The 55,213-nt window shown below is 70.2% G+C and carries 53 protein-coding genes and 1 pseudogene (1 of these 54 cut by a window edge); 26 read left to right on the top strand and 28 right to left on the bottom strand.

Annotated elements, in window-relative coordinates; genetic code table 11:
* The 3 genes from BWR60_RS16680 to BWR60_RS16670 all read right to left on the bottom strand — a co-directional run.
* Window positions 1-11: the beginning of an ANTAR domain-containing response regulator gene (locus tag BWR60_RS16680; protein WP_088152151.1), read on the bottom strand. It extends 574 nt beyond the left edge of the window; only the first 11 of its 585 coding nucleotides appear in the window; its start codon is at window positions 9-11; the stop codon falls past the left edge of the window.
* A gap of 90 nt (window positions 12-101) precedes the next feature.
* Entirely contained in the window at window positions 102-1,796 is a 1,695-nt protein-coding gene (locus tag BWR60_RS16675; protein WP_088152150.1) for a dihydroxyacetone kinase family protein, read from the bottom strand.
* Window positions 1,797-1,838: 42 nt separating this feature from the next.
* A complete protein-coding gene (locus BWR60_RS16670) occupies window positions 1,839-2,459 on the bottom strand; it encodes a glutathione S-transferase family protein (RefSeq protein ID WP_088152149.1) in 621 nt (206 codons plus the stop codon).
* 135 nt (window positions 2,460-2,594) lie between these two features.
* On the opposite strand from BWR60_RS16670, the gene BWR60_RS16665 reads away from it, so the two are divergent.
* Window positions 2,595-3,437: a 5'-nucleotidase, lipoprotein e(P4) family gene (locus tag BWR60_RS16665; protein WP_088152148.1), complete on the top strand. Its 843-nt coding sequence runs from the start codon at window positions 2,595-2,597 to the stop codon at window positions 3,435-3,437.
* A gap of 24 nt (window positions 3,438-3,461) precedes the next feature.
* Here BWR60_RS16665 and BWR60_RS16660 read toward each other — a convergent pair whose 3' ends face one another.
* Window positions 3,462-3,683, bottom strand: a complete 222-nt coding sequence (locus BWR60_RS16660; protein WP_088152147.1) for a hypothetical protein — start codon at window positions 3,681-3,683, stop codon at window positions 3,462-3,464.
* Between the two features lie 104 nt (window positions 3,684-3,787).
* Here BWR60_RS16660 and BWR60_RS16655 point away from each other — a divergent pair, with 104 nt between their 5' ends.
* Window positions 3,788-4,483: an ATP12 family chaperone protein gene (locus BWR60_RS16655; protein ID WP_088152146.1), complete on the top strand. Its 696-nt coding sequence runs from the start codon at window positions 3,788-3,790 to the stop codon at window positions 4,481-4,483.
* Between the two features lie 52 nt (window positions 4,484-4,535).
* Window positions 4,536-4,883, top strand: a complete 348-nt coding sequence (locus BWR60_RS16650; protein ID WP_088152145.1) for an antibiotic biosynthesis monooxygenase family protein — start codon at window positions 4,536-4,538, stop codon at window positions 4,881-4,883.
* Between the two features lie 3 nt (window positions 4,884-4,886).
* On the opposite strand, the gene BWR60_RS16645 is transcribed toward BWR60_RS16650, so the two are convergent.
* Entirely contained in the window at window positions 4,887-6,053 is a 1,167-nt protein-coding gene (locus tag BWR60_RS16645) for a M20 aminoacylase family protein (RefSeq protein ID WP_088152144.1), read from the bottom strand.
* A gap of 135 nt (window positions 6,054-6,188) precedes the next feature.
* On the opposite strand from BWR60_RS16645, the gene BWR60_RS16640 reads away from it, so the two are divergent.
* The 3 genes from BWR60_RS16640 to BWR60_RS16630 all read left to right on the top strand — a co-directional run bounded on the left by BWR60_RS16640 (window position 6,189) and on the right by BWR60_RS16630 (window position 8,814).
* Window positions 6,189-7,721, top strand: a complete 1,533-nt coding sequence (locus tag BWR60_RS16640) for an acyl-CoA carboxylase subunit beta (RefSeq protein WP_088152143.1) — start codon at window positions 6,189-6,191, stop codon at window positions 7,719-7,721.
* Window positions 7,722-7,790: 69 nt separating this feature from the next.
* Complete coding sequence (locus BWR60_RS16635; RefSeq protein WP_088152142.1) at window positions 7,791-8,231, top strand: hypothetical protein; 441 nt, start codon at window positions 7,791-7,793, stop codon at window positions 8,229-8,231.
* Between the two features lie 115 nt (window positions 8,232-8,346).
* Complete coding sequence (locus tag BWR60_RS16630; protein ID WP_088152141.1) at window positions 8,347-8,814, top strand: hypothetical protein; 468 nt, start codon at window positions 8,347-8,349, stop codon at window positions 8,812-8,814.
* Window positions 8,815-8,854: 40 nt separating this feature from the next.
* Here BWR60_RS16630 and BWR60_RS16625 read toward each other — a convergent pair whose 3' ends face one another.
* Window positions 8,855-9,598: a sulfite exporter TauE/SafE family protein gene (locus BWR60_RS16625; RefSeq protein ID WP_088152140.1), complete on the bottom strand. Its 744-nt coding sequence runs from the start codon at window positions 9,596-9,598 to the stop codon at window positions 8,855-8,857.
* A gap of 100 nt (window positions 9,599-9,698) precedes the next feature.
* On the opposite strand from BWR60_RS16625, the gene BWR60_RS16620 reads away from it, so the two are divergent.
* Both BWR60_RS16620 and BWR60_RS16615 read left to right on the top strand, forming a co-directional pair.
* Window positions 9,699-10,622 (top strand): LysR substrate-binding domain-containing protein, encoded by a 924-nt coding sequence (locus BWR60_RS16620; RefSeq protein WP_088152139.1) that lies wholly within the window; start codon window positions 9,699-9,701, stop codon window positions 10,620-10,622.
* Between the two features lie 75 nt (window positions 10,623-10,697).
* Complete coding sequence (locus tag BWR60_RS16615) at window positions 10,698-11,237, top strand: hypothetical protein (protein WP_088152138.1); 540 nt, start codon at window positions 10,698-10,700, stop codon at window positions 11,235-11,237.
* A gap of 20 nt (window positions 11,238-11,257) precedes the next feature.
* Here BWR60_RS16615 and BWR60_RS16610 read toward each other — a convergent pair whose 3' ends face one another.
* Window positions 11,258-12,172 (bottom strand): pirin family protein, encoded by a 915-nt coding sequence (locus BWR60_RS16610; protein WP_088152137.1) that lies wholly within the window; start codon window positions 12,170-12,172, stop codon window positions 11,258-11,260.
* A 113-nt stretch (window positions 12,173-12,285) separates the two neighbouring features.
* Here BWR60_RS16610 and BWR60_RS16605 point away from each other — a divergent pair, with 113 nt between their 5' ends.
* Window positions 12,286-12,834 carry a PH domain-containing protein gene (locus BWR60_RS16605; protein ID WP_179221801.1) on the top strand — a complete coding sequence of 183 codons (549 nt, stop codon included), beginning with the start codon at window positions 12,286-12,288 and terminating at the stop codon, window positions 12,832-12,834.
* A gap of 173 nt (window positions 12,835-13,007) precedes the next feature.
* Here the strand turns inward: BWR60_RS16605 and BWR60_RS16600 are convergent, their stop codons facing one another.
* Entirely contained in the window at window positions 13,008-14,147 is a 1,140-nt protein-coding gene (locus tag BWR60_RS16600) for a hypothetical protein (protein WP_088152135.1), read from the bottom strand.
* Window positions 14,148-14,240: 93 nt separating this feature from the next.
* On the opposite strand from BWR60_RS16600, the pseudogene BWR60_RS38985 reads away from it, so the two are divergent.
* The 3 genes and pseudogenes from BWR60_RS38985 to BWR60_RS16590 all read left to right on the top strand — a co-directional run.
* Window positions 14,241-14,516: pseudogene (locus BWR60_RS38985) on the top strand (hypothetical protein); the annotation flags it as partial.
* A gap of 1 nt (window position 14,517) precedes the next feature.
* Complete coding sequence (locus BWR60_RS37095; RefSeq protein WP_179221800.1) at window positions 14,518-14,787, top strand: GNAT family N-acetyltransferase; 270 nt, start codon at window positions 14,518-14,520, stop codon at window positions 14,785-14,787.
* A gap of 360 nt (window positions 14,788-15,147) precedes the next feature.
* Window positions 15,148-16,233, top strand: a complete 1,086-nt coding sequence (locus tag BWR60_RS16590) for an SEL1-like repeat protein (protein WP_144445644.1) — start codon at window positions 15,148-15,150, stop codon at window positions 16,231-16,233.
* A 14-nt stretch (window positions 16,234-16,247) separates the two neighbouring features.
* Here BWR60_RS16590 and BWR60_RS16585 read toward each other — a convergent pair whose 3' ends face one another.
* Window positions 16,248-17,111 carry a helix-turn-helix domain-containing protein gene (locus tag BWR60_RS16585; RefSeq protein ID WP_088152132.1) on the bottom strand — a complete coding sequence of 288 codons (864 nt, stop codon included), beginning with the start codon at window positions 17,109-17,111 and terminating at the stop codon, window positions 16,248-16,250.
* A gap of 151 nt (window positions 17,112-17,262) precedes the next feature.
* Between BWR60_RS16585 and BWR60_RS16580 the strand changes: the two genes are divergently transcribed.
* From BWR60_RS16580 to BWR60_RS16565, 4 genes are all read left to right on the top strand, one after another.
* Window positions 17,263-18,216 (top strand): phytanoyl-CoA dioxygenase family protein, encoded by a 954-nt coding sequence (locus tag BWR60_RS16580; RefSeq protein ID WP_088152131.1) that lies wholly within the window; start codon window positions 17,263-17,265, stop codon window positions 18,214-18,216.
* Between the two features lie 89 nt (window positions 18,217-18,305).
* On the top strand, window positions 18,306-19,076 hold the full coding sequence (gene lepB, locus BWR60_RS16575; RefSeq protein ID WP_088152130.1) for a signal peptidase I: 771 nt from the start codon (window positions 18,306-18,308) through the stop codon (window positions 19,074-19,076).
* Window positions 19,077-19,137: 61 nt separating this feature from the next.
* Complete coding sequence (locus BWR60_RS16570) at window positions 19,138-19,416, top strand: type II toxin-antitoxin system ParD family antitoxin (RefSeq protein WP_088152129.1); 279 nt, start codon at window positions 19,138-19,140, stop codon at window positions 19,414-19,416.
* Entirely contained in the window at window positions 19,413-19,727 is a 315-nt protein-coding gene (locus tag BWR60_RS16565; protein ID WP_230983077.1) for a type II toxin-antitoxin system RelE/ParE family toxin, read from the top strand. The genes BWR60_RS16570 and BWR60_RS16565 overlap by 4 nt, the downstream gene beginning before the upstream one ends.
* A gap of 93 nt (window positions 19,728-19,820) precedes the next feature.
* On the opposite strand, the gene BWR60_RS16560 is transcribed toward BWR60_RS16565, so the two are convergent.
* The 10 genes from BWR60_RS16560 to gcvA form a co-directional block, all read right to left on the bottom strand.
* Entirely contained in the window at window positions 19,821-20,168 is a 348-nt protein-coding gene (locus tag BWR60_RS16560; protein ID WP_088152128.1) for a RidA family protein, read from the bottom strand.
* Between the two features lie 28 nt (window positions 20,169-20,196).
* Window positions 20,197-21,183 (bottom strand): adenosine deaminase, encoded by a 987-nt coding sequence (locus tag BWR60_RS16555; protein ID WP_230983076.1) that lies wholly within the window; start codon window positions 21,181-21,183, stop codon window positions 20,197-20,199.
* Window positions 21,180-22,109: a DMT family transporter gene (locus BWR60_RS16550; RefSeq protein WP_088152126.1), complete on the bottom strand. Its 930-nt coding sequence runs from the start codon at window positions 22,107-22,109 to the stop codon at window positions 21,180-21,182. The genes BWR60_RS16555 and BWR60_RS16550 overlap by 4 nt, the downstream gene beginning before the upstream one ends.
* Window positions 22,110-22,111: 2 nt before the next feature.
* The gene (gene deoA / locus BWR60_RS16545) at window positions 22,112-23,437 is read right to left on the bottom strand and encodes a thymidine phosphorylase (RefSeq protein ID WP_088152125.1); all 1,326 of its coding nucleotides are present in this window, start codon (window positions 23,435-23,437) and stop codon (window positions 22,112-22,114) included.
* A gap of 125 nt (window positions 23,438-23,562) precedes the next feature.
* On the bottom strand, window positions 23,563-23,979 hold the full coding sequence (locus BWR60_RS16540) for a cytidine deaminase (protein ID WP_088152124.1): 417 nt from the start codon (window positions 23,977-23,979) through the stop codon (window positions 23,563-23,565).
* A 4-nt stretch (window positions 23,980-23,983) separates the two neighbouring features.
* Window positions 23,984-24,952, bottom strand: coding sequence for an ABC transporter permease (locus BWR60_RS16535; protein ID WP_088152123.1), 969 nt, complete (start codon window positions 24,950-24,952; stop codon window positions 23,984-23,986).
* Entirely contained in the window at window positions 24,949-26,127 is a 1,179-nt protein-coding gene (locus BWR60_RS16530; RefSeq protein ID WP_088152122.1) for an ABC transporter permease, read from the bottom strand. Before BWR60_RS16530 ends, BWR60_RS16535 begins: the two co-directional genes overlap by 4 nt.
* A complete protein-coding gene (locus BWR60_RS16525) occupies window positions 26,124-27,707 on the bottom strand; it encodes an ABC transporter ATP-binding protein (RefSeq protein ID WP_088152121.1) in 1,584 nt (527 codons plus the stop codon). The genes BWR60_RS16530 and BWR60_RS16525 overlap by 4 nt, the downstream gene beginning before the upstream one ends.
* 18 nt (window positions 27,708-27,725) lie before the next feature.
* Window positions 27,726-28,721: a BMP family lipoprotein gene (locus BWR60_RS16520; protein ID WP_088152120.1), complete on the bottom strand. Its 996-nt coding sequence runs from the start codon at window positions 28,719-28,721 to the stop codon at window positions 27,726-27,728.
* Between the two features lie 480 nt (window positions 28,722-29,201).
* Window positions 29,202-30,155 (bottom strand): transcriptional regulator GcvA, encoded by a 954-nt coding sequence (gene gcvA / locus BWR60_RS16515; protein WP_088152119.1) that lies wholly within the window; start codon window positions 30,153-30,155, stop codon window positions 29,202-29,204.
* 145 nt (window positions 30,156-30,300) lie between these two features.
* Here gcvA and BWR60_RS16510 point away from each other — a divergent pair, with 145 nt between their 5' ends.
* Window positions 30,301-30,513, top strand: a complete 213-nt coding sequence (locus BWR60_RS16510; protein WP_088152118.1) for a DUF1127 domain-containing protein — start codon at window positions 30,301-30,303, stop codon at window positions 30,511-30,513.
* Between the two features lie 308 nt (window positions 30,514-30,821).
* On the opposite strand, the gene BWR60_RS16505 is transcribed toward BWR60_RS16510, so the two are convergent.
* Window positions 30,822-32,759, bottom strand: coding sequence for a hypothetical protein (locus BWR60_RS16505; protein ID WP_179221799.1), 1,938 nt, complete (start codon window positions 32,757-32,759; stop codon window positions 30,822-30,824).
* Between the two features lie 610 nt (window positions 32,760-33,369).
* On the opposite strand from BWR60_RS16505, the gene trhA reads away from it, so the two are divergent.
* From trhA to BWR60_RS16490, 3 genes are all read left to right on the top strand, one after another.
* Window positions 33,370-34,026, top strand: a complete 657-nt coding sequence (trhA, locus tag BWR60_RS16500) for a PAQR family membrane homeostasis protein TrhA (RefSeq protein WP_088152116.1) — start codon at window positions 33,370-33,372, stop codon at window positions 34,024-34,026.
* Between the two features lie 123 nt (window positions 34,027-34,149).
* A complete protein-coding gene (locus tag BWR60_RS36385; RefSeq protein WP_144445643.1) occupies window positions 34,150-34,821 on the top strand; it encodes a hypothetical protein in 672 nt (223 codons plus the stop codon).
* Window positions 34,822-34,914: 93 nt separating this feature from the next.
* Window positions 34,915-35,997, top strand: a complete 1,083-nt coding sequence (locus tag BWR60_RS16490; protein WP_218823538.1) for a DUF2333 family protein — start codon at window positions 34,915-34,917, stop codon at window positions 35,995-35,997.
* A 132-nt stretch (window positions 35,998-36,129) separates the two neighbouring features.
* Here BWR60_RS16490 and BWR60_RS16485 read toward each other — a convergent pair whose 3' ends face one another.
* A complete protein-coding gene (locus tag BWR60_RS16485; RefSeq protein ID WP_088152113.1) occupies window positions 36,130-37,038 on the bottom strand; it encodes a dihydrodipicolinate synthase family protein in 909 nt (302 codons plus the stop codon).
* 19 nt (window positions 37,039-37,057) lie between these two features.
* Window positions 37,058-38,146 carry an FUSC family protein gene (locus tag BWR60_RS16480; protein ID WP_179221798.1) on the bottom strand — a complete coding sequence of 363 codons (1,089 nt, stop codon included), beginning with the start codon at window positions 38,144-38,146 and terminating at the stop codon, window positions 37,058-37,060.
* An 82-nt stretch (window positions 38,147-38,228) separates the two neighbouring features.
* On the opposite strand from BWR60_RS16480, the gene BWR60_RS16475 reads away from it, so the two are divergent.
* From BWR60_RS16475 to BWR60_RS16460, 4 genes are all read left to right on the top strand, one after another.
* A complete protein-coding gene (locus tag BWR60_RS16475) occupies window positions 38,229-38,435 on the top strand; it encodes a hypothetical protein (protein WP_144445642.1) in 207 nt (68 codons plus the stop codon).
* Between the two features lie 204 nt (window positions 38,436-38,639).
* Window positions 38,640-39,770 (top strand): ABC transporter substrate-binding protein, encoded by a 1,131-nt coding sequence (locus BWR60_RS16470; RefSeq protein ID WP_218823537.1) that lies wholly within the window; start codon window positions 38,640-38,642, stop codon window positions 39,768-39,770.
* 11 nt (window positions 39,771-39,781) lie between these two features.
* Window positions 39,782-40,864 (top strand): FecCD family ABC transporter permease, encoded by a 1,083-nt coding sequence (locus BWR60_RS16465; RefSeq protein ID WP_088152109.1) that lies wholly within the window; start codon window positions 39,782-39,784, stop codon window positions 40,862-40,864.
* Window positions 40,855-41,676: an ABC transporter ATP-binding protein gene (locus tag BWR60_RS16460; protein WP_218823536.1), complete on the top strand. Its 822-nt coding sequence runs from the start codon at window positions 40,855-40,857 to the stop codon at window positions 41,674-41,676. Before BWR60_RS16465 ends, BWR60_RS16460 begins: the two co-directional genes overlap by 10 nt.
* Before the next feature lie 72 nt (window positions 41,677-41,748).
* On the opposite strand, the gene BWR60_RS16455 is transcribed toward BWR60_RS16460, so the two are convergent.
* The gene (locus BWR60_RS16455; protein WP_088152107.1) at window positions 41,749-42,282 is read right to left on the bottom strand and encodes a carboxymuconolactone decarboxylase family protein; all 534 of its coding nucleotides are present in this window, start codon (window positions 42,280-42,282) and stop codon (window positions 41,749-41,751) included.
* A gap of 75 nt (window positions 42,283-42,357) precedes the next feature.
* A complete protein-coding gene (locus BWR60_RS16450) occupies window positions 42,358-42,903 on the bottom strand; it encodes a peroxiredoxin (protein ID WP_179221797.1) in 546 nt (181 codons plus the stop codon).
* A 141-nt stretch (window positions 42,904-43,044) separates the two neighbouring features.
* Between BWR60_RS16450 and BWR60_RS16445 the strand changes: the two genes are divergently transcribed.
* A complete protein-coding gene (locus tag BWR60_RS16445; protein ID WP_088152106.1) occupies window positions 43,045-44,019 on the top strand; it encodes a LysR substrate-binding domain-containing protein in 975 nt (324 codons plus the stop codon).
* 9 nt (window positions 44,020-44,028) lie between these two features.
* On the opposite strand, the gene BWR60_RS16440 is transcribed toward BWR60_RS16445, so the two are convergent.
* From BWR60_RS16440 to BWR60_RS16430, 3 genes are all read right to left on the bottom strand, one after another.
* The gene (locus tag BWR60_RS16440; protein WP_144445641.1) at window positions 44,029-44,619 is read right to left on the bottom strand and encodes a hypothetical protein; all 591 of its coding nucleotides are present in this window, start codon (window positions 44,617-44,619) and stop codon (window positions 44,029-44,031) included.
* Between the two features lie 267 nt (window positions 44,620-44,886).
* Window positions 44,887-49,248: a translocation/assembly module TamB domain-containing protein gene (locus BWR60_RS16435; RefSeq protein ID WP_088152104.1), complete on the bottom strand. Its 4,362-nt coding sequence runs from the start codon at window positions 49,246-49,248 to the stop codon at window positions 44,887-44,889.
* Window positions 49,248-51,110 carry an autotransporter assembly complex protein TamA gene (locus tag BWR60_RS16430; RefSeq protein WP_179221796.1) on the bottom strand — a complete coding sequence of 621 codons (1,863 nt, stop codon included), beginning with the start codon at window positions 51,108-51,110 and terminating at the stop codon, window positions 49,248-49,250. The genes BWR60_RS16435 and BWR60_RS16430 overlap by 1 nt, the downstream gene beginning before the upstream one ends.
* Before the next feature lie 310 nt (window positions 51,111-51,420).
* On the opposite strand from BWR60_RS16430, the gene typA reads away from it, so the two are divergent.
* Window positions 51,421-53,241 carry a translational GTPase TypA gene (gene typA / locus BWR60_RS16425; RefSeq protein WP_088152102.1) on the top strand — a complete coding sequence of 607 codons (1,821 nt, stop codon included), beginning with the start codon at window positions 51,421-51,423 and terminating at the stop codon, window positions 53,239-53,241.
* A gap of 160 nt (window positions 53,242-53,401) precedes the next feature.
* On the opposite strand, the gene BWR60_RS16420 is transcribed toward typA, so the two are convergent.
* The coding region (locus BWR60_RS16420) for an AI-2E family transporter (protein WP_088152101.1) at window positions 53,402-55,213 on the bottom strand (1,812 nt) is incomplete at its 5' end.

The raw sequence follows: 55,213 nt of genomic DNA, 5'->3' as shown, positions 1-55,213 counted from the left end.
CGCAGGATCATTCGCGGGGCAGGGGGCAGCGGAACTGACGCCTGTCCCAGCAAGTTCCGGACCACTGCGCAGGGCGCGGCCCGCGCCGTGCGGGCCGGCGGCTACCGGATGACCGCCTTCAGCGCCTGCAGCCAGACCAGGGCGGCGGCGGCGCCGGCGTCGGGGACGCCGATGGCGCGCTCGCCGAGATAGCTGGCGCGGCCGAGGCGCGGCAGCATCCGCGCCGTGGCGTCGGTGCCCGCGGCCGCCGCAGCGACGCAGACGCCCCAGGCCTCCGCTGGCGACTTGCCGCTGGCCACCGCGGCCGAGAAGGCCTCCGCCGCAGGGTGGAGCGCATCCAGCATGGTGCGGTCGCCCGGCTTGGCGCCGCCCAGATCGCCGATCGCCTGCACCGCGACGGTGAAGGCCTCGGCCCAGGTCTTGAGGGCGGGCGTGGCCTCGCCCGCCAGCCGCCGCGAGGCGCGCAGCAGGGCGGTGGCGTAGAACGGGCCGGAGCTGCCGCCGATCGCCCGGCGCAGCGCGTCGCCGACCGCGGCCAGCGCCTTCGCCGGATTGGCCCAGGCGGCCTCGGGCAGGGCGTGGATCGCCTCCGCAGCCCGCACCATGCTGGCTCCGAGATCGCCGTCGCCAGCCCGGGAATCGAGGTCGGTCAGATGCGCCTCGGCCTTGATCAGGGCATCGGCCACGGCGAGCCCCGCCTGCCGCAGCACAGGGGCGAGCGGCGAGGGGGCGGCTCTGGCCTCGGCCCCCGGCGCCGGCTCCGGCGCGCGGATCCGCCGCTTCGGGCCGATCCGGCCGCCGCCCGGCCAGGCCGGGGCCTGCGCCGGCGCGTCGAGCAGCGCGATCCGCTCCTCGTCCAGCTTCAGCAGGCTCAGCGAGCAGCCGGGCATGTCCAGCGCGGTCAGGAAGTTGCCGGCCCAGGCGCGTTCCACCGTGATGCCTCGGACGGCCAGGTCGGCCAAAGCGGCGCGGGCGACGATCGACAGCTCCATCGGCGGCGTCGCGCCCAGGCCGTTGACCAGCAGCGCCACCCGGTCGCCGCCCGCGAGGCCGCGGTCGGAGACGATGGTTTCCAGGATCTCGGCGACCAGCGCGTCGGCCGGCTGCAGCGGCCCGCGCCGCACCCCGGCCTCGCCATGGATGCCCAGGCCCAGCTCGATCTCGCTGTCGCCCAGGGTGAAGCCGGGCTTGCCGGCGGTCGGCACGGTGCAGGCGCCCAGCGCTACGCCCATGGTGCCGAGGTCGGCGGCGGCGGCGCGGGCCAGGGCGGCGACCTCGGCCAGGGGCTTGCCCGCGGCGATGGCGGCGCCCGCCAGCTTGTGGATCAGCACCGTGCCGGCGATGCCGCGGCGTCGCGCCGGCTCGACCGTGTCGCGCAGGGCCACGTCGTCGGCCACCACCACGATCTCGACCGGGATGCCCTCCTCCTGCGCCAGCTCGGCCGCCAGGCCGAAGTTGAGGCGGTCGCCGGTGTAGTTCTTGACCACCAGAACCGCGCCGGAGGGGCCGGAGGCGGCGCGGATGCCGGCCAGCACGGCATCGACGCTGGGCGAGGTGAAGACGTCGCCGGCGATCGCGCCCGCCAGCATGCCGGCGCCGACATAGCCGGCATGGGCCGGCTCATGCCCGCTGCCGCCGCCGGACAGCAGGGCCACCGGCCGTGACGCCGGCACCGGCAGGTCGGCGCGGATCACCACCGCCTCCTCCTCCAGCAGGGCCAGGCCGGCATGCAGGTCGACGAATCCTTCCAGCATCTCGCGCAGGACATGACGCGGATTGTTGATCAGCTTCTTCACGGCGGTCCTCGGTCGGAGGGCGGGGATCGGGGAAGGAACGGATCAGCCTTCGTTTCGTTGCCAGACCTCGGCCAGCTCGGGGGCGGCGCGCAGCCGCCCGGCGATCGCCGACAGCTTCGGGCATTCGGCGTGGAACCACTCGCTGCGCGGCCGCCAGCGGTTCATCACCGCGATATAGATATCGAGGGCGGTGCGGGTCTGGCCCAGGAACCAGGGGCTGCCGGCCGCGGCCTCCATCTGCCGCCACAGCACCTTGCGGTGCTCGTCGGTGGTGCGGCGCAGCTCGGCCTTGGCCTCGTCGCCGGTGACCCAGCGGCCGGGGTCGTCGCCATAGGCCCAGGTCGGGTACAGCGCGGCGACGATGAACACCAGCCGGCGCAGGAAGGCGGGGCGGTCCGGATGATCGGCCGGCGGGGCCAGCCCGGCCTGCGGCGCCACATCGGCCAGGTGCAGGGTGATCGCTCCGCTCTCGGTCATCACCGTGCCGTCGGGCAGCACCAGCACCGGCACCTGGGTCAGCGGGTTCAGGCGCTGCAGCATCTCGCGGTCGGCCGGGCTGTCGAAGACGTCGACCGACTTGATGGCGAAGGGCACGCCGGCGAGGGTCAGCATGATCTCGCTGAGCGCCGAGCCAGTGCCGGGCGTGGCATAGAGCGTGTACATCGGTCCTCCCCTTCGTCGCGCTCCGCACTCGTAACACGCGGCGGCAGCGTGCGGTATCGCCGCGAACGGGGTTGCGACCGGCGGTCCGACGCTGCTCATATGCTGTCACGAAACTGTAACAATCGGAGGCTTCGAATGGCGCGCATGGGATGGGCTTCGGCCCTGGCGATGATGGCCGTGGCGGGAACCGCCCAGGCCCAGCAGGGGCCGGGCGCGGACGACAACCTGAACGCCGTGCTGTGGGACCAGACCTCGGTCGAGGCGCAGGCCAACGCGATCGGCGCCTATGCCCTCGCCCGGCTGCGGCTGGACGAGGCGCTGGCCGACCCGTCGCGCACCGCGGCGCCGGCGGAGCAGACCGGCGACTTCAGGAACTTCCCGCCGGCGGTGGTGCTGGATGTCGACGACACGGTGCTGAACACCTCGCCCTACCAGGCCCGCAACGTGGCCGAGGGCTCGGGCTTCGACCCCAAGACCTGGACGACCTATGTCAACGCCAAGGCCGACACGCCGATCCCGGGCGCGGTGGAGTTCACGCAATACGCCGCGTCCAAGGGCGTGAAGGTGTTCTACGTCACCAACCGGACCACGGAGGAGGAGGGCCCGACGGTCGAGCACATGAAGGCGCTGGGCTTCCCGATGGGCGACAATGTCGACACCTTCCTCAGCGCCAAGGAGCAGCCGGATTGGGGCTCGGCCAAGGGCACGCGTCGCGCCGTCATCGCCAAGGACTACCGGATCCTGCTGCTGATCGGCGACAATTTCGGCGACTTCAGCGACGCCTATAAGGGCACGGTGGAGGAGCGGCAGAAGGCGTTCGAGGCCGCCAAGGACCATTGGGGCCGCGACTGGATCGCGATCGCCAACCCGACCTACGGCTCCTTCGAATCGGCGCCCTACAAGGGCGACTACAAGCTGCCGAAGGAGGAGCAGCGCAAGCTGAAGGTCGAGGCGCTGACGCCCTGGAACGGGCAGTAACCGTCTTCGCCGGGCCGTGGCGGATCAGAACCCGCCGCGGCCCTGCAGCGGATGCCCGGTGATCAGCGAGACCAGATGAGCCGCCATCAGGATCACCACCAGCGCCGCCACCATCATCACCGGGATCACCGGGAAAAGCCGCACCTCGCCCGGGGGCGGCTTGCGCCGGTCCATCACCAGCATGGCCGCCGTCACCGCCAAGGCGACGGCGAGGATGATCGAGGTGTTGGTCAGGTCCAGCTGCATCGTGGCTCCGCGGTAGCATCCCTGCGGCCGGGACGGAAGACGGGTTGCATCGGCGGCCGCGATTGCCGATATCGGCGCGGGCGGAGAGTGACGGGATCGGGACGATGAAGCGCTTCTACAAGACGGTGGATGTGGTGCCGGCCGGCAGCGGCTTCGGCGTCACCCTCGACGGCAAGCCGATCCGGAGCCCGGCCAAGGCCGATTTCACCCTGCCCAGCCGGGCGCTGGCCGAGGCGGTCGCAGCGGAGTGGGACGCCCAGGCGGACGAGGTGGTGCCTTCGGCCATGCCGCTGATGCAGCTGGCGGCGACGGCGATCGACAAGGTGGCGCCGAATCGCGAGGTGATCATCGACACCATCGCCCCTTATGGCGGCACCGACCTGCTGTGCTACCGGGCCGAGGCGCCGGCGGCGCTGGCGGAGCGGCAGGCCGCCGCCTGGCAGCCGCTGCTCGACTGGGCGATGACCGCGCATGACGCGCCGCTGGCCGCGACCTCCGGCATCGTCCACCAGGCGCAGCCGGAGTCGAGCCTCAAGGCGCTGCGCGCGGCGGCGGCGGCGCAGGACGACTGGCGGCTGACGGCGCTGCATCAGGCCACGGCGCTGACCGGCTCGCTGGTGCTCGGCCTCGCGCTGCTGGCCGGCCGGATCGACGCCGACGAGGCGTTCGAGCTGGCCGAGCTGGACGCCAGCTTCCAGATCGAGCGCTGGGGCGAGGATGCCGAGGCCGCCGCGCGGCGCGCAGCGCTGCGGGTCGAGCTGCAGGCTGCTTCCCGGCTGGTGGCGCTGGCGGCGGGCTGACTGGCGTCCTCCGCCGGCCGATCTATGTGATCGGCATGAGAGGAGGAACGCGATGACCAGCGATGCCAAGCGACCCAGGATCGCCCGGATCTGGCGCGGCCGCACGACCCGGGCGCGGGCCGACGACTACGAGGCCTACAATTACGAGGCCGGGATCAGGCCGCTGATCGAGACGGCGATCGGCGTGCAGTGCCTGCGCGAGGACCGCGCCGACGAGACCGAGTTCGTCACCATCTCCTATTGGGAGAGCGTCGAGGCGATGGCGCGGTTCACCGGCCGCGACCCGACCGCGATCCACCATCTGGACCGCGACCCGGAGTTCCTGATCGAGCTGCCGGACCGGGTCCAGATCCTGGAGATCCGGCATTCGCATGGCGACATCGGCGGCGACGGACGGTGACGCTCACCCGGCCTTCTTCAGCCGGGTCTCCACCAGCCGCGACCACAGCGTGGCGCCGACCGGCAGGATCTCGTCGTTGAAGTCGTAGCGCGGATTGTGCACCGGCACGCTGCCGCGGCCGTTGCCGATGAACAGGAAGGCGCCCGGCTTCTCCGCCAGCATGAAGGCGAAATCCTCCGACGCCATGACGATGTCGCCGTCGTCCCGCACCGCATCGGCGCCCAGCGCCTCCGCCGCGGCCCCGGCGACCCAGGCGGTTTCGGCGGTGTCGTTGATCACCGGGATGACCTTGATCAGCACCTTCGGGTCGGCCTTGCCGCCGAAGGCGGAGGCGACGTCGCGCGAGATCGTCTCGATCCGGGTCTTCAGCGCCTCCAGTACCTCCATCCGCAACGCCCGGAAGGTGCCGCGCAGCACGGCGGTGTCCGGGATCACGTTGTAGGCGTCGCCGGCATGGATCTGGGTGACGCTGATCACCGCGGCGTCGAGGGCGGAGACGTTGCGGGCCACCACGCTCTGCAGCGCCGTCACCACATGCGCCGCGATCAGCACCGGGTCGACGCCTGTCTCCGGCAGCGCGCCATGGGCGCCGCGGCCGGTGATCTCGATGTCGAACACGCCGCCGCCGGACATGGTCGGGCCGGGCCGCACCATCACATGGCCGGCCTCGCCGGTGTGGAAGTTGTGCATGCCGAACACGGAATCGCAGGGGAACTGCTCGAACAGCCCGTCGGCGATCATTGCCTCCGCCCCGCCGCGGCCCTCCTCGGCCGGCTGGAAGATGAAATGCACCGTGCCGTCGAAGTTCCGGGTGGCGGCGAGGTAGCGGGCGGCGCCCAGCAGCATGGTGGTGTGGCCGTCATGGCCGCAGGCATGCATGGTGTTCGGGGTCTGCGACCGGTGGCCGAAATCGTTCACCTCCTGCATCGGCAGCGCGTCCATGTCGGCGCGCAGCGCGATCGCCTTCGGGTTGTTGCCGACGCGGAGGGTGCCGACCACGCCGGTGCGGCCGATGCCGGTTGCCACCTCGCAGCCGAAGGCGCGCAGCCGCTCCGCCACCAGGGCGCTGGTGCGGTGCTCCTCGAAGCCCAGCTCGGGATGGGCGTGGATGTCCCGCCGCCACTCGGTCAGCTCGTCGGCGAAGCCGGCGATCATCGGGTCGATCTTCATGGCTGGGTCCCTCGCAGAACGTCGGACGATATCAGGAACCCGGGCGGCGGCGCTGGCAAGCCCCGATCTCGCCCCATCCCACGCCGCGTGCTATTGCAGGCGGATGACGCTTTGGCGGACAGCCGCGGGGAGAGAATGCGCGAGATCCTTGAGGTGCTCGAGACGAAGCGCGCGGCGGCGCGCCTGGGCGGCGGCACGAAGCGGGTCGAGGCCCAGCACGCCAAAGGCAAGCTGACGGCGCGCGAGCGGCTCGAGGTCTTCCTCGACCCCGGCTCCTTCGAGGAATGGGACATGTTCGTCGAGCACCGCTCGGCGGATTTCGGCATGGCCGAGCAGAAGGTGCCGGGCGACGGCGTGGTCACCGGCTTCGGCACGGTCGACGGCAAGCTGGTCTTCGTCTTCAGCCAGGACTTCACGGTGTTCGGCGGCTCGCTGTCCGAGGCGCATGCCGAGAAGATCTGCAAGGTCATGGACCAGGCGATGAAGGTCGGCGCGCCGGTCATCGGCCTGAACGATTCGGGCGGCGCCCGGATCCAGGAGGGCGTGGCCTCGCTCGGCGGCTATGCCGAGGTGTTCCAGCGCAACGTCCTGGCCTCGGGCGTGGTGCCGCAGATCTCGCTGATCATGGGGCCCTGCGCCGGCGGCGCCGTGTACTCCCCGGCGATGACCGACTTCATCTTCATGGTGAAGGACTCGTCCTACATGTTCGTCACCGGCCCGGACGTGGTGAAGACGGTGACGCATGAGGTGGTGTCGGCCGAGGATCTCGGCGGCGCCGTCACCCACACCGCCAAGTCGGGCGTCGCCGACCTGGCCTTCGAGGACGATGTCGAGGCGCTGCTGCGGCTGCGCGACTTCGTCGGATTCCTGCCGTCCTCGAACCGTTCGCCGGCGCCGGTCCGCCCGACCGACGACCCGGCCGACCGGCCGGAGATGTCGCTGGACACGCTGATCCCGGCCAACCCGAACAAGCCCTACGACATGAAGGAGCTGATCGGGAAGGTGGTGGACGAGGGCGACTTCTTCGAGCTGCAGCCGGCCTTCGCCGGCAATATTGTCATCGGCCTGGCGCGGATGCAGGGCCGCACCGTCGGCATCGTCGCCAACCAGCCGATGGTGCTGGCCGGCTGCCTGGACATCGATTCCAGCCGCAAGGCGGCGCGCTTCGTCCGCTTCTGCGACGCCTTCAACATCCCGATCGTCACCTTCGTCGACGTGCCCGGCTTCCTGCCCGGCACCAGCCAGGAGTACGGCGGCATCATCAAGCACGGCGCCAAGCTGCTGTTCGCCTATGCCGAGGCGACGGTGCCGAAGGTCACGGTGATCACCCGCAAGGCCTATGGCGGGGCCTATGACGTGATGGCGTCCAAGCATCTGCGCGGCGACGTCAATTATGCCTGGCCGACGGCGGAGATCGCGGTGATGGGGCCGAAGGGCGCGGTCGAGATCATCTTCCGCGCCGATCTCGGCGACGCCGAGAAGATCGCGGCGCGGACCGAGGAATACCGCGAGAAATTCGCCAACCCCTTCGTCGCCGCCGCCCGCGGCTATGTCGACGACGTGATCATGCCGCACAACACCCGCCGGCGGATCTGCAAGGCGCTGGCGATGCTGTCCGAGAAGAAGCTCGAGAACCCCTGGAAGAAGCACGACAACCTGCCGTTGTAGGGCGCCTTGATTCCGCCACGCCGGGGTGGTGGCATCCCCGCCGGGAGAGACTTTGGCACCGAGACACGTATGACGTCGCGTTTCCGCGCGCTGACGGCCGTTCTGGCCGGGGTGCTTCTGCTGGCCGGCTGCGCCACCGAGGCGGGGTTCCGCAAGGGGCTGGACCAGCTGATCGGCCAGCCGAAGGACCAGCTGGTGGTGCGCTACGGCCCGCCGATCTATGAGAGCCGGACCGAGGACGGGCGGCGCTACGCCCAGTTCAACCTGTCCTATGTCGAGACCGGCGGCGGCTACACGAACAGCGTGCCCCGCACCGAGACCGTGCGCGGCACCTATCGCGACGATGACGGCGACAAGCATCGCTACAAGGAGACGCGGACGGTCTATGACGACCAGTATGTGCCGCCCTATGCGATCGAGCGGCGCTGCCTGACCACCTTCTACTTCAACGCCGCCAACCGCGTGACCAGCTACGCCTATGCCGGGGAGGGCTGCGTCGCGCCGGAATAGGGCTGTCAGCGTCATGCAATCGATTTAAAGTTGTGTTGATTCGATATTCGCTATTTTATGATGGCCCGTGGCAGGAGACGGATGTCCTGCGGCGGCGCTCGGGGAGGAATCATCGATGCGGCGGATCGCTCTGCTCCTGGCCGGAACGGCGGTGTTGATCGTCGGCTGCGGTCCGCGCGGCCCCCAGTTCAGCGAGCTCGGCTTCCAGCAGCGGATGGAGCGGCTGATCGGATTGTCGAAGGACAGGGTGGTCGGCCATCTCGGCCTGCCGGTCTCGGAGTTCGAGGGTAAGGAGGACGGCCATCTCATCGCGACTTACCAGCTGGACTGGACCGACTCCGGCGGCGGCTACACCGTCAGCGTGCCGCAAACCGAATATGTGTACGGCACCAGCTACAATCGCCGGGGCAGGAGCCGCGGCAGCTACAGCGAAACCCGGACCACCTATGTCGATCGCTCGGTGCCGTCCTATTCCGTTCAGCGGAGCTGCCTCATCGATCTGGACTATGATGAGCGGCAGCGGGTCGTCGGCTACCAGTATCGGGGTGACGGCTGCATGGCCGTGGAGCGCGAGACGCCGTAGACCGCCCGTCGCCTCGCGCCGCGTCCGGTGACGGTGCCGCTCACAGCAGCGGCCGCAGCGCCAGGTCGCAGCCGAGCAGCAGCAGGCCGAGGAAGAACCAGCGCCGGAACGCCTCCGGCCGCACCCTGAGGCGCAGCCATTGCCCGGCGGCCATGCCCAGCAGCGCCGGGGCCAGGGCCAGCAGCGAGGTGCCGGCAGCGTCCAGCGGGAAGGCGCCGTCGCGTGCCAGCCCGGCCGCCAGCGCCAGGGTGGAGACGGTGAAGGACAGGCCCAGCGCCTGCACCAGATCCTCCTTCTCCAGCCCCAGCGCCTGCAGGAACGGCACGGCCGGGATGACGAAGACCCCGGTGGCGGCGGTGACCAGGCCGGTGGCGGCGCCGACCGGCCCCGACCACCAGCGCTCCGCCCCGGCCGGCACGGTCAGGCGCGGCCCGGCCAGGCCGATCGCGGCGTAGAGCACCAGCGCCGCGCCGAGGGCGACGGTGGCGCGCTCGGCGCCGGCGCCGGTCAAGAGGCCGGCCCCGGCCCAGGTGCCGAGGCAGATCCCGGCCATCATCGGCCACAGCCGGCGTAGCAGCCCGCCGAAGCGCGGCCCGGCGAAAAGCTGCCAAAGATTGGTCACCAGCGACGGCACCACCAGGAGGGCCGCTGCCTGCGCCGGAGCCATGGCGAGGCCGAGCAGCCCCATCGCCACGGTCGGCAGGCCGAGCCCGACCATGCCCTTGATGAAGCCGGCGAGCAGGAAGGTGGCGGCGGCGAGGAGAAGGAGCATCGGGTCGGTCATGGCCGGAGCTTGCTCGGGCTGTCCTCCCGCGACAATCTGGATCTCCCTGATCCAGCCTTCGGCCAGGACGAAGGCTGCGCCCGAGCCGGAGGGCCTGCCGATGCGCTTCGACCTGACCGATCTGCGCCTGTTCCTGCATATCGCCGAGGCCGGCAGCATCACCGCGGGGGCCGGGCGGGCGGCGCTGGCCCTGGCCTCGGCCAGCGCCCGCATCCGCGGCATGGAGGCGGCGGCCGGCACGGCGCTGCTGCGGCGCGGCCGGCGTGGCGTGGCGCCGACCCCGGCCGGCGAGGCGGTGCTGCACCATGCCCGGCTGGTGCTGCAGCAGATGGAGCGGCTGCGCGGCGAGCTCGGCGACTATGCCCGCGGCCTCAAGGGCCATGTCCGCATCCTTGGCAACACAGCGGCGGTGACCGAGTTCCTGCCCGAGCCTTTGGCCGAATGGCTGGCCGCCCATCCCCGCATCGACATCGACCTGGAGGAGCGGCCGAGCCACGCCATCGTCGAGGCGGTGGCCGCCGGGCTGGCCGATCTCGGCATCGTCGCGGACATGGCGGGCGGGGGCGCGGCCGAGGGCGGCGGGGCCGAGGGGCTGGTGCGCATCCCGTTCCGGATCGACCGGCTGGTGCTGGCGGTGCCGCGCGGCCATCCGCTGGCGGCCCGCCGCCGCATCGCTTTCGCCGAGGCGCTGGGCGAGGATTTCGTCGGCCTCAGCCCTGGCAGCGCGCTGCAGGACCACCTCGCCCGCCATGCCGCCCGGGCCGGCCGGCCGCTGGCGCTGCGGGTCCGGCTCGGCGGATTCGACGCGGTCTGCCGGATGGTGGAGCAGGGCGTGGGGCTGGCGGTGGTGCCGGAGACGGCGGCCCGTCGCTGCCGCCGCAGCATGGCGATCCGGGCGGTGCCGCTGTCCGACCCCTGGGCGCTGCGCCGGCTGTCGATCTGCATCCGCTCGCTCGATGCCCTGCCGGCCCATGCCCGGCGGCTGGTGGAGCATCTGGCGCAGGACGCGCCGCCCGCTCTCTGAAGCCGGCCCGCCACAAAGACATCAGGTTTCGAAAGCATTGGCGCCACATTGCGGCGCTATCCGGCATGAGAGGACATGGGATGGGGGAATGCGGTGCGTCGCCGGAGGGTCGCTGCCATATCGCCGCTGATCGGCGCCGCGCTGGTCGCCGCCTGCGGCGGCGCCGATCGGCAGGTCGACCGGCAGCTGGCTGGCTATGTCGGGGCGACACGTGCGGCGATCGAGGCGAGGTTCGGCAAGCCGCTCGCCGAGGAGCCGGGCGCCGCGGGCTCGCGGCGGCTGACCTTCTACGGCAGCAGCGCCGTCCATGTTGAAGGCGCCTATGAGCAGGTGGAGCAGCGCACGCCCATCGACTGCTCGACCCGGCCGAGGCCGCCCTCCTGCCAGAAGGTCACGGTCAAGGACGGCAAGGACTACTACCAGTCCAACGAGACGGAGATCACCACCGTCAATGGCGACTACATCCCGGCGCATCTCGCCGTGTGGTGGTGCAGCGTCGTCTTCACCCTGAACCGGGGCGGGACGGTCACCGCCTATGAGTTCACGCCCTATTCCCCGGGCGAGAAGATCGACTGCAGCGCCGTGTCCTGGGCCGTGCCCCGGCCGAAGCCGTGATCATGGCCGCCGTCGCGCCGTCACCGCTCCGGCAGCGGCAGCCGCTCGGTCTCGTCCGGGATCGTGCCGAACCGGCCCTCGCGCCAATCCTCCTTGGCCTGCTCGATGCGCTCGCGGCTGCGGGCGACGAAGTTCCACCACAGCTTGCGCGGCCCGTCGAGCGGCTCGCCGCCGAACACCATGAGGCGCGTCTCCTCCAGCGCCTCGACCGCGACCGGGTCGCCGGGCCGCAGCACCAGCAGCTGCCGCGGCGGGAAGTCGTCGCCGCCGATCCGCACCCGGCCGGAGACGACATAGACCGCGCGCTCCTCATGCTCCGCCGGCAGCGGCAGCACCGCCCCGGCCTGCAGCGCGGCGTCGAGATAGAGGGTCTCGGAGAAGGTGGCGACCGGCGAGCGCGCGCCATAGGCCGACCCGACGATCAGCCGCACGCTCTTGCCGGCATCCTCGATCACCGGCAGGTCGTCGATGCCGTGATGGGCGAAGCTGGGCGCCACCTCCTCATACGGGGCGGGCAGGGCCACCCAGGTCTGCACTCCGAACAGGGTCGACCCGGTGGCGCGCAGGGCCGGCGGCGTGCGCTCGGAATGGGCGATGCCGCTGCCGGCGGTCATCCAGTTGACGTCGCCGGGGCGGATCAGCTGGCGGGTGCCCAGGCTGTCGCGATGGGTCTGCTCGCCGGCGAACAGATAGGTCACGGTGGCCAGGCCGATATGCGGGTGCGGCGGCACGTCGATGCCGTCGCCGGTGCCGAACAGCGTCGGGCCGAACTCGTCGACGAAGACGAAGGGGCCGACCGAGCGCTTCTGCATCGACGGCACGGCGCGCCGCACCTCGAAGCCGCCGATATCGGCGGTGCGCGGGATCACCACCGTTTCGATGAAGGGGCAGGGCGTCTCGCCGGTGACGGGGTCGCGGGTCGGCTGCCAGCTCATCGTCTTCCTTCGATACCGGATTTCACCGCCGGACATGAATGGGCCGGACGCGGATGGACGGGCGCACGGTTCGACCGTACCCTTCGCTCCGGCATCAGCCAAGGGGAGACATGATGGCCGACACCACCCGGGACGCCGCCCAGGACAGCCCGACAGGGGCCGCCGGCGAGACCGTGATCTGGAAGATCCGCACCGCGCTGCGCGCGACGTTCTACATCTGGGTGCTGGCCATCGTCCTGGCGGTGCTGCTGGGCCTGGTCGGTGGGCCGCTGGCGGCGGTGCCGATCGTGCTGGCCCTGGTCTGGACCGGCTGGCGCTGGCTGACCAGCTATGAGTTGACCAGCGAGCGGCTGATCATCCGTTCCGGCTTCCTGGTGCGGAAGCGCGAGGAGGTGGAGCTGTTCCGGGTCCGCGACTTCTCGCTGTCGCGGCCGCTGCAATGGCTGGTGCTGGGGCTGGGCACGATCGGGCTGACCACGCGCGACCAGTCGGCCCCGAACATCCTGATCGGCCCGATCGCGATGCCGGAGACCCGGCTGGACGAGCTGCGCCGCGCGACGGTGGCGCGGCAGAACCGGGTGCGCTTCCGCGAGGTCGAGGTGTCATCGGCCGGCGACGAACACCATGACGGCGATCATGGCGGCGGGGCGCTGCCGGGGTAGGGCTGGAGCTTCTACGGAGAGGCCGGAGCCACCCCCTCACCCGAAATCGCTGCGCGATTTCGACCTCTCCCCGGGGGAGAGGTGAGATTGCCCTCTCCCCCGGGGAGAGGGAGGGGCCCGGCCCGCTTGGGCCGGGAGGGTGAGGGGGAGGGCGCCGTCGACGGAAGCGAGGCTTACTCGTCGTTGAACGGTCCGATCATCAGCGGCTCCAGCTTGAACCAGTTGCCGAGCTGGCTGTAGGTCAGCTTCACCGGCTTCAGGTCCCAGTACACCTCCGACTTGGTCGGGCCGACGCACTGCATCTGGCCGGATTCGTTCTTCTCGCGCTTGCAGCCATCCTCGCTGTCGAGATAGTAGACCCGGCCGTACAGCCCGGCCTGGTTCTGCTCCACCGTGCCGAAGAAGGCCTCGACATCGGCGTCGTTGTTCTCGCCGCCGAAGAACGCCTCCTCGGGCTTCACCACCGGCTCGTTGAAGCGCAGGTTGTAGTCGTAATAGCCGGTGTAGTTGCGGCTCTGCCCCTTGGCGTCGGTGAAGTTGCCCTCCTCCTCGACATAGCGGATCGAGCCGGTGACCTTGTCGGTATAGGCCTGATTGCCGATGGCGTATTGGAAGGTGATGCCGGCGTTGTCGGTCAGCCAGTTGCCCAGCTCGTAGTCATAGTCGAGATTGCCCGACACCCGGGCCTGCGGCAGGAACGACAGCGGCCCCGGCGCCAGCACCAGCCCCTGGAAGGCCAGCGGGTCCGGGTTCTTCACCTGGATCGTCACCACCTTGCCGTTGACCGTGCGGGAATACAGCTTGTCGGCCGCCTTCGAGGCGCGGTTGATCTGCTCGCCCAGCTCCCACCAGCGGGTGACCTCGCGGCCCTGCACGATGCCGCCGAACTTGCCGCTGGACTGCTGGCCCTTGACGATGTCGAGGCGCAGATTGCCGCTCTCGGGCTGGTAGCGCCCGCCCTCGTCGATCGGCGTCTCGCCGCGCAGGATCGCCACTTCCTTGGCCACCTGGCTGGGGTTCGCCGGGTTGTTGACGTCCATCCGCAGGCTGTAGGTTATGGTGTCCTCCGGCTTGCGCTGGGCCGAGCCGGCATAGGCCATCAGGTCGGCCACCGTCAGCGCCTCGATGGTGTAGACGTCGAGGCCGTTGGTGTTGCGGACGCTGCGCGAGTTGAAGTCGATGGTCATGTGGCCGGTGACCTTGGCGCCGTCGGTCACGGTCTGCAGGCCCCGGTTGCTGCTCTGGGCCCAGGCCGGCGTCGTCGCCAGCACGGCGGCGACGGTCAGGGCGCTGGCGGAAATGCGGTAATTCATGGTCTCCCCCAATTTGAAATCACGACGGGCCGGGCTGTCTTCGCCGCCTCTGTTCTGGCGTGCATATTGGGGCAGGCGACTCGGGGCAATTTGATGGCGAAGCTGTTGCAGGGACGAGGCGATGTCCCGGGACTCGGACGGACGGTGCGGCCGATGCGCGGCGACGCCGCGGAGGTCGCGGCGGTGGCGGCGCTCATCCGCGGCGCCTTCGCGGATTACCTCGACCGGCTCGACCCGCCGCCGAGCGCGGTCGACGAGACGGCGGAGAGCGTCGCGGCCTTGCTGGACCGCGAGCAGGGACTGGTGGCGGAGGCGGGCGGGGCTTTGGTCGGCTGCCTGTTCCTGCAGCGGCGCGACGGCGGCGATTTCTATGTCGGCCGGGTGGCGGTGGCCGGCGCGCATCGCGGCGGCGGCATCGGCCGGCGCGCATCGCGGCGGCGGCATCGGCCGGGCGCTGATGGCGGCGGCCGAGGCAGAGGCGCGCCGGCTGGGCGGGGCGCGGCTGACGCTGGGCGTCCGCCTGGCGCTGGACGGCAACCGCTGCTTCTTCCGCTCGCTCGGCTTCACCGAGGGCGCGCTGCACGCCCATCCGGGCTATGACCGGCCGACCTGGGTGGAGATGACGAAGCCGATCGGGTGAGCTCCTCCGCCGCGGCCGGCTTTCTGGCGGCCAGCCATCGTAAGGCAGCCCGCGGCTCCGGCTTGCGAATACCTCGAAGGGCGTATGCTCATCCGGAAGGAGGAGGCTGACTCGGGTATCGGACGGACAGCCGGTGCGAAGGCTGTCCCATTGGGCCGGTCGCGATCATCCGGGCAATGAGTCATGGTCCGGTGGTCCGCCGCTGATATTCCCTGCCGAAGACATTATCGGGCGGCGGCGCGGCTCCGGATGGAGGCATCCTGCTGCCGCGGCCATTGGATCAAGCCGGTTGCACCCGGTCGGGCGCCGGAAAGACGAATTCGTGGCGCGGCAGATCCGGGAAGCCGGCGAGGAGGTCGGGTGAACTCTCTGGCCGACGACGTGACGCGGCGCCAGCGCAGGCTGATCGATGCCCGCGGTGCCACCCGTTGTGCCGTCGCGGCGCTGTTCGCATGCGCCGTGGCCGGCTGCTCAACCCTGGACGATCTGGGCATCGGTTGGGGCGACTCCGCTCCGGCCGAAGCTTCGACTGCGTCGTCAACCGCCGCCCCGGCTCCGCCCCCCGGATCCGCGGTGCCGGTGCCTGCCGTCATGGCCGCCGCGGTGACGCCGGAGGGGCCGGGGACCGCCGGCGCCGCGGTTGACGACCCGGCAGCGCAGGTGCCGCTGCCGGACGGCGCCTCCGCCGAGCTGCGCGAGCTGGTCCGGAGGGCCGAAGCCGGCGACACGCTCGCCGAATATGGGCTCGGCACCCGCTTCGCCAACGGCACGGAATTGCCGCAAAGCCCGGAGCGCGCCGCATATTGGTATCGCCGCGCCGCCGAACAGGGCATGCCCGACGCGCTCTATGCCCTGGGGGTCGCCTATCGCGACGGGATCGGCGTGACGGGCGACGCCCAGGAGGCGATGACCTGGTTCCGCAAGGCGAGCTTGGCCGGCAGGCCGCGCGGCGCGTACGAGGTCGGCCGCCTTTATGAGGGTGGTCAGCTCGGGCCGCCCAATCCGCGCATCGCCGCCGGCTGGTACCGGATCGCGGCCCATGGCGGCGACGAGCCGGCCAAGGAGGCGCTGGCGAGGCTGCAGGCAGGCCCGGACGCCGGTGCGCCGGCGATGCTCGCTCAAACCAGCCAGATCCCCTCCAGCCCGGACCGGCGTGCCGCCAGCCGGGCGGCCCCGCCGACGGCCGCAGCGCCATCGAAGGCGCCTGCCGCGCAGCCGTCCGCGGCACCCGAGCGGCCGGCGACGGGGGCCGAGATCAGGGAGATCCAGCAACTGCTGGCGAGCCTGAACCTCGATCCGGGCCAGCCCGACGGCCGGCTGCGGCCCAAGACCCGGCTCGCCATCGCCACTTTCCAGCGGGGCCAGGGACTGCCGGTCACGGGCCAGCCCTCGGCGGAGGTGCTGGAGGCGCTCCGCGCCGCCACCGCGGCACCCCGCTTCGATTGACGGATGCTGCCGCCTTATCCCCGGAAGCTGCGGCGGAACTCGCGTGGGGTCATCGCCTTCAGCGCGCGGAACTGGCGGTTGAAATTGGCGATGTTGGGATAGCCGACCTCGTCCGCGACATGGGCGATCGGCCGGTCGCCGTTGATCAGCAGCGAGCAGGCCTGGCCGATGCGCAACTGGGCCACGTAGCGCGACACGGTCAGATGCGTGTGCCGGCGGAAGAAGCGGTGGAAGGCGGAGGGGCTGAGGCAGGCCAGGCCGGTCAGCGCCGCGATCGGGATCTCGTCGCGGTAATGCGCATGGATGTGGTTCAGCACCCGGTCGATCCGCGCCTGCTCCGGCGCCGCCACGGCGGCCGGCCGCGGCGCCGGGGCGGCCAGCGGCGCCCGGGCCTCGTCCCGCGCCAGCATGGTCAGCACCTCGATCAGCCGCAGCAGGCGGCTGGCCGGGTCGAGATCCGGCATCGCCTCGATCGCCGGCCGCACCGCAGCGGCGGCTTCGGCGGAGAAGGCCAGGCCGCGGGCGGCCTCGTCGAGGATGCGGGCGACCGGCCGCAGCTCGGCCAGGCTCCCGACCAGCCGCGCCGCCCAGTCCGGCGAGAACCACATCACCAGGGCGATGTGCGGCCGGGCCGGGTCGATCCGCTCCTGCGAGCACCAGGTGTGCGGCAGGTTCGGGCCGACCAGCACCAGGTCGCCGTCGTCATAGCGGCCGAGATGGTCGCCGACATGGCGCTGGCCGCGGCTGTTCAGGGTCAGCGTCAGCTCGAATTCCGGGTGGTAGTGCCATTCGAACGGGATGGCGTCGTCCAGCCGCCGGTTCAGCAGCGTCCAGGACGCATCCCCCGGCACCGTCACCTTCTCGAAGATCGGCTGCATGGTGAAACTGATACGCAAGGACGGCCTGTGCACGGCCGGACGCGACTCCAGTATCAGTTTTCGGCAGGCGGCGCCAACATGGTGCAATCGAACAGCGCTACAGTCCCGACATGGACGGCCGAACGCCGCACCGCACAGGGAAGACGCCGAGATGGACCGCTATCAGTACGGGGACAACCGGCCGGGCAACGCCTCGGTCTCCTACACCTACGACACCCAGCTCAAGGACATCGAGAAGACGCTGCCGCTGCGCGTCCTGTCCGCCGAGGACTGGCGGCACTGGATCACCTGGGGCTATGTCGTCGTCCCGAACGCCGTCCCGGCCGAGAACATCAGCCGCACCCGCGATCTGCTGTGGGAGTTCCAGGAGATGGATCCGGCGGATCCGGAGAGCTGGAGCAAGCCGCAGATGCGCGACCATGCGATGAAGGAGCTGAACAACAGCGGCATGGTCGAGATCTACAATCACCAGCTGCTGTGGGACAACCGCCAGCACCAGCGGATCTACGACGCCTTCGTCGACATCTGGGACACCGAGCGGCTGTGGGTCACCATCGACCGCGCCAACCTGAACCCGCCGAACCGCCAGGCGCGCGGCTTCAACGGCTTCATCCACTGGGACGCCGACACCTCGCTGACGCCGCTGCCGGTGAACTGCCAGGGCGTGCTGTCGCTGGTCGACACCGACCCGGAGATGGGCGGCTTCCAATGCGTGCCGGAGCTGTTCCGGACGCTGGAGGCGTGGCGCGAGACCCAGCCGGCCGACCGCAACCCCTGGGCGCCGGACACCACCGGCTTCGAGATCCGCAACGTCACCATGAAGGCCGGCGATCTCTTGATCTTCAACAGCCTGCTGGCCCACGGCATCCGGCCGAACCGGTCGCAGGACCGGGTGCGGATGGCGCAGTACATCTCGATGACCCCGGCCGATGAGGGCAATGCCGAGCTGCGCGAATGGCGCGTCCAGTCCTGGCGCGACCGCGAGCCGCCGAAGGGCTACGCCTTCCCGGGCGACCCGCGGGAGTGGGAGAAGACCCGCTACGAGCGCGCGGCGCTGACCGAGCTGGGCGAGAAGCTGCTCGGCCTGGCCTCCTGGGACGAGTGAGGCGCGGCGTCACCTGACGGAATCATGTCCCGTTCTTAACTTGTCCCGGCCCCGGTGCGGCGCGAAGGTCGCCGCATCGGAGGTAGGCCATGGCGACCGACACGGCATCGAGCAAGAGAGGCGCCCGACGCTGGCTGCGCGGCGCCGGCGAGCTGGCGGCGCTGCTGCTGGTGATCGCCGCCGCCAAGGCCGCTATCGCCGAGCCCTTCTACGTCCCGTCCGGCTCGATGGAGCCGACGCTGCAGATCGGCGACGAGCTGGTGGCTGCCAAGTTCAGCTACGGCTACAGCGCCGCCTCGCTGCCCTTCGGCCTGACCGTGCCCGAGAGCGGCCGGGTGCTGGGCCGGCTGCCGGATCGCGGCGACGTCGTCGTCTTCCGCTGGCCCGGCGATCCGTCGCAGACCTGGGTCAAGCGGGTGATCGGGCTGCCGGGCGACCGCATCGCAGTGCAGGGCGGCCGGGTCTGGATCAATGGCGTGCCGGTCGGGCTGCGGCCGGACGGCGAGGGCAGGGTGGAGCACGACAACGGGTCGACCGTGCCGGCCGTCCGGATGATCGAGACCCTGCCGGGCGGCGTCAGCCACCCGGTCTTCAAGCTGTACCGGCACGGGCCGCTGGACGAGATGGCGGAGATCACGGTCCCGCCCGGCGAGCTGTTCGTGATGGGCGACAACCGCGACAATTCGGCCGACAGCCGGCTGCCGGTCAGCGCCGGCGGCGTCGGCCTGCTGCCGGCCGGCGACCTGGTCGGCAAGGCCGAGCTCGTGGTCGGATCCTGGGACCTCGGCCGCGCCTCGCAGCCGGTCTGGACCTGGCCCGCCGGCCTGCGGCTGGACCGCTTCCTGTCGGCGATCGAGTGAGGGTGGCACACGGTATGATTTTATCATACCGTGTGTTAGTGTCTCGGTGGAGGATCGAACGATGCCGTCTGCCGAGAAGCGAACCGTCAGCCTGCCGGTCGAGCAGGCCAACTACATCGATGGCTTGGTCGCGTCGGGCGCTTATGCGACGACCAGCGAGGTCGTTCGTGCCGGCCTGCGGGCCTTGCAGGAGCGGGATGCCGCTGTCGAACGATGGTTGCGCGAGGAGGTTGTCCCGGTCGCCGCGGCGATGCGAGAAGACCCGGGCCGAGCCCTTCCCGCCGCCCAGGTGTTCGATGAGATCCGCGCGTTGCACCAAAAACGGTCGCGGTCTCGATGATGCAATCGGAGATCGTCTTCTCGCCGGAGGCCAGGGACGATCTGCTGAACCTCTATCACTATATCGCCGAGCACTCCGGCGCTGATCGGGCCATTGGCTATCTCGATCGGATCGAGGCCTTCTGCCGGAGCCTCTCGATGTTTCCGGAGCGGGGAACGCCTCGGGATGATCTGTTTCCGGGACTGCGCGTCGTCGGCTTCGAACGCCGCGTCGCCATCGCCTTCCACATCGATCCGGGAAAGGTGACGATCGATCGCATCCTGTATGGCGGCCGCGACCTTGGGCTGCTGAAGCCGCCGGCTGCTCCCTGAACTGTCATGCCCAGGCTTAACCCGGGCATCCAGAGAACGTCGACATCCTCTCGATTGCCGGACCAGGCCCGGCAATCGAGAGGCGAGGGGTGATCAGATCGCCGCGGTGACCTGGATCTCGACGCGGTATTCCGGGCCGGCCAGCTTGCTCTCGACCGTGGCGCGGGCCGGGGTGTTGCCGGGCGAGACCCACTTGTCCCAGGCCGCGTTCATCGCGGCGAAATCGGCGATGTCGGCCAGCCAGATATTGGCGGTCAGCAGCTTGGTCTTGTCGGTGCCGGCCTCGGCCAGCAGGGCGTCGATCGTCGCCAGGATCTGGCGGGTCTGGTCGGTCACGTCCGGGGTCGGCTTGTCGGCCACCTGGCCGGCCAGGAAGACGCGGTCGCCATGGATGACGGCGGCGCTCATGCGCGGCCCGACGCCGATGCGCTTGATGGTCATGGAAATCCTCTCTCTTCTTCGGGTGGGATCAGGAATCGAGCCTGGCGATGAGCCTGGCCCGGGTGGGTTCGTCGACGAAGGCGGCCTGCAGCGCGGTGCGTGTCATCTGCCGCAGGGCCGCCTCGTCGAGGCCGAAATGCCGCTCCGCCACATCGTATTCATGGCCGATGGTGGTGGCGAAATAGGGCGGGTCGTCGCTGTTGAGCGTCACCTTCACCCCGGCCTCCATCAGCTTGCGCAGCGGATGGGCCCGATAGTCCGGATAGACCTTGGTGGCGATGTTGCTGGTCGGGCAGACCTCCAGCACCGTGCCGCGATCGGCCAGCTCGCGCAGCAGGGCCGGGTCCTCGATCGAGCGCACGCCGTGGCCGATGCGGGTCACCGGCAGGCGCAGGGCGGCCCACACGCTCTCCGGCCCCGCCGTCTCGCCGGCATGGACATTGCAGGCCAGCCCGGCCTCCTCATGGGCGATGCGGAAGGCCTGGGCGAACAGAAGCGGCGGGAAGCCGGCCTCGTCGCCGCCCATGCCGAAGCCGGTGACCAGCGGGTGCGGGTGCTTCGCCGCCAGCTTCGCCACCTCGACCCCGCGCTCCGCCCCGAGATGGCGAACACAGGTGACGATGATGCGGGATTCGATGCCGGTCTCGGCCCGCGCATCCTCGATGCCCTGGACGATGCCGTCGAGATGGCCCTGATACGACAGGCCGGCCGCCGCGGCGTGGTCGGGCGAGGACATCAGCTCGACATAGATCGCGCCCTCGGCGGCACAGGCCTTGAGGTACTCGTAGGTGACGTCGCGATAGTCCCCGTCGGTCCGGATCACCGTGCTGGCGGCGTCATAGACCTTCAGGAAATGCAGGAAATTGGTCCAGGCGAACTCGCCCCGGGCGTCGAACAGGTCGGCCGGCAGGGCCATGCCGTGCCGCGCCGCCAAGCGGCGGACCAGATCCGGGCTGGCCGCGCCCTCCAGATGCAGGTGAAGCTCCGCCTTCGGCAGCATTGCACCCTCTCTCATGATGCCGGGACTCCGCTCTCGCCATTGGGCGATCTGGACCGCGTCTCGCGGTGCAGGATATAGAGGCCGCTGGCGACCACGATCGCCGAGCCGACCCAGATCCACAGATCGGGCACGTCGCCCCACAGCATGAAGCCGAGGCCGACGCCCCAGATCATGCCGGTGTATTCGAACGGCACCACGATCGACGGCGTCGCCACGCGATAGGCCTGCGCCATCATGATGGCGCCGATGCCGCCGAGCAGGCCCAGCACGGCCAGCAGCCCGGCGTCGGGCCAGGTCGGCGTCACCCAGACGAAGGGCATCTGCACCCCGGCGACCACGACGATGACCATGGTGGCATAGAAGATCAGCGAGGCGTTGGTCTCGGTGCGGCTGTACAGCCGCACCATCACCATCGACAGGGCGTAGGCCGCGGTGGCCAAGAGGGCGATGGCGCTGCCGCCGCCGAAGCCGCTGCCCTCGCCGCCCGGCCGGATCATGATCAGCACCCCGGCGAAGCCGACCAGCACGGCCAGCCAGCGCCGCAACCCCACCTTCTCGCCCAGGATCGGCACCGACAGGGCGGTGATGAACATCGGCGCGGCGAAGCCGATGGCATAGGCGTCGGCCAGTGGCATCATCGCGAAGGCCCAGAAGAAGCCGAAGGTGCCGATGACGCCGACCAGGCCGCGCAGCAGATGCGCCCCGACCCGTCGGGTCCGCAGCGCCTGCAGCCCCGGCGGCCGGTACAGCAGCACCAGCGTCGGGATCAGCCCGATCGAGGCGCGGAAGAACACGATCTGGGCGATCGGGTAGCCGGCCGACAGCCATTTGATCATGGCGTCCATGATGCACAGCAGGAAGACGCCGCCGGCATAGAGGGCGATGCCCTGGGCCGCCGATTGCCGTGCCTGCGGCGGTGCGGCCAGTGCCTGCGCGGCCATGCTCAGGCGATCCGCTCGGCGACCAGCGCCGGCTGGGCCGGGGCGGTGTGGGCCACGGCCATGGCGGCGCGGATCGCGGCCTCGGCCGCGGCGGCCGAGGCCTCGTCGCGGGCGTGCAGCAGGGCCAGGGGCCGGCCCTTGGCGCCGACAGCCTCGCCGATGGCGGCGATCCCGGTCAGGCCGACGGCGTGGTCGACGCCATCCTCCGGCCGGGTGCGCCCGCCGCCCAGGGCGACGATGGCGACGCCGACGGCGCGGGCGTCGACCGCGGCGACGACGCCGTCGCGCTCCGCCGCGATCGGGCGGATCACAGGCGCTGCCGGCAGGTGGCGATCGGCTTTCTCCAGGATGTCGGCCGGGCCGCCCAGGTCGCGCACCATGCGGGCGAAGCGTTCGGCCGCGGCGCCGCTGGCCAGGGCGTGCTCGACCTTGACCCGGCCGGCCTCGGCATCGGCGGCCAGGCCGCCGATCACCAGCAGCTCGGCGGTCAGCCGGGCCGTGACCTCCCACAGCCGCCCGTCCTTCGGCCCGCCGGTCAGCAGGTCGATCGATTCCCGCACCTCGACCGCGTTGCCGGCGGTGCGGCCCAGCGGCTGGTTCATGTCGGTCAGCAGCGCCACGGTCGGCAGGCCGCCGCCATTGGCGACGTCGACGATCGACCGCGCCAGCGCCCGCGCATCGTCGATGTCGCTCATGAACGCGCCGGTGCCGAACTTGACGTCCATCACCAACCCGCTGAGGCCGGCGGCCATCTTCTTCGACAGGATCGACGCGGTGATCAGGTCGATCGATTCGACCGTGCCGGTGGTGTCGCGGATGGCGTAGATGCGGCGGTCGGCCGGGGCGATGTCGCGGGTGGCGCCGACCACGGCGCAGCCGGCGGACCGCACCACCCGGTCCAGCACATCCGTCTCCGGCTGGCTGACATAGCCGGGGATCGCATCCATCTTGTCCAGCGTGCCGCCGGTGTGGCCCAGGCCGCGGCCGGAGATCATCGGCACGAAGCCGCCGCAGGCGGCGATGATCGGGGCCAGGATCAGGCTGGTCTTGTCGCCGATGCCGCCGGTGGAATGCTTGTCCAGCACCGGGCCGGGCAGGTTGGCGGCCGACCAGTCCAGCACCCGGCCGGACCGGGCCATGGCGCGGGTGAAGGCCACCCGCTCCGGCATGGTCATGCCGCGGAAGAACACCGCCATGGCGAAGGCGGCGATCTGGGCGTCGGTGACGCTGGCATCGACGGCGCCGCGCACCATCGCCTCGATCTCGGCGACGTCGAGCTCGGCCCCGTCGCGCTTGCGGCGGATGATCTCCTGCGGCAGCAGCGTCATGTCAGTGGCCCTCGGCCGACATGGCAGCGGTCTCGGACATGGCGACCCCTCGGGCGAATCCGTTTGGACACGGTTGGTTCTTACTAGGACGGGACGAGGGCGGATGCCAGAGCCGTTCTGGCGGGTCAGTCCCGCAGGTTCTCCGGCCCGAAGGAATGGGGCAGCAGGGCGTCCAGCGTGGTGGTCAGGCGCAGCCCTTCCGGCCCGCAGACATGGATCTTGGTGTCGCCCCGCGCGAACTCCCGGATGCGCTGGCGGCAGCCGCCGCAGGGCGTGCACAGGAGGGTGTCGCCGGCCTCGCCGCCGATCACCACGATCTCCTCGATCGCCTTGCCGCCGGCCGCGACCATGATGCCGATCGCCGTCGCCTCGGCGCATTGGCTCTGCGGATAGGCGGCGTTCTCGACATTGCAGCCGGCATGGATGGTGCCGTCCGGCGTGCGGATCGCGGCGCCGACCGGGAAGTGCGAATAGGGCACATGGGCATGCGCCCGGGCGGCGCTGGCCGCCCTGAACAGCGCCTCGAAGGCTTCGTCCGCCATCTGCTTACCGTTCCTTGACGTAGGGCACGCCGCTGGCCTTCGGCGCCGTCGCCCGGCCGATGAAGCCGGCCAGCAGGACCACCGTCAGGATGTAGGGCAGCGCCTGGATCAGCTGCACCGGGACCTCGCCGAAGCCGGGGATGACGGTGCCCTGCAGCCGCGCCTCCAGCGCGTCCAGCAGGCCGAACAGCAGGCAGGTCAGCATCACCGGCCAGGGCTTCCACTTGGCGAAGATCAGGGCGGCGAGGGCGAGATAGCCCTTGCCGGCGGTCATGTCGCGGCCGAAGGAGGCGTTCTGCGCCACCGACAGATAGGTGCCGGCCAGGCCGCAAAGGATGCCGGTCAGGATCAGCGCCTGGTAGCGCAGCGCCGTGACCGAGATGCCGGCGGTGTCGACCGCCGCGGGGTTCTCGCCCACCGCGCGCAGGCGCAGGCCGAAGCGGGTGCGGTAGACGATCCAGGACACCAGCGGCACGGCCAGGAAGGCGGCATAGACCAGCACCTGGTGGCCGGAGATCAGCTCCGACCAGATCGGCCCGATCACCGGCACGTCGCGCAGCGTGTCGGCAAAGGGCAGGGCGATCTGCTGGAACCGGGCGTCGCCCTCCAGCGGCGGGGTCTGACCGCCGCGCTGGTACCAGGCGATGCCGAGCGTCACCGTCAGGCCCGAGGCCAGGATGTTGATGGCGAGGCCGGAGACCACCTGGTTGCCGCGATGGGTGATCGAGGCATAGCCGTGCAGCAGCGCCAGCACCACCGACACCACCACGCCCATGCCCAGCCCGGCCCAGGCCGAGCCGGTGCCGGCGGCCATGGCGGCGGAGGCGAAGGCGGCGGCCAGCATCTTGCCCTCGAGCCCGATATCGACCAGCCCAGCGCGCTCGGCGAACAGGCCGGCCAGCGCCGCCAGCACCAGCGGCGTCGAGGTGCGGATGGTGGCGTCGAGCAGGGCGATGACGTCGAGCAGGGTCATGGGCTAGTCCCCTTCGCCGCCTGCAGCATCGGCGCGCGGCGCCGGAACAGCGCCTCGATCCGCGGCCGGAACAGGTTCTCCAGCGCGCCGGCGAACAGGATCACCAGCCCCTGGATCACCACCACCATGTCGCGGGTGATCTCCGGCATGTCGAAGTTCAGCTCGGCCCCGCCCTGGTACAGCGCGCCGAACAGCAGGGCCGCGAAGACGATGCCGAAGGGGTGGTTGCGGCCCATCAGCGACACGGCGATGCCGACGAAGCCGGCGCCGGCGACGAAGTTCAGCAGGATGCGCCGCTGCACGCCCATGATCTCGTTCAGCGCGATGAAGCCGGACAGGGCGCCGGAGATGCACATCGCCAGGATGATGATGCCGGCCACCGAGATGCCGCCATAGACGGCCGCGCGCGGGTTCAGCCCCACCGTCCGCAGCGCGTAGCCCCAGCGGGTGCGCCAGACGAAGATCCAGACGAAGACGCAGCAGGCCAGCGCCCACAGGAAGGAGAGGTTCAGCGGCAGCCGCCGCATCTTGACGCCGAACCAGGACAGCACCTCGGTGATGGTCGGCAGCACGGTGTTGGCGGCGAAGGCGCGGCTCTCCGGCGACTGCTGGCCCGGTGCGATCAGCACATGGACCATCAGATAGACCATCAGGGAGGAGGCGATGAAGTTGAACATGATCGTCGTGATGACGATGTGGCTGCCCCGCTTGGCCTGCAGATAGGCCGGGATGAAGGCCCAGGCGGCGCCGAACAGCGCGGCCGCGATGATCGCCAGCGGCAGCACCAGGATGAAGGGCAGGAAGTCGAGATATAGGCAGACGAGGCCGACCCCGAGCCCGGCGACATAGGCCTGGCCCTCGGCGCCGATGTTGAACAGCCCGGCATGGAAGGCCACGGCCACGGCCAGGCCGGCGAAGATGAAGTTGGTGGTGTAGTAGAGCGTGTAGCTCCAGTTCGGGAAGCTGCCGAAGGCGCCCTTCAGCAGCAGCTCCGCCGCGTGCACGGGGGTGTAGAGATAGTCCGCCCCGCTCATCGTGCCGGCGGAATACTGGCCCCAGTAGATCAGCAGCACCACCAGCCCGGCGGCGACGAAGGCCAGCACCAGGTTGACCAGCGGGATCAGCCCGATCGACACCCAGCGCGGCACGTCGGCCGGACGGCCGAAGGCGCTCATTCCGCCGCCTCCTGCTGGACGCCGGCCATCATCAGGCCCAGCGACTGCTCGCTGGCGCCGTCGGCCGCGACCTCGCCGACGATCATGCCGTCGAACATCACCAGGATGCGGTCGGCCAGCGACCGGATCTCGTCCAGCTCGACCGAGACCAGCAGGATCGCCTTGCCGCTGTCGCGCAGCGCCACCAGGCGGCGGTGGATCGCCTCGATCGCGCCGATGTCGACGCCGCGGGTCGGCTGGCCGACCAGCAGCACCTTCGGGTCGCGCTCGACCTCGCGGCCGACGATGATCTTCTGCTGGTTGCCGCCGGAGAAGTTGGCGGCCTTGAGATAGGGGTTCGGCGGGCGGACGTCGTAGTCCTGCATCAGCCGCTCGCAATGGGCCACCACCTTGCGGCCGTCGGTCATCACCCGGCCGTTATAGGCGGGGTCGGCATGGTGGCCGAGGATCGAGCATTCGGCGGCGCTGAAGGCGGTGACCAGCCCCTCGCGGTGGCGGTCCTCCGGCACATGGCCGACGCCCAGCCGGCGCAGCGTCCCGGCATCGACCTGGGGCAGGGACGACAGGGCGGTGCCGCCCACCGCGATGTCGCCCTTGGCCGGCCGCACCATGCCGGCCAGCGCGGCCAGCAGCTCCGACTGGCCGTTGCCGGACACGCCGGCGATGCCGACGATCTCGCCGGCCCTCAGCGCGAAGGATACGTCCTTGACCCGGCGCACGCCCTGGCCGTCGACGACGTCGAGGTCGCGCACCTCCATCAGCGTCTCGCCCGGCCGGGCCGGGGTCTTGTCGACGCGCAGCAGCACCTTGCGGCCGACCATCAGCTCGGCCAACTGCTCGCGGCTGGTCTCCCTGGTGGCGACATTGGCGACGACGCGGCCCTGCCGCATCACCGTCACCGCGTCGGTGATCGCCATGATCTCGCGCAGCTTGTGGGTGATCAGGATCACCGTCTTGCCCTGCGCCCGCAGCGCCGCGAGGATGCGGAACAGATGGTCGGCCTCCTGCGGCGTCAGCACGCCGGTCGGCTCGTCCAGGATCAGGATGTCGGCGCCGCGATACAGCGCCTTCAGGATCTCGACCCGCTGCTGCAGCCCGACCGGCAGGTCGCCGACCACGGCGTCGACCGGCACCTCCAGGCTGTATTCGCGCTCCAGCCGCTGCAGCTCGGCCCGCGCCCGGCTCTTGCCGCCGGCCAGCAGCGCGCCGCCCTCGGCGCCGAGGATCACGTTCTCCAGCACCGTGAACGGCTCCACCAGCATGAAGTGCTGGTGCACCATGCCGATGCCGGCCGCGATCGCGTCGCTGGAGGAGGTGATGCGCTTGGCCTGGCCGTCGACCAGGATCTCGCCGCTGTCGGCCTCGTAGAAGCCGTACAGGATCGACATCAGGGTCGACTTGCCGGCGCCGTTCTCGCCGATGATGCCGTGGATCGTGCCGGGCGCGATGGTCAGCGACACGTCCTGGTTGGCCTTGACCGAGCCGAAGCTCTTGCTGATGCCGCGCAGCTCGATGGCCGGCGGGGCCCCGGTAGGGGCTCCGCCAACCGTCGCGGCGCGGGTCACGCCATCATTGCTCATCGCGGTCGGATGCCGCCGTCACATCGGGCAGGAATTGTCGGTGCGGTAGTCGACGACCTTGATCGAGCCGTCGATGATGCCCTTCGAGGCCGCGTCGACCTTCGCCTTCATCTCCGGCGTGATCAGCTTGGCGTTGTTCTCGTCGGCGGCCCAGCCCACGCCGTCCTCCTTCAGCCCCAGCACGTTGACGCCGGGCTTGAAGGTGCCGGCCTGGGCCGATTTGAAGACGTTGTAGGCGGCGACGTCGACGCGCTTGACCATCGAGGTCAGGACCGAGCCGGGATGCAGCATGTTCTGGTTGCTGTCGACGCCGATCGACAGCTTCTTGGCGTCGGCGGCGGCCTGCAGCACGCCCAGGCCGGTGGCGCCCGCCGCGGCGTAGACCACGTCGGCGCTGCGGTCGAACTGGCTGCGCGCCAGCTCGCCGCCCTTGGTCGGGTCGTTCCAGGCGGCCGGGGTGGTGCCGGTCATGTTCTGCAGCACGGTGATCTTCGGGTCGGCGTAATGCGCGCCCTGGACATAGCCGCAGCCGAAGGCGCGGATCAGCGGGATGTCCATGCCGCCGACGAAGCCGACCGTGTGGGTCTTCGACGCCATCGCGGCCAGGATGCCGACCAGGAAGGAGCCTTCCTGCTCCTTGAACACGATCGACTGGACGTTCGGCTTGTCGACCACCGCGTCGATGATCGCGAATTTGGCATCCGGGAACTCGTCGGCCACGATCTCCAGCGCCGGGGCCTGGGCGAAGCCGACGGCGATGATGACGTTGGCGCCGTTCTCGGCCATGCGGCGCAGCGCCTGCTCGCGCTGGGACTCGTTGGTGACCTCGAACTCGGCGATCTTGATGCCGGTCTCGTCGGACCACTTCTTCGAGCCGTTGTAGATGCCTTCGTTGAAGGAGCGGTCGAACTTGCCGCCCATGTCGAAGACCACTGCCGGCTTCACCTCGTCGGCGAAGGCAGCCCCGGCCACGAGCGCCGTGGAGAGGGCGAGGGCGGAGAGAAGCTTGTTCATTGTTGGAAGACGCTCCCTGTCAAACCTTGAGTGTCAGAGAATATCGGCCACGCCCGGCCCGCGCCAGCACCGCGAGGGCCGGCCATCGGGCCATGGATGGGGATATGGAGCAGGCCGGCCGCGCCGGCGTCGGATGCCGTCGTCATCATCTCTCCCAGGGGCTCGATCCCGGACGTCCTGCCGGGAGACGACGAACCGCAAGCCTCACATGACGCCGCGACCGGTTTCCCCGGCATCGGCACCGCCTCTCCTGAAGCCGAACCGTAACGAAATCCTGACCAAACGGTCAAAGCAAATTTTGCGTTGAAAATCAGTATTAATATCCGACAAAAGGCCTGTCGGATTGCAGTTTGCCGCGTCTGGAGTTTTAGAACCGTCATTGCGAGCGCAGCGAAGCAATCCAGCAGCCGGTGCGCACCGGCCCCTGGATTGCTTCGTCGGCTTCGCCTCCTCGCAATGACGGCTGGGTAAACCTTCAGATCACCCACTCAGGGCCGGGACGGGCGGCGAGGCCTTCCCCGGGGCGTCCGGGTCCTCCGCCGCCGCGGCCACCAGCCAGTCGCGGAAGGCACGCACCGCCGGGCGGTCGAGGGCGTCGGTCCGGCACAGGAAATGATAGGCGTAGTCGGCGACCCGGCTGTCCGGGAAGGGCCGCACCAGCCGGCCGCTGCTCAGGTCGTCGGCCATGATCGAGCTGCGGCCGAGCGCCACGCCTTCGCCGGCGGCCGCGGCCTCCAGCATCATGTGGCTGTCGCTGTAGCGCGGCCCGCGGCGGTGGTCGACATCGTCCAGCCCGAAATGCAGCAGCCAGTGCTGCCAGGTGACCCAGGGCTCGTCATCCCCGGTCAGCACGTCGTGGATCAGCGTGTGGTGGCGCAGATCGGCGGGGGCCAGCAGCGGGCGCGGCCCCGCCAGCAGAAGCGGGCTGCACACCGGGAACACCTCGTCGTCCAGGAAGCGCTCGACATGGAGGCCGGCCCAGCCGCCGCGGCCGTAGCGCAGGGCGATGTCGACCCGCTCGCGGCGGAAATCCACCGCCTGGTGCTGGGCGTGGACCTCGATCTCGAGGCCGGGGTTGAGGCGGCGGAACCCGGCCAGCCGCGGCAGCAGCCAGCGCACCGCGAAGGAGGGCAGGACGGTGACCGACAGCACGGTCTGGACGTCGTCGACCCGGACCCGCGCCACCGCCTCGGCCAGGCGGTCGAAGCCGCGGGTCAGCTGCGGCGTCAGGATCCGCCCCTGCTCGGTCAGCGCCAGGCCGCGCGGCAGGCGCTGGAACAGGGCGACGCCGAGATAGGCCTCCAGCGCCTTGACCTGGTGGCTGACCGCGGCGGGGGTGACCGCGAGCTCATCGGCCGCGTCGACGAAGCTGAGATGGCGGGCGGCCGCCTCGAAGGCGCGGAGGGCGTTCAGCGGGGGCAGGCGGCGCGCCATGGGCGGGGCGGATGAGCGATAGTTTTTCTAAGTCATAGCACGAGAAAGCCTCGTTTGTCGAAGCGAGAACGAAAGCACAACTATAGCGGTGAGGCGGAGGCGCCCCCGAGAGGCCAGCCGACCTCGCAAGCCAAGGAGAACCGCCATGTCCGCCACCGGAATCCCGCTCACCGCCACTCGTGATGCCATCGCCGCCCGCGGCGTGGTCCTGCGCCTGGTCGACCGGCTTCTGGACTGGCAGGACCGCGAGCGTCAGCGCCGCCACCTGTCCAGCCTCGACGACCACATCCTGGCCGATGTCGGCCTGAGCCATGGCGACGTCGAGGAAGAGATCCGCAAGCCGTTCTGGCGCAGCTGACCGCGAGCTGCTGGAAGGACTTTTCAGCATTCCCGACACCGTCATTGCTGTAACTCTTGAAGGTCGCTGCGGCAGGCAGCTTACCCACAGCTCCATTGAGCAAGGCTGAATCTGCTGGTCATAGCGGCGGACCATGCGTTGAGAGCGGCTTCTTCAGCCTCCGAAACGATCAACGAATTAATGAACATCCACAATTGCGAGCGCAGCGAAGCAATCCATCCCGCAGCACGAGCGGCCCGATGGATTGCTTCGTCGGCTTCGCCTCCTCGCAATGACGGCGAGGGATGAGGCGGTGTGAAAAGGCCTCGCTACAGCTTGATGATCTGCAGGCCTCCCGGCCCTGTGAACACGAACAGGCGCCGGCCCGGCATCACCCGCAGCCGTTGTGCCTCCGCCGGCAGATGATACCGGTTCAGCAGGGTCGGACGGCGCGGATTGCGGACATCGACCTCCTCGACATCCCCGGCCGTCGCGACGAACACCGATCCGGAGCCGAGCGCGACCGCCGCCCCGCCCTGGCCTGCCGCGTAGAAGCCGAGGCGGACCGGCCGGCCCGGCTGGCTCACATCGAGAATGTGGAGGCCGGTCGAGCAGCGCAGATGGACCGTCCTGGCATCGCCGCTGAGGGCCAAATCGCTGGCGAATTCGCAATCGTCGCTGTAGCGGCCGATCTCGCTGATCTGCGACGGGTTGCCGACATCGAAGATGCGCAAGCCCCCTGGAACGCCGCCGGCGACATCCGGCGCGGTGGCCGCGAACAGCAGCGTTCCGGCGAGCTGCAGCCGCTCGACCCGGGTGTCCACCGGAACCGCGTTCCGCACCACCGGATTGGCCGGGTTCGACACGTCGACGGAGGTCACCGAGCCCCCGTTGGTGGCCGTGCCGAGATAGACATGCCGGCCCTTCCCCGCGATCGCGGAGGAGAACTGGGCGGGCAGGCGCCCCAGCTCGCGCGGCGATGACGGGTCGCTGAGGTCGGCGACGATCAGCCCGTAGCCCCAGGACGCCAGATAGGCCCGCTTGCCATCGACCGCCATGTCCTCGAAGGCGCGGTCCTGCTTGGCCTTGGGCAGGTCGGCGTCGAACCGTCCCGTCGGCGTCAGGTCATCGTCGCTGGCCGCGCTCAGCCCGTAGACGTTCTGCAGCAGGACCAGCGTGCGGTCGACGAGGGCCGCGTCCTGGATATCGGCACCGCCGATGGTGTCGACGACGCTGGCCAGGCGGGCCGTCCTGCTGGTGTCGAACAGGGCCAGCTGGTCGGTGGTGGTGGCCACCCATCCCCATCGGCCTTGCACGGCGGTCGTTTCCGCGGCGAAGGCATTGCCGAAATCGACATGGCCGACCCGGCGCACCGGCAGGCGCAGGCTCCAGGCGCTGACGCCGGAGGCACCGAAGCCGTAGGCCTTGTCGCCGGCGACGAAGCCGTTGAACAGCGCCTCGCCCGGATCCGCGCTGCCCCACAGCAGCGGCTGGCCGCCCCAGGGCGGCAGGTAGTACAAGTTGACGCCCAGCCCGAACCCGACCGCCAGCGGCCAGGCGAATTGCAGGCGGAAATTGGCGAACCCGTCCAGGTTCGCGCTGGTGACCTTTTTGGGCAGAGTCTTCCGGCTGTTGTCGAACACCTGCAGCAGGGTGTCGCCGATCATCGTCCGGGCGGACGTGAAGATGCGGTTGCCGGCGACGCCGACCACCTCGGCCGGGCCGCCCTCGACCACCCGGATGGCCTTGGGGTAGAGCGGATCCGCCAGGGAATGGACGACCACGCCCCTCTCGGCGTCGAACGCATAGAGATAGTCCCCGTCGATCGCGATCGCGGTGATGGCCTCGGCCGCCGCGCTGGTCCGCAGGGCGCCGCCATCGACCAGCCGCGGACGCCCCGGATCGAGCAGGGAGTAGATCGCCAGGCCGGAGGTGCCGTCCTGCCGTTGCCAGCTGGCGTAGAGATAGCGGCCGCGGGACGCGATCCCGGTGATCACGCCGGGCAGCGGCTGCCGGCGCGTGTCGCCGGCCAGCCGGGGCGCCGCCGGATCCCGGTAGTCCCAGGCCGCGACGGTGGCTCCGGCCGGAAGATAGACGAAGTCGCCCTGCCGGAGCGGCACGCCGATCCGGCCGCCATAGGCCGTCTGATCGGCCCGTGCCGCCAGCTCCTGCGCCTGGGCCAGGCCAGCGCTGGAGATCGCGAGGGCCAGCCCCAGCGCGATCTGCCTTGAACAGCGAAGGGCCGTTTGCCGTATCCGCTCCGACAAGCTTGTCGCTTCAGGTTCCCCCACGATCGATTCCTCTTTTGATTGGGTTGGTTGTCGACACGCCGAAATGTCCGGCACCGGCCCGTGATGGCCCGTTCCTGACTCAACGGGGCGGTTTCGCCTCCTCGCCATGACAGGGAGGAGCGAAGAGTCGGTCTCAGGGTCGGATCGAAGACGTCCCGGTCTGTCCCGGTCCCATCCCCGCGCCGGGATGTACGAGTGCTCTCAAGCAGGTGCGCGCGAACTCACGAAGGACATGCCGCACGATCGGCTGCAGGCATTGGATGCAAGTTCGCCTCCCCCGGATTATTCGATCTCGGAAATATCGAAATCTATGGATCGGGCGGCGAGATGCCGATCCTCAGATTCAGATCTGAACTTCACCATTGCAAATGAAACGAAATCTGACAAGCCGATTTGTTTGATTGTGGAGGGCAATAATTGGTGGTCTATTCAATATTGGTCAAAATTCGATTCTTTTGCTGCCGATATTTGCTCTTGTTTCAGACTATCCGGCGACCGGTCCGGGGCGGGTGGCCGTGGCGATCGATGCGCCGCATGGGTGACCGCGCCGCATGGCGGCGGCCGGACCGGATGCTAGACTGATGCCATGACCGAAGGGATCGTCGCCCACACCGAGACCCTGGCCGAGGAGATCGCCAACGCGATCACCCATGGCGTCGGCGCCGCCCTGGCCGTGGCCGGGCTCGTCGTGCTGCTGGTCCTGGCCAGCCTCTATGGCGGCGCGCTCGAGATCGTCAGCCTGGCGATTTACGGCAGCACGCTGGTGCTGACCTATGTCGCCTCCACCCTGCTGCATGCGGCGCGCTCGGCCCGCTTCAAGCATGTCTGCAACCTGCTCGACCACGCCTCGATCTACCTGCTGATCGCCGGCACCTACACGCCGTTCCTGCTGCTGGGCCTGCGCGGTGCCTGGGGCTGGACGCTGTTCGCGGTGATCTGGGGCCTGGCGGTCACCGGCGTGGTGCTGCGCCTGGTCCTTCGCCACTACGGCCGGCACATCGCGCTGCCGCTCTATCTCGGCATGGGCTGGCTGATCCTGGTGGCGATCGGCCCGGTCTGGTCGTCGCTCGGCGGCGCCGCGGTCGGCTGGATCCTGGCCGGCGGCCTCGCCTACACCGCCGGCGTCGCCTTCTATGTCTGGGAGCGGCTGCCCTTCAACCACATGATCTGGCATCTGTTCGTGCTGGCCGGCAGCGCCCTGCACTTCACCGGCATCATGGCCACCGTCGTGCCGCGAGGTTGACGGCGGTGTTCTGGCAGGTGCGGGCACCGGCCGTCGTGACGCGCCGCCATCCTCCGGAGGGATGGTGGGCTCATCCAATCGCTGAATTGCGCAGCCGGCCGGTGCGACGCAGATTTGCGCATCATGGCCAAACCCGCCTGCAGCCACGGTTTGTTCCGGACCGCCCGGAGGCCGATGCGCGCTGGCGGCCGTTTCCTCCGGGCAACCGCGATCGTGATGGCCGCCGCAACTGTCACTGATGGGGCACACGCCCAGCTTCAGATCGACTCGCCGCCCCCGTTGCCGAAGCTGGAGCGCCCGCCGGCGGAACCGGTACCGGTCTATCCTCTGGTCAAGCCAGGATTGCCGCCGCCGCAGCCGTGGGTGGGGCAGCCGGCGCAGCGGCCGCCATCTCCACCTCTTGCTGCTGTTTCTGCACGCGTGCAGCAGAGCAAGACTCATCCCAACGGCATGACCATCTCGATCGCGGCGGTGACATTCCTGCCGTCCAGCATCGTCGTCGATGTGGAGATCTTCAACCCGGGCGTCTACAGGCGGCGTCTCAACCCGTTCGGCACCCTGTTGCTCACCGACGACCGCGGCCGGAGCTATCCCTTTCTTCCCCCGCCCGACAATCCGGAAATGCAGATCGCTCCGCAGTCGCATGTCGTCGGCCGGCTGGTCTTTCTCGGTGGTGTCGACTGGCAGGCCCGGATGCTGCGGCTGACGATCAACCATCCGTTTGGAAGCCCCACGGACCGCATGAGCACAACGCCGCTGCTCCAGTTCACCCTGCCGGCCGAGCCGCGCTCCTAGGGGCGCGCCGCACCTGCTTTGCGAACCGGGGCTGGCACCGGACCGCCGCCATCGCCATTCTGTTCCTCGGGACCGACCATGGGCGAGGGGCGAGTGAGCGAACGGCCGGACGACATCTTCCAGGAAGACCTCGACCCGGCGCGCGCCAGACGCGGCTGGGGTGCCCGGCTGGGCGGGCTGTTCCGGCGCAAGGCGACGGCCGACATCCCACCCGCCGCGCCGCCTCCGGCCGGTGGCGGGCGGCGCTGGCCGCGGCTGGTGGGCTGGGGCCTCGGCGGGCTGGTGGTGCTGTTCGTGCTCTACATGGCCGTCGGCGCCTTCATCGTGCACGCGGTCGACGACGACCCGGATTTCGCCGCGGCCGCGCCGGTCCCCAATGGCGGCCAGGCCACCGGCAGCCAAGCCGTCGAGATCGCCGCGGCGCTGATCGAGCGCGAGACCGGCGGCGCCCATCGCTGGACCGCCAACGACCCGTTCTTCCTGCCCGGCTGGCTGCTGGACAACATGCCGAACTACCAGCAGGGCATCATCTACGCCCTGTCGCGCTTCACCGCCGAGATGGGCGACCAGATCGGCCGGTCGCGCGGTTCCTCCCAGATGGACCCGGATCTCGACCGCGCCACCGGCCTGCTGCGCTATCCCGGCACGATCTGGCTGTTCGACCTCAGCACCTCCTGGGCGCCGACGGCGTCGTCGGAATCGCAGTACCGCGCGGCGGCCCGGGCACTGCGCAGCTACAACCAGCGGGTCGCGGCCGGCACCGCGCCGTTCGAGCGGCGGGCCGACAACCTGCTGCAGACGATCGACCGCTTCGCCGCCGATCTCGGCTCGCAATCCTCGGTCATCGCCGACCATATCGAGCAGAGCCGCGGCTGGCTGATCGACACCCGGGCCGACGACATCTTCTATTCCACCAAGGGGCGGCTCTACGCCTATTTCCTGGTGCTGCGCGCCCTCGGCCGCGACTTCGAGGGCGTGATCGCCCAGTCCGGCGCGACCAAGATCTGGGACGAGATGGTGGAGAACCTGCGCGAGGCGGCGGAACTGCGGCCGCTGGTGGTGATGAACGGCCGCGCCGACGCCATGTTCCAGCCCAACCACCTGGCGGTGCAGGGCTTCTTCCTGCTGCGCGCCCGCACCCAGATGCGCGAGCTGGCGAACGTGCTGCGGAATTGAGGCGCGGACAGTCTTCAGAAGCGCCTCTTTGATCCCTTACCCGTCATGGCGAGGAGCGTAGCGACGTGGCCATCCAGGGCCGCTCGCACCGGCCCCTGGATGGCCACGCCCCTTCGGGGCTCGCCATGACGATCAATATTTCCGGCCGTCAGCCCTTCGGCCGAACGGCCCCAGCGCTGCGGCGTGCCGCGCGACGAGGTCCAGCCCGAACTCGGTCGGGCGCAGCGCCGGCGCCCGGTCGTGCACCGCCAGGCCGGCCCGGGCGGCGAACAGGCGCTTGCCATAGCAGATCAGCGTCTCGATCGACTGCATGACGAAGACGATCGACGGCGCCGCCCGGGCATAAGCCTCGGCCGCCGCGGCCTCGTCGCCGGCCCGATAGAGCCGATGGATCGCCACCGCGTGGTCGACCGCATCCGGCGCCAGCAGGAAGCCGTCGCAGCCGGCGCGCAGGCTGTCGATCATCTCCAGCCCGCCGCGGCCGTTGAACACCCGCAGCTTCCCGTCCGTCACGGCGATCAGCCGCTCGATCTCCACCGCCGTCCCCTCGGCCTTGATCAGGGTCATGTTGGCGTGGCGCCGCATCAGCCGGGCGACATCCTCGGCGGACAGGCCGCGGCCGAGATATTGCGGCGCGTTCTGGATCGCCACCGGCAGCGCCGTCGCATCCATCACCCGGCTGAAGAACTCCAGGTATTCGCCGGCGCCGTGGCTGCCGGCGGCGGGCGGCTGCAGGATCAGCCAGGCGGCGCCCGCCGCCTCGGCCGCGCGGACCATCGCCACCTGCTCGGCCACCGACGGGCCGAAGATGGTGAAGCCCATCGGCACCCGGCCGGCGACATCCTCCGCCACCCAGTCCATCACCGCCCGGCGCTCGTCGACGCCCAGCTTCGCCACCTCGGTGGCCAGGCCCAGCGCGGCGATGCCGGCGACCCCGGCCTCCAGGCACGCCTCGACCTGCCGGCGCATGGCGGCACGGTCCAGCCGCTCCTCGGCGTCGAAGAAGGCGTAGAGGATGGCGTGGATGCCGGGTGCGGTCATGGCGGCGTTCTCCCTGGTCTCAATCCGCGGTCAGCGGCGCCGTGGCCTCGCCGGCCTGCTCGCGCAGCCGTTCGGCCAGGTCGGCGAGGTTGTCGCGGATCTGGGCGAAGGTGAAGGCGATGGCGAAGGCCTGGCCGAACTCCCGCCCGTCCAGCCCCTCGCCGCTGGCGCCCCGCAGCGCATCGACGCTGCTCTGCAGCGCCGCGACGGCCTGGTCGAGGGCGCCGCCGTCACCCGGCGCGGCCTGCGCCTCCAGCGCCGCGGCCATCGAGGTCATCCGCTTCTGCGCCGCCGTCACCGCCTGGTCCAGCGTCGCCGCCAGCGCCGCCTGCAGCGCCGGCGACAGCGGGCTCCGGGCCGCCCGGTTCAGGATGATCTCGCTGTACCACAGGCGGCGGACCGTGCGGATGATGGGGGCGGGGTCGAGATGCTCCGGGATCGCGCCGGGCCGCTCGCGCCGGGCCTCGTCCAGCTGGCCGTCGGCCTTGCGCAGCAGCGTGCGGATGCGCTGGTTGATCGCGGTCGCGTCAGCCTCCGCCTCCGCCCCGGCCAGGCGGCCGGCGATCAGGGCCAGCAGCCCGGCGCATTGGCCCAGCGCGTCGGCGGCGGTGTCGCGCAGATGGTCGCGGGCCCGGGACGGCAGGATCAGCAGCGCCGCGAGGACGCCGACCACCGTGCCCAGGCCGATCTCCGCCACCCGTTGGAAGGCCGCGCCCAGCGGGTCGGCATGGCTCGGGTCCGACAGCATGACGATCGCCGCGGTGACCGAGCCGAGCCGCAGGCTGGGCCGGCGGGCGGCGATGTAGACGGTGGCCAGCATCACCAGCAGCAGCACCGCGCCGGTGCGCAGGGCTGAGGGGCCGGACAGCACCGCTCCGGTCACCCCGAAGGCGGCGCCGAGCAGGGTGCCGAGCAGCCGGTCGACGGTGGCGCCCAGCGTGGCGCCGAGCGTGGCCTGCAGCACGATCACCGCGGTCAGCACCGACCAGTAGCCCTTGGGCAGGCCGAACGCCTCGGCCAGGGCATAGGCGGCGACGGCCGCGACCGCGCCCCGCACCGCCTGGCGGACATGGATCGGGTCGAGGCGGGGAACGGACAGCTGAATCACGGCGACTCCGGGGCTGCGGCGACAGCATGCCAGAGAGCGGCGGTGCGTTGCAGCCTTGCCGGGCGTCATTCAGGGCGATCGGATGAAGGAAGAGTTGCCCCTTTTCTTGTCATCCTCGGGCTTGACCCACGGCTGTCCGGTTAAGCTTCTGGGGTTGTGGATAGAGTCCCTGATCTCAACCTTTATTGTCATTGCCGGGCTTGACCCGGCAATCCAGGGCCACGAAGAACCGCTCTGGTCGCCCCTGGATCCTCGGGTCAAGCCCGAGGATGACAATAAAATGGAGTGAAATCTTAGGATCGTCACGCTTCGGTTGCGATTCTGTCTGAACCGGACAGCCGTGGGTCAAGCCCGGCAATGACAGATGGTATCAGGAGCGACACCCATCCGAGTCTTCAGCCGATCCTCCCGAGCGAGATTGAAAAGCACTCGCAATCGCAATGTCTGCATGATACCTCGACCCCGGCAGCGAGAGAGGGTGGCGATGGGCGCGATGATCAGGGTCCTGTTCGCGGCGGCATTGAGCCTCTGCGCCGGCGGGGCGCTGGCGGCAGGGGACAAGGTGTCGGTCACCGATCTGGCCGGCCGCACGGTCGAGGTGCCGAAGCATGTCGAGCGGATCCTGCTCGGCGAGGGGCGGCAGATCTACATCGTCGCCGCGCTGGACCGCGAGAACCCGATCGGCCGCATCGCCGGCTGGAAGGACGAGTTCGAGCGCTCCGACCTCAACACCTACCGGCAGTACCAGGCGCAGTTCCCCGGCATCGACGCGATCCCGGACATCGGCGACCCGGAGGACGGCACCTTCAATGCCGAGCAGGCGATCGCGCTGAAGCCCGACGTGTTGTTCCTGCTGCTCGGCCAGAAGCAGGCGGCAGAGGAATCTGGGCTGATCAGGACGCTGGAGGGTGCCGGCATCGCCACCGTCTTCATCGATTTCCGCGACCAGCCCTTCACCAACACCGAGCCCAGCGTCCGGCTGTTCGGCCAGATCCTGGGCCGGCAGCAGCGGGCGGAGGACTTCATCGCCTTCTTCAACCAGCAGCTGGGCCTGGTGCAGGACCGGCTGGCCAAGGCCGACCCGCCGCGGCCGAAGGTGATGATCGAGCGCGCCGCCGGCACCGGCTGGGGCGCCGAATGCTGCGCCTCCTTCGGCACCGAGAATTTCGGCCGCATGGTCAAGATGGCGGGCGGCACCAACATCGCCGAGGACCTGATCCCCGGCGCCTTCGGCGTGCTGAACCCGGAGCAGGTGACGGTCGCCAACCCGGACGTGGTCATCATCACCGGCGCCAACTGGGCCCAGTACGTGCCCGATGGCGGCTGGGTCGGCCTCGGCCCCGACGCCGACCAGGCGGTGGCCAGGCAGCGGCTGACGGCGCTGGTGGCGCGCCCGGCCTATACCGGCGTCAAGGCGATCGCAGAGGGCCGGGTCCACGCCATCTGGCACCAGTTCTACGACAGCCCGTACCAGTTCGTGGCGGTGCAGCAGATCGCCAAATGGCTCCATCCGGACCTGTTCGCCGATGTCGATCCGGAGGCAACGCTCCGCACCCTGCATGAGCGCTTCCTGCCGATCCCCTACCGGCCCGGCTACTGGGTCTCGCTGGACCCGGCGGGCTGAAAGGCTTGAGCATGGTCGACCGCACCTCCCCGATCCCGATCGACACCCATCTGCGCGCCGGCCGCGCCGCCTATCGCGGCCTGGCGCGGCGCAAGCTGCTGCTGCTCGCCGCCCTGGCCGCGGCGCTGCTGGTCAGCCTGGTGCTCGACATCGGCATCGGCCCGGCGCGCTACGGCGTGGCCGAGGTGGTGTCGGCCCTGATCTCGCCGTCGGAGGTGCCGGCGACGCTGCGGGTGGTGATCTGGGACATCCGCCTGCCGGTGGCGCTGATGGCCGTGGTGGTCGGCGCCGCCCTGGCCGTGGCCGGGGCGCAGATGCAGACGGTGCTGAACAACCCGCTGGCCGACCCCTTCACCCTCGGCATCTCGGCGGCCGCCAGCTTCGGCGCGGCGCTGGCCATCGTCCTCGGCGTGGCGCTGATCCCGGCGCTGACCGACGTGATGGTGCCGGTCAACGCCTTCCTGATGGCGCTGGTGGCGTCGCTGGGGCTGCACACGCTCAGCCAGCGCCGCGGCGTGACCATGGAGACGGTGGTGCTGCTGGGCATCGCCATCGTCTTCACCTTCAACGCCTTGCTGTCCCTGCTGCAATATGTGGCGTCGGAGCAGGCGCTGGCCGCGGTGGTGTTCTGGACCATGGGCAGCCTGGGCAAGGCGACCTGGGGCAAGCTGGCGGTCACCGCCATCGTCCTGCTGGTGCTGCTGCCGCTGATGGCGCGCCGGGCCTGGCAGCTGACGGCGCTGCGCCTGGGCGAGGACAAGGCCCGCAGCTTCGGCATCGATGTCCGCCGCCTGCGGCTGGAGACGATCCTGGCGGTCAGCCTGCTGGCGGCGGTGCCGGTCGCCTTCGTCGGCACCATCGGCTTCGTCGGTCTGGTCGGGCCGCACATCGCCCGCATGCTGATCGGCGAGGACCAGCGCTTCTTCCTGCCGGCCTCGGCCCTGGCCGGGGCCCTGATGCTGTCCGCCACCTCGATCGTGTCGAAGTCGATCGTGCCGGGCGTGATCTTCCCGATCGGCGTGATCACCGCCCTGGTCGGCGTGCCCTTCTTCTTCAGCCTGATCCTGGCCAGCCGGCGGCGCGCATGGCAATGAACCCGGTGACCCTCGAACTGCGCGACGTCTCGGTCGCCTATGGCCGCCGGGCGGTGCTGCACGGCATCACCACCCCGGTGATGGCGGGCGGCGAGGTCACCGCCGTGATCGGGCCGAACGCGGTCGGCAAGTCCAGCCTGTTCCGCCGCATCGCCGGGCTGATCGGCGGCCCGGGCGAGGTGCTGGTCGACGGCCGCCCGGCCGGCGGCTGGGAGCAGGGCGATCCGAACCGGCCCTGCCACCTGCCGCAGGAGGCGGCGGTGAACGCCGTCCTCACCGTGCTCGAATCGGTGCTGCTGGCGCGCAAGAGCAGCGCCGGCTGGCGGGTCGACGACAGCGATCTCGACGCCGTCACCCGCACCCTGGCGCTGCTCGAGATCGACGACCTCGCCATGCGCAACCTGGGCGAGCTCAGCGGCGGGCAGAAGCAGCTGGTGTCGATCGCCCAGGCGCTGGTGCGCGACCCGCGCATCCTCTTGATGGACGAGCCGACCAGCGCGCTCGACCTGCAGCGCCAGGTCGAGGTGCTGACGCTGGTCCGCGACCTGGCCCGCAGCCGCGGCCTGTGCGTGCTGATCGCGCTGCACGACCTCAACCAGGCGGTGCGCTTCACCGACCGGGTGCTGGTGCTGAAGGAAGGCCGCGTCGCCGCCTGCGGCGAGCCACGGACCGTCGTCACCGCCCGAATGCTGCGCGAGGTCTATGGCGTCGAGGCGCGGGTCGAGACCTGCTCCGACGGCATGCCGATGGTGCTGGCCGACCGTTCCACCCGCCGGCGCCGGATCGCGCTGGACCGGCTGGCCGCCGAATAGCAGAAGGCCCGCCACCGGGGCGGGCCTCGCATCTGTCCGGAAGGGCAGGGCCGTCAGAGCCCCAAACGGGCTCTAGGCGGCCAGCTTCTCCTCGGCGTCCAGGGTGGCGGCCACGGCGTGGATCACCGCGGCGATGCGGATCACGGCCTGGACCACGTCCTTGCCGACGCCCTTCTTGGCGACGACCTGCTCATGGCTGTCCATGCACATGCCGCAGCCGTTGATCGCCGACACCGCCAGCGAATACAGCTCGAAATCCACCTGGTCGATGCCGGGGTTGGCGATCGCGTTCATGCGCAGCCGGGCCGGCATGGCCGCGTAGTCCTTCTCGGACACCAGATGGGTGAAGCGGTAATAGATGTTGTTCATGCCCATGATCGCCGCCGCGGTCTTGGCGGCGCCCTGCGCCTCGGGCGACAGGTGCTGCGCCGCCTCGGCCGCGATCGCCTTGATCACGGTGGCGTTGCGCGAGGCCAGGGCGCTGGCCAGGGCCGAGCCCCAGATCTGCTGGGCGGTCACGCCGGGCGGGGTCAGGACCGAGGACAGGTTGAGCTTCAGATCCTTGGCGTAGTCGGGAAGGCTGGCCTTCAGCGTGTCGATCGACATGGGGGCTCCGGCGGGACTTGGACAGAACGGTGGCCGGCCCGCTGGGGGCCGGCCGGAGAGGGACGGGGCGCCGGATCAGGCGGCCTGCAGGGTCTCCTCGCCCTTCTGCCAGTTGCAGGGGCACAGCTCGTCGGTCTGCAGGGCGTCGAGGACGCGCAGAACCTCGTGCGGGTTGCGGCCGACCGACATGTCGTTGACCGAGACGAAGCGGATGATGTTGTCCGGGTCGACGATGAAGGTGGCGCGCAGGCAGACTTCCTCGCTCTTCTCGAGGATGCCGAGCTCGCGGCTGAGATCCTTGCGGATGTCGGCCAGCATCGGGATCGGCAGCTCCTTCAGGTCGGCGTGGTTCTGGCGCCAGGCCAGGTGCACGAACTCGCTGTCGGTCGAGACGCCATAGACCAGCGCGTCGCGGTCATGGAAGTCGCCGGCCAGCTTGCCGAACGCCGCGATCTCGGTCGGGCAGACGAAGGTGAAGTCCTTCGGCCAGAAGAACACGATCTTCCACTTGCCCTTGCTGGCGGCGCGGTCGATCGGCGTGAAGGCGTCCTTCGGATTGGTCGAGACGACCGCCTGGAGCGAGAAATCCGGGAAGGTGTCGCCAATGGTCAGCATGGGCATCGAGAGGCTCCGTGGGATCTTGCGTTCGTTGGGTTTTGTGTGCGGCGCAACAGCAGTTGGTGCCGCAGTGCAGCAATCACATAGCAGTCCGGATTCCCACAATCCAATCGATTGTTCCGAGGATTATGATAGGTTCGTCCTATGAATCAGCCGATCACCCTGCGGCAACTCCGCTATGTCGTCGCGGTCGCCGACACGCGGCATTTCGGCCGGGCCGCCGCCGCCTGCCATGTCAGCCAGCCCTCGCTCAGCGCCCAGGTCCAGGCGCTGGAGGAGATGCTGGGCGGGCCGCTGTTCGAGCGGTCGAAGCGGCGCATCATCCTGACCCCGCTGGGCGAGGCGGTGGTCGCCCGGGCGCGGCGGATCCTGGCCGAGACGCAGGACCTGCTGCTGGCCGCGCGCGACCAGGCGGCGCCGCTGGCCGGTGACTTCCGGCTGGGTGTGATCCCGACGCTCGGCCCGTATCTGCTGCCGCGATTGATGCGCACGCTGCGCCGCACCTACCCGGACCTGCGCCTCTATCTGCGCGAGGACCTGACCGACCGGCTGGTCGAGCGGCTGCGCCGCGGCGAGCTGGAGGCGGCGCTGCTGGCCCTGCCCGTGGAGGACTCGAAGCTCGATTCGCTGCCGGTGTTCGACGAGCCCTTCCTGCTGGCCGTGCCCACCGGGCACCGGCTGGCGCGGGCCAACCGGGTGGCGCCGGCCGACCTGGCGGATGAGCATCTGCTGCTGCTGGAGGACGGGCATTGCCTGCGCGACCAGGCGCTGGAGGTGTGTCGCAGCGCGGCGCGGACGCAGGAGGATGCGTTCGGCGCCACCAGCCTGTCGACGCTGCGCGAGATGGTGGCGGGGCGGATCGGCATCACCCTGCTGCCGGCCCTGGCCTGCACTGCGCCGACCGTGGCCGATGGCGACATCGCGCTCAGGCCGTTCGACGCGCCGCAGCCGTCGCGGCGGATCGGGCTGGTGTGGCGCCGCGGGGCGGCGCGCCGCAGCGAGATCGAGATGCTGGCCGAGTTCCTGCGCCAGCATCTGCCGGAGGGCGCCGTGGCGATCCCGCCGGAGGACCTGTCCGAGATGGCGGGTGCCGTGCCGAAACGGAGGGCCGCGGGCTGACGGCCGGGGTCAGGCGGCGCGGCGCAGCGCCTGCTCCAGGAAGCGGGCCTCGGACCTGGCGTCGAACGGCCAGCGGGTCCCGGTCTCGGCCAGGAACGCCTCCGCCGCGGCGGTGATCTCCTTGCCGCCCAGCCACCACTCTGCCTTCACCACGGCGCCGTCCCTGTCGCGTTCGACCACGGCCGGGCCGTTGGTGCGGTGGCGATGGTTGTGCCGGTACCAGCGCTCCAGCCGGCTGCCGTCGCGGCCGTAATGGATATAGGCCGGCCCGTCGTCGCGATGCGCCTCGTCGGCCAGGAACCACCATTCGAATTTGGGCGAGCCGTCCGGGTGATAGACGGTCACCGCCGGCTTGCCGGTCTGATGATAGCGCCCGGCCTGGAACCAGTCCTCGCGGCGCACCGCGCCGTTCTCATGATACTCGACGCGCGCCGGCGCCCCGTCGCGGTGCAGGACATAACCGGCCTCGCCGTCGCTGAATCGCCTGTACCAGCGCTGCTCCATGATCCGGGTGGCGTCCTCGGCGTAGATCGTCTCGCAGGGATTGTCGTCGAACCGCTGGTTCACACCCCTCGGCATCGGGGCTTTCTCAAGCGCCATCTGCGTCGTCCCTTCCGCTTGGACCTGTCTGGGGATTGAAAAGGATGCGTGCCAAGAAAGAACATTTCGCACAAGTCAGATGAATATAACAGATGAATTTGCTAAAAAAAGAATCAAATTTTATGCAACTTCTGGTTTATACGCTCGGCCTGTCTCCGGACCAGAATGGGCTGTTCCGGCAATTTTTCCCACTCGCGGCGCCGAAACGGCACCCTGAGTTGCAGATTCCGCAACTCAGAGTTGCGGCGAAGAGTCGCGCCCGCCGCGTCAGTAGTCCCATTCCATGGTGACCCCGACCGCGCCGCCGCTGTCGCCGCCGGCCTCGGCCTTGCCCTTGATGTTGTTGGTCACGTCGATGGTGACCGTGGCCCGGGTGCTGCCGGCATCGATGCCCTGTTCCACGCCGACGCGGACGCCCTTGGTGATATAGCGCCCGGCGCCGACCGACGTGCCGCCCGACGAGTCGGTGCCGAAATCGAGCTGGTCGAGGCCGAGCGATTGCTGGATGCCGCCGAGCATCCCACCGCCCGAGCCGCCGCCGACCCCCGACAGCTCCGCCGCGGCCTGGGCGAGCTGGATCGCCTGGACCGGGCTCAGCTGGCTGGTGGCCTGACCGAACAGCAGGCGCGACAGCACCTCGTCCTGCGGCAGCTCGGGCGTCGAGCTGAGCGTCAGCTCCGGCTTCGAGGCATAGCCGCCGATCGCGATATGGGGGGTGACATCGCCGGCGCGCTCCGAGGAGGCCAGGAAGTCCAGCCGCGGATCGCTCACCGCACCGCCGTCGAAGGTGATGCGGCCGCGCTCGAAATCCAGCCGCTGGCCGAATTTCGAGATCGCGCCGCGCCGCATCTCGAAGCCGCCCTGGATGTCGGGGGTCGAGGTGGTGCCGACGATGTGGATCTGGCCCTGCATCTCGGCGTCGATGCCCTGGCCGCGGACATAGAGCTGGTTCGGCGCCTCGACGGTGATGTCGAGCGCGGTCTGCGACGGCGGCTTCTGCGGCTGGTTCGCGATCGGCTTCGGGGCCGGGCGGGCCGGCGGGGGCTGCTGCGCCTTCAGCCGGGCCGCGATCTCCGGCGGCGCGTTGACCTGGCGCACCTGGATCGGCGTGACCGAGACCGGGAAGCTGTCCGGGATCTGGATGATCGCCTGGCGCAGCTTGACCGAGCCCTTGAGCTGCGAATCGGCCGACAGGTCGCCCGACATGGCCAGGTCGCTGTCGGCATGGACGGTGGCGAGCTCGCTGGAGACCAGCAGCGCATTGCTGGTCTGGATCCGGACATCGACCGGCAGGCTGCCATTGGCGCCCAGGGTGACGCTGCCGCTGCCGGTGATGGTGCCGCCGCCGGGCGTCTTGGCCGACAGGCTGCTCAGCCGGAAGCTGTCGCCGGCGCCGGTGATGGTGGCGTCGATGTTCTGCAGCCGGACGCCGTATTCCGAGTTCTGGTAGCTGCCGTTGCGCAGGGTCACGGTGCCGGAGGCCTGGGGCTTGTCCGGCGTGCCTTCGACCTTGATGTCGAGCGACAGCGGACCGCCGACGCGGTCGGCGCCGGCGGCCAGGAAATCGTTGAACATCGCCAGCTCGACCTGGCCCTTGGCCGTGGCCGAGAGCGGCCCGCCGCCCAGCGGCACCGCCGCCTGCAGGTCCAGCCGGGCACGTCCGGCCGTGACCCGGCTGGTGACGTTGAGGCGCTGGCCGCCCAGCGTGCCGTCGGCGGTGGCGTCGATCGCGGGCAGGCCGGCGGTGTCGATGCCGCCCATCTTGGCGCCGGACACCTTCAGCGAGAACTTGCCGCCCGGGTCGGCGGCGCTGCCGGTGATGGTGGCGTCGCCGTTCAGCTGCCCCTGCAGCTGCAGGTCGGGGCTGGCGATCGACGCCAGGCCGAGCGGCAGCCGGGCGATGCGGGCCCGCAGGTCCAGCGCGTCACCGGCCTTGCCCGACAGGCTGAGGCTGCCGCCGCCGCTGACCGCAAGGTCGATCGTGCCGAGGTCTACGCCCGCAGCGCCGGCGCGGATGGTGGCCGGCTTCGACAGGGTGATCGACTGGCCGGACTGGCGCACCGCCAGGCTCTTCAGCCCGACCACGGTCTCGTCGCCGTTCAGGCCGATATCCGCAGCCATGTCGGCGGTGCCGTAGCCGGTCGCGGCCTGCAGCTTCAGCGCCAGCTGCTGCATCGTGCCGTCAGCGGTGAGCTCGGCCCGGCTGATCGGGGTGCCGCTGGCGGTGGCGTTGGTCACCAGCAGCCGGCCGTCCTGGATCCGCCGGCCGTCGGCCATCGGGTCCAGCACCGTGCCGGTCAGCCGGATCTCGCCGAGCTGGGCGGTGTCGGCGTAGGCGACGCGCCGGGCGGTCAGGTCGATCTTGGCGCCGGCGGCGGGGTCGAGCGACAGGGTGGCGTCGAGCTGGCCGCGCAGCGCCTGGCCGATGAAGGCGCCGACGACGCCGAGATCGGCGACGGCCAGGCGGACGGTGCCGCCGACCGGCTTGCCGTCCGCCGCCACCGCGGCGTTGCCGTCGGCCTTGATGCCGGCGACGTCCAGCACCAGCGTGCTGACATCGATGCCGCCATCCGGCTTCTGCCCCAGCACGATGTTGCCGGTGGCCGGCTTGCCGTCGACCGTGCCGGCCAGCTTGACCGTGCCGGTGGGGGCGGAGGGCAGGCCCGCGGCGTCGAGATCGACCTTCAGGCGCTCGACCGCATGGCCGGCGGTCTTCACCCCCTCGGCCACCACCTGGCCCTTGACGCCGAGCGCCCCGACGCTGCCGGACAGGGTGGTGTCGAGCGACACCGCGCCCTCGACGCCGGGCGACACCGCGGCGAGCGAGCCGAGCGCGGCCTTGATCTGGCCCTCGATCGCCTCGCCATCCAGCGAGCCGGAGGCGTCGAGCGAGGCCTTCTCGCCCTTCACGCTGATCTGGGAGACGGTGATCTTGCCGCCGGTGTCGCGCTCCACCCGTCCGTTCAGCGTGGTTCGCTGCCCCAGCACCGCGGCGGCGGGCGTGGCTTCGACATTCGCCTCGCCGATGGTGCCGTCCCAGTCCAGTGTGGCGGCGCCGTCCGCGGCCAGCGACGGCTTCACCGTCAGGTCGAGGTTGCCGGAGATCGGCTGGCCGACGAGGCCGGAGAAGCGGCTGAGATCGGCCGCGGTCAGGTGCAGGGTGCCGGCGCCGGACGGCGCCATGGCGTCGCCCTGGCCGTCCGCGGTCAGCACGGCATTGTCCAGCCGGGTCTCCAGCCGGTCGATCACGACCTTGCCCGACTGGGTGCCGCTGCCGTCAAGGCTGAGCTGCAGGCTGTGCCCGGCCGCGGCCTCCAGCTGCGGGTCGCCGAGCGTGAGGCCGCTGGCGGAGGCGGTGACGCGCAGCCCGATCGGCGCCTCGGGGTCGGAGATCTTGCCCTGCGGCGTCGCCGTCAGGTCGACCGCCAGCGTGCCGGCGCCATAGGGGGCCTGGCGCAGCCCGGCGCCGCGGATCGCGGCCGCCACCACGGGCGCGTCCAGCGCGCCCTTGGCGGTGCCATCCACGGCCAGCGACTCCCAGCCGGTGCCCGGCGGCAGCAGCGTGGCGAAGCCGGCGGCGGCGCCGGCCTGCAGCTTGTAGGCGAGGTCCAGCTGGTTGCCGACCGGGTTCAGGCTGCCGGTCACCGAGACGCTGCCGGCCGCCGCCGCGGCGTCGAACTGCCGGATGGTGATCGGGCCGGCATCGGCTATGTCGGCATCGGCCTTCAGCGTCGTCCGGCCCTGCACCAGGGCGGCGATCCCGGCCGGGACCAGCCTGGCGGCATCGGCGTTGAGATCGACCGTCAGGCGCCGGCTGCCGTTGGCGGGCGCGATCCGGACCTGGCCGTCGACCCCGCCGAGGTCGCCGACCTTGCCGGCGAGGGTGGCGTGGAAGTCCGACAGCGTGCCGGTGCCGTTCAGCGTCAGGTCGACCGGCGGCCGCCCCGGGAACTGGGCCATGGTGGCGATGACGCCGCCCGGCGGCTCCTGCACCGACACGCCGACATCGAGCTGCTCGGTCGTCGGGATGAAGGCCAGCCGGGCGGTGATGTCGCCGGCCGCGCCGTCCAGCCGGTGGACGGAGATGTCGGCCGACAGCCCCTGCGACGGGTCGCCGAGCTGGGCATCGCCGGCCACGCTCAGCGTCGCCGCCATGCCGGCCACGGCCGGGCCGATGGCGATCTTCTCGACATTCAGCCGGTCCAGCCGGATGTCGACCGGCAGCCGCGGCAGCGAGAAGCTGCCGGAGCTGGGCTGCGGCTCGGGCTCGGCGCCGCCGGCGGGCAGGCGGTCGACCGTTACCGTGCCGGCCTCGACCGCGTCGACCCGCAGGGTGCGGCGCAGCAGCGCCGACGGGCTCCAGGCCAGGCGGGCCCAGTCGACGGCGATCATCTTGCCCGCGGCGTCGGAGACGGCGACGTCGCGCACGGTCATGTCGAAGGGCACGAAGCCCTCGATCGCGCCGACCGAGACCTGCATCTCGGGTGAGCTGGCCAGGCTGCCCGCCTGGTCGGCGATCAGGCGCTTGCCCGGGCCGGTCTGCGCCGCGGCGAAGACGATCAGCAGCAGTGCTATCGGCAGGCCGATCACGACGGCGAGGATGATCAGAAGGATCCTGAGCGCGCGCATCAGAAGGCCTGCCCGATGCTGATGTAGAGCTGGAAGCTGTCGTCGCTCTTGCGCTTGTTCAGCGGGATGGCGACGTCGGCGCGGATCGGTCCGATGCCGGTGTAATAGCGGGCGCCGAGGCCGGCGGCGTACTGGATGTCGCTGCCGAAGTCCGGGACGCTCTTCTCATAGACGCCGCCGGCGTCGAAGAACGGCACGATGCCGATCGAATCGGTGATCTTGTAGCGCAGCTCCAGGCTGCCGATGATCGAGCTCAGGCCCCCGGTCGGGTTGTCGTTCTTATCCAGCGGGCCGATGCTCTGGTACTTGTAGCCGCGGACGGTGCCGCCGCCGCCGGCATAGAGCCGCTTGTCGGGCGGCACGTCGGCGATGTCCGGCCCGGCGATGCTGCTGATGCCCAGCTGCCCGGCCAGGATGATGTCGCCGTCGCCGCCGGACAGGTCGAGATAGGCCGACCCCAGCGCCTTGGTCACGATCATGTCGACCGAGGAGCCGAGGAAGCTGGGATAGGGGGTGAAGGATAGCTGCGCCCGGTAGCCCTTGGTCGGGTTCAGCAGGTTGTCGGTGGTGTCGATCTTGGCGCCCAGCGGGATGCCGACGAAGGTGTAGTCCCATTCGCCCTGGTCGTTCTCGACATGGCCGGTCTCGAAGCTGAGCCCCGCCAGCAGGTCGATCTGCTTGGTGTATTTGTAGGTCGCGATGCCCTGCACCAGGCCGCGGGTGCTGGTGTAGGCGTCCAGCACCTCGCGCACCGCCTCGGCCTTGGCATCGAGGGTGGTGTTGCGGTCGAGGAAGCCGGGCACCTTCAGGCTGACGCCGAACTTGAAGTTCGGCTCGGTGGCGTTGTTGTAGCCGAGGCCACTGACCTCGCCGTCGATTCGCAGCTGCTCGGCCCCGCCCCACAGGTTGCGATGGCCCCAATAGGCGTTCACCCCGGCGCCGTAATTGGTCTCGTATTTCGCGCCGAAGCCGATGAAGCGCGCCGGCCGCTCCTGCACCGCGATCGTCACCGGCACGTTGCCCTGGGCGTCGACCTGGTCGGCGGTGGTGACGCGGACGCTGCTGAACACGCCGAGGTCGGCCAGGTCCTTGCGCAGATCCTGGACCTGCTGCGGCGAGTAGAGCTGGCCGACCACGAAGGGCACCCGGCTCTGGATGAAGCTCTCCCGGACATCCTCCTCGCCTTCCACCGTCACCGGGCCGAAGCCGGCCTTGGGGCCCGGGTCCAGCATCTCGGTCAGGTCCATGGTCTGGTCGGCATGGTCGACCACCGCGTCGCGTGACGGCACCTTGGCCAGGGGATAGCCCTGGTCGTTCATCTGCGACACCATCGCGCCCTCGGCGCTCAGGATCGTCCCCGACAGCGCCGGCTTGCCGGGGTCGAGGCCCAGCGGCTTGCGGTCGATCACCAGCGGCAACTGGTCCGACCCCTGCATGTCGGTCAGGCGGACGGTCTTGAACTTGTAGCTGGGGCCGAGGTCGATCTTGATCGAGACCTTGACCGGGTCCTTGCTCTGCCGGGCCGTCAGCCGGTCGATCAGCCCGGCATCGTCCAGGTCCATGCCGTCGACGGTGATGTGCACCTGGCCGCCGTAATAGGACAGGGCCCCCAGCGCGCCGTACAGCCGGTCACGATCGGCCAGCGCCCGGCGCACCAGCCCGACCGGGCCGGAGGGCGGGCTGGACTGCAGCTTCAGCAGGTTCGAGGCGCCGGTCAGCGCCGCGGTCGCGTTCTCGTCCGGAATCGGCTCCAGCGTCGCCGCATAGGGCAGCGCGTCGGGCAGCGGCGCCGCCTCGGTCGCCGCGTCGCCATCGGTGGCCGGCGCCTCGTCCTGGGCCAGCAGGGCGGCCGTAGGAACCAATGCCGCGAGGAGGCCGAGCCACCCAATTCTGCCCAGTCTTGCCCGCAATCCCCAGTCCCCCTTCGCCGCGCTCGCATGCTGCCCGCCGCTCGCGCCTCGGTTGCCGCATTGATGGGAACACATACTGACAGGATTTCGTTGCCTTAAATATTCTCTCGATTTGTCAACGATTTGCTGCACCCGACTTGCACTCGGCGCCGATCTGCCTATATTGCGCCGCAACGGCGGCTGGGGCGTTGCGTAAGGCGACCCGTCCGCCGTCCTTTGTTTTGCGTGAACGCTTCCCGCCCTCCCGCCGCTTGGACGGACCATGGATATCCGGAACATCGCCATCATCGCCCATGTCGATCATGGCAAGACCACCCTCATCGACGTGCTGTTGCGCCAGTCGGGGGCCTTCCGCGAGAACCAACAGGTCGCCGAGCGGGTGATGGACTCGAACGACCTCGAGCGCGAGCGCGGCATCACCATCCTGGCCAAGTGCACCTCGCTGGTGTGGAAGGATGTCCGCATCAACATCGTCGACACGCCGGGCCACGCCGATTTCGGCGGCGAGGTCGAGCGCATCCTGAACATGGTCGACGGCGTGGTGGTGCTGGTGGACGCGGCCGAGGGCCCGCTGCCGCAGACCAAGTTCGTCACCGGCAAGGCGCTGAAGCTGGGCCTGCGGCCGATCGTGCTGGTCAACAAATGCGACCGGCCGGACGCCCGCCCGCACCAGGTGCATGACGAGGTGTTCGACCTGTTCGCGGCGCTCGACGCCAATGACGAGCAACTCGACTTCCCGACCCTGTTCTCCTCGGCCAAGCAGGGCTGGGCGGCGGAGAGCCTGGAGGCGGAGCGGACCGACATGGCGCCGCTGTTCGACCTGGTCGTGAAGCACGTGCCGGCGCCGAAGGTCGAGGCCGACGCGCCGTTCCGCATGCTGGCCACCACGGTCGAGGCGAACCCCTATCTCGGCCGCGTGCTGACCGGGCGCATCCTGTCCGGCTCGGTCAAGCCAAACCAGACGGTCAAGGCGCTGTCGCGCGCCGGCGAGACCATCGAGACCGGCCGCATCAGCCGGGTCCTGGCCTTCCGCGGCATCGAGCGCCAGCCGATCGAGTCGGGCGAGGCCGGCGACATCGTCGCCATCGCCGGGCTGGAGACGGCGACCGTCGCCGACACCATCTGCGACCCGGCGGTGACCGAGGCGCTGTCGGCCCAGCCGATCGACCCGCCGACCATCGCCATGACCTTCTCGGTCAATGACAGCCCGCTGGCGGGCACCGAGGGCGACAAGGTCACCAGCCGCGTCATCCGCGCCCGGCTGCTGCGCGAGGCCGAGGGCAATGTCGCGCTGAAGATCACCGAGACGCTCGAGAAGGATGCCTTCGAGGTCGCCGGCCGCGGCGAGCTGCAGCTCGGCATCCTGATCGAGACCATGCGCCGCGAGGGCTTCGAGCTGTCGATCAGCCGGCCGCGCGTGGTGTTCCAGAAGGACGAGTCCGGCGGGGTGCTGGAGCCGATCGAGGAAGTGACGATCGACGTCGACGAGGAGCATTCCGGCGTCGTCGTGCAGAAGCTGTCCGAGCGCAAGGGCGAGCTCCTGGAGATGCGGCCGTCCGGCGGCGGCAAGCAGCGCCTGGTGATGCTGGTGCCGACCCGCGGCCTGATCGGCTACCAGGGCGAGTTCCTGACCGACACCCGCGGTACCGGCGTGATCAACCGGATCTTCCACGACTACGCCCCGCACAAGGGCGCGATCGCCTCGCGGCACACCGGCGTGCTGATCTCCAACGCCCAGGGCGAGGCCGTGGCCTATGCCCTGTGGAACCTGGAGGACCGCGGCCCGATGCTGATCGAGCCGCAGGCCAGGGTCTACCAGGGCATGATCATCGGCGAGCACACCCGCGGCAACGACCTCGAGGTCAATGTCCTGAAGGGCAAGCAACTCACCAACATCCGCACCACCAGCAAGGACGAGGCGGTGCGCCTGACTCCGCCGATCCAGATGACGCTGGAGCGGGCGCTGACCTACATCAACGACGACGAGCTGGTCGAGGTCACGCCGAAGACGGTCCGCCTGCGCAAGACCGTGCTGGACCCGAACGAGCGCAAGAAGATCGAGCGCCAGAAGAAGGAGGCCTGAGGCTTCTGCTTCGGGTCTTAGGGATCGGGCGCTCCATTTCCCTTGCCGTCATGGCGAGGAGCGCAGCGACGTGGCCATCCAGGGGCCGGTGCGAGCGGCCCTGGATGGCCACGCCCCTTCGGGGCTCGCCATGACGGTTTAATAGTTCAGACCACTGATATCAGGCTACGGCGATGCCGGGCGGCTCCGGCATCGCCTCGCTCTCGGTTCCCTTATCGCCGCCATTCCCGGCCGACACCGGTGCCCATTGCGCCACCGCCGCGAGGATGGCGGCGAAACCGCGGACGACGACCGTATGGGCCCCCAGCCCATCCGGCATCTCCTCGGCCTGCTCCCGCGGGCCCAGCAGCCCCACCACCAGCATCGCGTCCGGCCCGATGCGCCGGCGCAGCCGCCGCGCCAGCCGGCCCAGCTGGTGCCCGGTGACGCTGCCGGCATGGGCCACCATCACCACCGGGACGGTGACCGCCTCCGGCGCCGCGCCGCCGCGCTCGGCATAGGCGCAGGCGATGCCCTGCTCGGCCAGCAGCTGGCCGGTCATCAGCGCGGCCGCCTGGTCCAGCTCGTCCCGCGCGCCGAGGCACAGCACGGTGGGAGGCGCCTCCGGCTCGTCCTCGTCCAGATCCGCCACCGCAGCCAGGATGGCGCCCCAGACGGCAGCCCGCTGCGATCCGTCCAGCGCGCCGCGCTGCCGGTCGGCCTGGGCCATGTGGATGGCCGGCAGGATCGTGCCTTCGAACAGCGCCTGGCGCGGCTGGCCCTGCAGCCCGCGCTCCGCCAGCTCCGACGCCTCCAGCGGGTCGCCGGCCAGGATGCGCTGGTAGAAATGCGCCTCCGGCGCCAGCGCCGGGGTGCTGCCCAGCATCACGTCCAGGAAGCCGAATTGCGGCACGTGCCGGCCCAGCACGGCCAGGCACACCGTCAGCGGCACCGCCAGAAGCAGCCCGGGGATGCCCCACAGGGTCAGCCAGAAGATGGTGGCGAACAGCACCGCGAAGGGCGACAGCCCGGTGCTGCCGCCATACAGCAGCGGCTCGCCGACATTGACCGTGATCAGGTCCAGCACCACGAACAGGGCGATTGTCTCCAGCGGCATCAGCCAGCCGGGGTCGACGGCGAAGGCCAGGATGGTCGGCAGCGTCGCGGCGGCGATGGTCCCGACCAGCGGGATGAAGCGCAGCACCGCGGCCAGCAGGCCCCACAGCACCGGGTTGGGCACGCCGATGACCCACAGGCCGATGCCGAAGGCCGTGCCATAGCCGAAGTTCAGCACCGCCTGGGCCAGCAGGAAGCGGCTCAGCCGCTGCGCCGCATCGTCCATGGCGGCGGTCGCGCGGGTCAGGTCCTGCGCGCCGAGCAGCCAGATCAGCCGGTTCCGCAGGTCCTCCCGCTCCAGCAGCATGAAGACGGAGAAGACCAGCACCACGCCGATGATGGCGAAAGGCTCGATCAGCGGCGCGCCGACCTCCCAGGCCAGCTGCAGCGGGGTCAGCGCCGGCGGCACCAGCTGCACCGGGAGCGGCTTGCCCTGTCCTCCAGCCGCCCCCATCGGCGCCAGGGTGGCGCGCTCGGTGGCTTCCTCCGACAGGCGCGCCACCATGGCCATCAGCCGGTCGATCAGCCCGCCGCCGGGGGCGACCTCCTTGATCGACTGGATCTTCGCCTCGAGGTTGCTCTGGTACTGCGGCAGGTTGCCGGCCAGGTCGATCGCCTGGCTGGCGACCAGCACCAGGAACACCGTCGCCGTGATCGACAGGGCGACGATCACCAGCAGCACGGCCACGGTGCGCGGCAGCCCCAGCTTGCGCAGCTGCAGCACCACCGGGGCGGTGGCGAAGCTGATCAGCAGCGCCAGCGAGAACGGGATCAGGATGTCGCGGCCGAAATAGAGGGCTGCCGTCGCCGCCACGGTCAGCAGGATGCCGCCGGTCGAGGACAGGGGGCCGATCTTCTCGGTCAGCGGGGTCAGGGG

Source organism: Inquilinus limosus (genome assembly GCF_002195995.1).
Taxonomy (GTDB): domain Bacteria; phylum Pseudomonadota; class Alphaproteobacteria; order DSM-16000; family Inquilinaceae; genus Inquilinus; species Inquilinus limosus_C.
This window is presented reverse-complemented; position numbering and strand designations above follow the sequence as displayed.

What these genes read in the sequence shown, in the direction of transcription:
- BWR60_RS16670 (WP_088152149.1), bottom strand. Translation starts at nt 2,459, where the DNA reads ATGTACACGCTCTATGCCACGCCCGGCACTGGCTCGGCGCTCAGCGAG.
- BWR60_RS16665 (WP_088152148.1), top strand. Translation starts at nt 2,595, where the DNA reads ATGGCGCGCATGGGATGGGCTTCGGCCCTGGCGATGATGGCCGTGGCG.
- BWR60_RS16660 (WP_088152147.1), bottom strand. Translation starts at nt 3,683, where the DNA reads ATGCAGCTGGACCTGACCAACACCTCGATCATCCTCGCCGTCGCCTTG.
- BWR60_RS16655 (WP_088152146.1), top strand. Translation starts at nt 3,788, where the DNA reads ATGAAGCGCTTCTACAAGACGGTGGATGTGGTGCCGGCCGGCAGCGGC.
- BWR60_RS16650 (WP_088152145.1), top strand. Translation starts at nt 4,536, where the DNA reads ATGACCAGCGATGCCAAGCGACCCAGGATCGCCCGGATCTGGCGCGGC.
- BWR60_RS16645 (WP_088152144.1), bottom strand. Translation starts at nt 6,053, where the DNA reads ATGAAGATCGACCCGATGATCGCCGGCTTCGCCGACGAGCTGACCGAG.
- BWR60_RS16640 (WP_088152143.1), top strand. Translation starts at nt 6,189, where the DNA reads ATGCGCGAGATCCTTGAGGTGCTCGAGACGAAGCGCGCGGCGGCGCGC.
- BWR60_RS16635 (WP_088152142.1), top strand. Translation starts at nt 7,791, where the DNA reads ATGACGTCGCGTTTCCGCGCGCTGACGGCCGTTCTGGCCGGGGTGCTT.
- BWR60_RS16630 (WP_088152141.1), top strand. Translation starts at nt 8,347, where the DNA reads ATGCGGCGGATCGCTCTGCTCCTGGCCGGAACGGCGGTGTTGATCGTC.
- BWR60_RS16625 (WP_088152140.1), bottom strand. Translation starts at nt 9,598, where the DNA reads ATGACCGACCCGATGCTCCTTCTCCTCGCCGCCGCCACCTTCCTGCTC.
- BWR60_RS16620 (WP_088152139.1), top strand. Translation starts at nt 9,699, where the DNA reads ATGCGCTTCGACCTGACCGATCTGCGCCTGTTCCTGCATATCGCCGAG.
- BWR60_RS16615 (WP_088152138.1), top strand. Translation starts at nt 10,698, where the DNA reads ATGGGATGGGGGAATGCGGTGCGTCGCCGGAGGGTCGCTGCCATATCG.
- BWR60_RS16610 (WP_088152137.1), bottom strand. Translation starts at nt 12,172, where the DNA reads ATGAGCTGGCAGCCGACCCGCGACCCCGTCACCGGCGAGACGCCCTGC.
- BWR60_RS16605 (WP_179221801.1), top strand. Translation starts at nt 12,286, where the DNA reads ATGGCCGACACCACCCGGGACGCCGCCCAGGACAGCCCGACAGGGGCC.
- BWR60_RS16600 (WP_088152135.1), bottom strand. Translation starts at nt 14,147, where the DNA reads ATGAATTACCGCATTTCCGCCAGCGCCCTGACCGTCGCCGCCGTGCTG.
- BWR60_RS37095 (WP_179221800.1), top strand. Translation starts at nt 14,518, where the DNA reads ATGTCGGCCGGGTGGCGGTGGCCGGCGCGCATCGCGGCGGCGGCATCG.
- BWR60_RS16585 (WP_088152132.1), bottom strand. Translation starts at nt 17,111, where the DNA reads ATGCAGCCGATCTTCGAGAAGGTGACGGTGCCGGGGGATGCGTCCTGG.
- BWR60_RS16580 (WP_088152131.1), top strand. Translation starts at nt 17,263, where the DNA reads ATGGACCGCTATCAGTACGGGGACAACCGGCCGGGCAACGCCTCGGTC.
- lepB (WP_088152130.1), top strand. Translation starts at nt 18,306, where the DNA reads ATGGCGACCGACACGGCATCGAGCAAGAGAGGCGCCCGACGCTGGCTG.
- BWR60_RS16570 (WP_088152129.1), top strand. Translation starts at nt 19,138, where the DNA reads ATGCCGTCTGCCGAGAAGCGAACCGTCAGCCTGCCGGTCGAGCAGGCC.
- BWR60_RS16565 (WP_230983077.1), top strand. Translation starts at nt 19,413, where the DNA reads ATGATGCAATCGGAGATCGTCTTCTCGCCGGAGGCCAGGGACGATCTG.
- BWR60_RS16560 (WP_088152128.1), bottom strand. Translation starts at nt 20,168, where the DNA reads ATGACCATCAAGCGCATCGGCGTCGGGCCGCGCATGAGCGCCGCCGTC.
- BWR60_RS16555 (WP_230983076.1), bottom strand. Translation starts at nt 21,183, where the DNA reads ATGAGAGAGGGTGCAATGCTGCCGAAGGCGGAGCTTCACCTGCATCTG.
- BWR60_RS16550 (WP_088152126.1), bottom strand. Translation starts at nt 22,109, where the DNA reads ATGGCCGCGCAGGCACTGGCCGCACCGCCGCAGGCACGGCAATCGGCG.
- deoA (WP_088152125.1), bottom strand. Translation starts at nt 23,437, where the DNA reads ATGACGCTGCTGCCGCAGGAGATCATCCGCCGCAAGCGCGACGGGGCC.
- BWR60_RS16540 (WP_088152124.1), bottom strand. Translation starts at nt 23,979, where the DNA reads ATGGCGGACGAAGCCTTCGAGGCGCTGTTCAGGGCGGCCAGCGCCGCC.
- BWR60_RS16535 (WP_088152123.1), bottom strand. Translation starts at nt 24,952, where the DNA reads ATGACCCTGCTCGACGTCATCGCCCTGCTCGACGCCACCATCCGCACC.
- BWR60_RS16530 (WP_088152122.1), bottom strand. Translation starts at nt 26,127, where the DNA reads ATGAGCGCCTTCGGCCGTCCGGCCGACGTGCCGCGCTGGGTGTCGATC.
- BWR60_RS16525 (WP_088152121.1), bottom strand. Translation starts at nt 27,707, where the DNA reads ATGAGCAATGATGGCGTGACCCGCGCCGCGACGGTTGGCGGAGCCCCT.
- BWR60_RS16520 (WP_088152120.1), bottom strand. Translation starts at nt 28,721, where the DNA reads ATGAACAAGCTTCTCTCCGCCCTCGCCCTCTCCACGGCGCTCGTGGCC.
- gcvA (WP_088152119.1), bottom strand. Translation starts at nt 30,155, where the DNA reads ATGGCGCGCCGCCTGCCCCCGCTGAACGCCCTCCGCGCCTTCGAGGCG.
- BWR60_RS16510 (WP_088152118.1), top strand. Translation starts at nt 30,301, where the DNA reads ATGTCCGCCACCGGAATCCCGCTCACCGCCACTCGTGATGCCATCGCC.
- trhA (WP_088152116.1), top strand. Translation starts at nt 33,370, where the DNA reads ATGACCGAAGGGATCGTCGCCCACACCGAGACCCTGGCCGAGGAGATC.
- BWR60_RS36385 (WP_144445643.1), top strand. Translation starts at nt 34,150, where the DNA reads ATGGCCAAACCCGCCTGCAGCCACGGTTTGTTCCGGACCGCCCGGAGG.
- BWR60_RS16485 (WP_088152113.1), bottom strand. Translation starts at nt 37,038, where the DNA reads ATGACCGCACCCGGCATCCACGCCATCCTCTACGCCTTCTTCGACGCC.
- BWR60_RS16475 (WP_144445642.1), top strand. Translation starts at nt 38,229, where the DNA reads ATGAAGGAAGAGTTGCCCCTTTTCTTGTCATCCTCGGGCTTGACCCAC.
- BWR60_RS16470 (WP_218823537.1), top strand. Translation starts at nt 38,640, where the DNA reads ATGATCAGGGTCCTGTTCGCGGCGGCATTGAGCCTCTGCGCCGGCGGG.
- BWR60_RS16465 (WP_088152109.1), top strand. Translation starts at nt 39,782, where the DNA reads ATGGTCGACCGCACCTCCCCGATCCCGATCGACACCCATCTGCGCGCC.
- BWR60_RS16460 (WP_218823536.1), top strand. Translation starts at nt 40,855, where the DNA reads ATGGCAATGAACCCGGTGACCCTCGAACTGCGCGACGTCTCGGTCGCC.
- BWR60_RS16455 (WP_088152107.1), bottom strand. Translation starts at nt 42,282, where the DNA reads ATGTCGATCGACACGCTGAAGGCCAGCCTTCCCGACTACGCCAAGGAT.
- BWR60_RS16450 (WP_179221797.1), bottom strand. Translation starts at nt 42,903, where the DNA reads ATGCCCATGCTGACCATTGGCGACACCTTCCCGGATTTCTCGCTCCAG.
- BWR60_RS16445 (WP_088152106.1), top strand. Translation starts at nt 43,045, where the DNA reads ATGAATCAGCCGATCACCCTGCGGCAACTCCGCTATGTCGTCGCGGTC.
- BWR60_RS16440 (WP_144445641.1), bottom strand. Translation starts at nt 44,619, where the DNA reads ATGGCGCTTGAGAAAGCCCCGATGCCGAGGGGTGTGAACCAGCGGTTC.
- BWR60_RS16435 (WP_088152104.1), bottom strand. Translation starts at nt 49,248, where the DNA reads ATGCGCGCGCTCAGGATCCTTCTGATCATCCTCGCCGTCGTGATCGGC.
- typA (WP_088152102.1), top strand. Translation starts at nt 51,421, where the DNA reads ATGGATATCCGGAACATCGCCATCATCGCCCATGTCGATCATGGCAAG.